The following is a 57671-nucleotide window of genomic DNA, read 5'->3' as shown; positions in this document are numbered from 1 at the left end:
TGGCCCGCCTGATGACGGTCTATGTCGAGATGTTCCGCAACGTGCCGGTGCTGCTGTGGATCGTGTTCATCATGGCGATCCTGATCGAGACGCTGCCGGCGCCACGGGCGTTCCGGGGCGAGACGCCCGAGGCGAGCATGCTGTTGGGCGACAGCGTGGCACTGACCAATCGCGGGTTCTACATCCCCGAGCCGCTGTTCTCGCGCGGGCTTGGCGATATCCACCTGTTCGGCGAGGCGAGCCTGCGGTTCGACGTCAGCGGAAACCTGATCCTGCTTCTTGCGGTGCTGATCGGCGGGGTCTGGGTGTCGAACATCATCAAGCGCCGGGCCGACCGTATCCAGGAAAGCACCGGGGTGCGGCCCACCACGTGGTACCTGCGGCTGGGCGTGATCCTGGTGCCGCTGGCGATCGTTCTGGCCGTGCTCGGCTTTCACTTCGGCTATCCGGCGCTCAAGGGGTTCAACTTCCAGGGGGGCACCCACCTGCGCAACTCGCTGATCGCGCTCTGGCTGGCGTTGTCGCTCTATACCGCGGCCTTCATCGCCGAGATCGTGCGCGCGGGCATCATGGCGATTTCCAAGGGCCAGACCGAGGCGGCCTCGGCACTGGGGCTCCGGTCCAACCGGGTCATGTCGCTGGTGATCCTGCCGCAGGCGCTGCGGATCATCGTGCCGCCGCTGATCTCGCAGTACCTGAACCTGACCAAGAACTCTTCGCTGGCGATTGCCGTGGGCTACATGGACATCACCGGCACGCTGGGCGGGATCACGATGAACCAGACCGGGCGCGAGCTTGAATGCGTGCTGCTGCTGATGCTGGTCTACCTAGCGATCTCGCTGAGCATTTCGGCGGTGATGAACTGGTACAACGAGTCCGTGAAGTTGAGGGAGCGCTGAGATGACTGATGTGTCTTTTGTCCGCACGGAAATGTTGCCGGAACAGGCCCCGCCGCCGACAGCGGCCGGTGCCATCGGCTGGGCACGGCAAAACCTGTTCTCGGGCTGGTTCAACACGCTGCTGACGCTGGCCTCGCTGGCGGTGGTCTACTATGTGCTGGCGGCCATCGTGCCGTGGATCCTGTCGCCGACCTTTTCGGGCACCTCGCTGAGCCAGTGTCGTGAAATGCTGGCCGCAGCCGGCCAGGAAGCCGGCCACGGCGGTGGCGCCTGCTGGGGCGTTATCCGGGAACGCTGGATCCAGTTGATGTTCGGGTTCTATCCCAACCACCTCTACTGGCGTCCGATCGCGGCCTTCGTGCTGCTGGCGGTGGCGCTGGCACCGATCCTGTTCTCGGACAAGGTGCCGGCCAAGCTTATCTGGTTCTCGGCGGCCTATCCGTTCATCTTTCCCTGGTTGCTCTGGGGCGGCACCGTCTGGGGGCCGCTCTCGGCCGCCGGCGGTTTCGTGATCGGGTTCCTGGTCTATCGCTTCGTCAGCCAGTCGATGAGTGAGCTGCTGGGGCTGATCGGCGGGGTTCTGGCCGCGCTGATCTGGTGGCTGCTGCTGTCGGGGATCGCCGTCTCGGCGCTGGACAGCATCCTGCCGCTGGGGCTGGAGCCGGTGGAAAGCCGCAAGTTCGGGGGCTTCATGCTGTCGATCACCATCGGCATCGTCGCCATCGCCTGTTCACTGCCCCTGGGCATCGTGATGGCGCTGGGGCGGCAATCGGACCTGATGATCGTCAAGTACCTCTGTGTCGGCTTTATCGAGTTCATTCGCGGCGTGCCGCTGATCACGCTGCTGTTCGTGGCCTCGACCCTGCTGAACATCTTCATGCCGCCGGGGACCAATTTCGACATCATCCTGCGGGTGCTGATCATGGTGACGCTGTTCGCCACGGCCTATATGGCCGAGGTGATCCGCGGCGGGCTGGCGGCGCTGCCCAAGGGGCAGTACGAGGGCGCCGATTCGCTGGGGCTGACCTATTGGCAGGCGCAGCGGCTGATCATCATGCCGCAGGCGCTGAAGATCTCGATCCCGGGTATCGTGTCGACCTTCATCGGGGTGTTCAAGGACACCACGCTGGTCTCGATCATCGGGCTTCTCGATCCGCTGGGTCTGTCCAACGCCATCCGTGCCGACGCCAACTGGAACGGGATCGTGTGGGAGCTTTACGGCTTCATCGCGCTGCTGTTCTTCGTCTTCTGCTTCGGCATGTCCCGTTACTCCATGTACCTGGAGCGCAAGCTTCAGACTGGCCACAGATAAGGATTGAACAATGTCTGAACTGGCTATCGACCGCGAAATCGACCGTTCCAAGATGACCGTCTCGGATGAGGTCGCCATCGAAATCAACAACATGAACAAGTGGTACGGGACATTCCACGTGCTGCGCGACATCAACCTGACGGTCAACGCCGGCGAGCGCATCGTCATCGCCGGCCCGTCGGGGTCAGGCAAATCGACCCTGATCCGCTGCATCAACGCGCTGGAGGAACACCAGCAGGGCAAGATCGTGGTCGACGGAACCGAACTGTCGAACGACCTCAAGAACATCGACAAGATCCGCTCCGAGGTCGGGATGGTGTTCCAGCACTTCAACCTGTTCCCGCACCTGACCATCCTTGAGAACTGCACGCTGGCGCCGATCTGGGTGCGCAAGACCCCCCGCAAGGAGGCGGTGGAGCGCGCCATGCATTTCCTGGAAAAGGTGAAGATCCCCGAGCAGGCCGACAAGTATCCCGGCCAGTTGTCGGGCGGTCAGCAGCAGCGGGTGGCGATCGCGCGCAGCCTGTGCATGATGCCGCGCATCATGCTGTTCGACGAGCCGACCTCGGCTCTGGACCCGGAGATGATCAAGGAGGTGCTCGACACCATGATCGAACTGGCCGAGGAGGGGATGACCATGCTCTGCGTCACGCACGAGATGGGCTTTGCCCGCCAGGTGGCGAACCGGGTCATCTTCATGGACCAGGGCCAGATCGTGGAGCAGAACGAACCGGAAGAGTTCTTCAACAACCCCAAGAGCGACCGGACCAAGCTGTTCCTCAGCCAGATCCTCGGGCACTGAAGCGCGACCGAAACAGACGGAAAGGGCCGGGCGATTGCCTGGCCTTTTTCAGTTCTCCAGCAGGTCGCGCGGGACGGTGAAATCGACCAGGTCGCCACTGCGCCAGGCCAGCTTGTCCCAGCTGTCGACATCGAACCGCACCACCAGCGTGGCGCCGGTCGGGTAATCGTGGAACCTCGGGTGCGCGGGCGGATCGTCGCCGAGGATCTCGGCGGCTAACTGGCCGATGCCCGGGCTGTGGCCCAACAGCAGAACCGTCTCGCCGGTGGCGCCGGACAACTCGCGCAGGATCTGGTTGGCGGTGACAAGATACAGGGTGTCGGTGACCTCGGCCGGGGTGTCGAAGCGCATCCGCTCATAGGTCTCGCGGGTGCGCCGCGCCGACGAGCAGAGCACCTCGTCGGGCACCAACCCGCGCGCGCGCAGCCAGTCTCCGATGGCCTCGGCCGAGCGCCGGCCACGTTTGTTCAGGGGGCGGTCGTGGTCGTCCATGCGGGGAGTGTCCCAGCTGGACTTGGCGTGGCGGGTCAGGATCAGGGTCTTGGGCATCGCGGGTGAAAGGACCTCATGTGCAAGGCGGATTGCGCGGGGCTCCTCTCGGCGCCCCGGCTGACCGGACAGGCGCGGCGGACCGCGCACCCCTGCAGCATACAGGATTGACCGGCGGGGCTGTCCAGATATTCGTGACACCGGGGCACATCATAGGGGGCGGTCCCGCCGAGCGCCCCGACCGGGCAGGCGGTCAGGCAGGGTTTTCCGGCGCAACTGTCGCAGGGCGAGGCAGCGGTAGCGCAGGGCAGGGCGATGCGCGCGGCCAGATGCAGCGCCCCGCGATAGGAGATCATCAGCCCGACCGTGTCATGCACCAGCATCCCCGTGGGGCTGGAAAAGGCACGGCCCGATTTCAGCGCCCAGTCGATGAAGGGGGCATAGGGCGGGCCGCCAAAGGGGAAATGCGCGGTGGCGTCATGGGCGGCGGCCAGCCCGCCGATGACCCTGCGCGACCAGCGGTCGACCGGGTCGGGCGCGCCATCCCGGGCCTCGGGCGCGGCGGTGAAGGTGGGCCAGAAGCCCGGCCCCGCACCCAAAAGGATCAGGCTGCCGCCAGAGAGGTCCTTGGCGCCGGATGTGTCCACATCGAGCGCGCCCATCACGATCAACCCGGCCGCCTCGGCCGCCTGCCGGATCGCGTCGTAGAGGGGCGGGGGGGCGGTCATCGGTGCCGGACTCAGCCGCTCCGGATCAGCGACCCGGCGCCTTGCTCGGTGAACAGCTCCAGCAGCACCGCGTTGGGCGCCCGACCGTCGATGATTGCCACGGCGCGGACACCGCCCTCGATCGCGGCAAGCGCGGTCTCGGTCTTGGGAATCATGCCGCCGGCGATCACGCCGTCGCGGGTCATTTCGCGGATGTTCTCGGCGGCCAGTTCGGTCACCACCTTGCCCTCGGCGTTCTTGACGCCGGGCACGTCGGTCAGCAGCAGCAGGCGGTCGGCCTTGAGCGCGGCGGCGATGGCGCCGGCGGCGGTGTCGCCGTTGACGTTGAAGGTCTCGCCGTCGCGACCGGCGCCGATCGGCGCGATGACCGGGATGATCTCATGCGCGAAAAGATCGGTCAGCAGCTTGGGATTCATCTCGGCCGGGGTGCCTACGAATCCCAGCGCCGGGTCGGTCTGGTCGCAGACCATCAGGTTGGCGTCCTTGCCCGAGAGGCCCACGGCGGTGCCGCCCTGCCGGTTGACCGCCTGCACGATCCGCTTGTTGACGAGGCCGGACAGCACCATCTCGACCACCTCGACGGTGGCTTTGTCGGTGACCCGCTTGCCGTCGACGAACTCGGACTGAACGCCGAGCTTGCCCAGCATGGCGTTGATCATCGGCCCACCGCCATGGACGATCACCGGGTTCACGCCGACCTGCCGCATCAGCACCACGTCGCGGGCGAAACTGTCCATCGCCTCGTCGCTGCCCATGGCGTGGCCGCCGAGCTTGATGACGATGACGGCCTCGTCGTAACGCTGCAGGTAGGGCAGCGCATTCGACAGTGTTTCAGCGGTGGCGATCCAGTTTCGGTTCATGTCCTGTGTCTTCATCGGAAACTCCGTTCCGGGCGAAATCCCACGAAAGGCGCGCGCGGTGCAAGCTATTCCTGCATCAACCCGGAGATGATGGCGCGCAGGGTGGCAATCCCGTCGCCTTTTTCGGAGGAGGTCAGCACGATCTCGGGGAAGGCGGCGGGGTGTTTGGCCAGCGCGCCGCGCACCTGGGTCAGCACCTTGTCGCGTTCGGCCGCCTTGACCTTGTCGGTCTTGGTCAACACGCATTGGAAGGTTACCGCGCTGCTGTCGAGGCGCGTCATGATCTCTTCGTCCACCGGTTTCACCCCGTGGCGCGCGTCGATCAGGACGAAGGCCCGGCGCAGGGTCTGGCGACCGGAAAGATACTGTTTCAGCAGCCGTTGCCATTTCTCGACCACCGGCAGCGGCGCGTTGGCATAGCCGTATCCGGGCAGGTCGACGAGATAGAGCTCGGGGCCTTGCGTGAAGTAGTTGATTTCCTGCGTGCGGCCGGGCGTGTTGGAGGCCCGCGCTAGCCCCTTGGTGCCGGTCAGCGCGTTGATGAGCGACGATTTCCCGACGTTGGAGCGTCCGGCGAAACAGACCTCGAGGCGGTCGGCGGGGGGCAGGCCGGACATGGCGACCACGCCCTTGACGAACAGCGATTCGCGCGCGAACAGCAGCCGGCCGGCCTCGGCGGCCTCGGGATCGGGGTCTTCGGCAAGGGGGAAGGGCAGTTGCATCAGTTCAGAACCTCGATCACGTCGTCTTCGCCCAGGGGGCCGCCCTGGATCACGCGGGCATAGACGCCGCAATCCTGGTGGCCGAACCCCTCGTTCAGCGCCTTGAGCGTTTCGGCGTCGCGCACCCCGGTCTCGGGGTTCGCGGTGGTGGCCATGCAGCGGCGGATCGGTTCCACCACCTCCATCTCGACCGCGCCGAGGCGCAGGCGTTTGCCGGGCCAGGTCGCCTCGTCCCAGGCATCGAAGCCGTCGAACAGGATGTTGCCGCGCCAGCGCAGCGGCGAGATTTCATGCCCCAGCTGCGCCTCGACGGCGCCGTGGCTGGCAAGGTTGATCAGCGAGATCGAGGGGTAATCGCTGTCGGTCATCGCCACGTCGGGCGCGCGCACCAGCCGGGCGGGCAGGGCGCGGTCAGGGTTCGACAACGGTCGGGCCCAGGCGATGAAACGGGCCGCATCATCGGTGTCGTCCGGGTCGATGGTGATGTCGTCGCGGTCCGGGTGGCTGAGCGTGATCCGGCCGGCGGTGCCATCGGTCCGGGCGCGAATCGCCTGTAGCGCGGCGGATTGGGCGCAGCGGGTGAATTCGCGGCAAGGCACCCAGCCGGGCGCGTCGGCGTCAAAGCGCGATTGGTCATGCGCCACCGCCCACCGCCGGTCCCAGGGCAGGGCGGCGTCCCGGGTCAGGGTCACCTGCGTCACCCGTTCGCGCCCGTGGCTCTTGATCGGGTGGCGCCAGATCTCCCTGACCCGGCCAGTCACTTCTTGTCCTCCGGCGCGCTACGCTTGAAGGTTTGCATGATGTTACCGAATACGTCCGGCTTGTATCCTTGGCTGCGCATGATCAGGTATTGCTGGGTGAAGGTGATGGTGTTGTTGGTGATCCAGTACACCACCAGCCCGCTGGCGAAGCCGCCCAGCATGAACATGAAGACCCAGGGCATCCAGGCAAAGATCATCTTTTGCGTCGGATCGGTGGGCGCCGGGTTCAGTTTCTGCTGGATGAACATCGAGATGCCCAGGAGCAGCGGCAGGATGCCGATCAACACCGTCGCCGCCAGCGTGCCCGGTTCGGGGGCGCCCCAGGGGGCCAGGCCGAAGAAGTTCATGATCGAGGTGGGATCGGGCGCGCTGAGGTCCTGAAACGGACCGAACCAGGCGGTCTGGCGCAGCTCGATGGTGACGAAGATCACCTTGTAGAGCGAGAAGAAGATCGGGATCTGCAGCAGGATCGGCAGGCAGCCGGCGGCCGGGTTGACCTTTTCCTTCTTGTACAGCTCCATCATCCCTTGCTGGACCTTGGCGCGGTCGTCGCCAGCGGCCTCTTTCAGCTTCTCCATCTGTGGCTGCAGTTCCTTCATCTTGGCCATCGAGACGTAGGATTTGAAGGCCAGCGGGAACAGGATCGCCTTGAGGATCAGGGTCAGGGCAATGATCGACCAGCCCATGTTGCCGATCAGGTTGTGGATGTTGTGCAGCAGCCAGAAGATCGGCTTGGTCAGGAAAAAGAACCAGCCCCAGTCGATCGAATCGATAAAGCCCTTGATGCCGGCGTTCTCATACGCGCGGATGGTTTCCCATTCCTTGGCACCGGCAAACAGCTGGGTGGTGACGCTGGCCGTTTGGCCTTCGCCCACGGTCTCGGTCGGAAGCACCGCCTCGGTCTGGTAGATGTCGCGGCGCTCGTCGTATTTCGCCACCTGCTTGAAGGCACTGCCGGGCGCGGGGATCAGGGTGGACATCCAGTAGTGATCGGTAAAGCCGATCCAGCCGTCGGTTTCCACCTGGTCCACCTCGGCGCGGGCGCCTTCGCGGGCCTGGAAGTCGAAGTCCGGCATGTCCTTGTAATCGGTCTCGGTCAGTTCGCCATCCGCCATCGAGACGACGCCCTCGTGCAGGATGAAGAACTTCTTGCGGTCGGCCGGCTCGCCGTGGCGGGCCAGGATGCCATAGGGGGCCAGGCCCACGGTGCCGCCGCCGGTGTTCTCGACCGACTGGGTGATCGTGAACATGTAATCGGCGTCGACCGCGATCTCGCGGCGGAAGGTCAGGCCCTTGCCGTTATCCCAGCTCAGCGTCACCGGGCTGTCCACGCCCAGAACCTCGCCGGCGGCGAGGCGCCATTCGGTATTCGCGCCCGGCACATCGTCGAGCGTGAGTCCCGCCCCCGGGGCCCAGCCGTACAGCGCGTAGTAGGCGCCGGCGTCGCCCACCGGTTTCAGCATCTTGACGATCGGTGAGCCCGGCTCGACGGTTTCGTGGTAGTCCTTCAGCGACAGGTCGTCGATCCGCCCGCCCTGGAGCGAGATGCTGCCGGTCAGGCGCGGGGTGTCGATGGCCACGCGCGGGGCGTCGGCCACGGTTTCTTCGGCGGCTGCGCCCTGGCCGGTCCCGGTGGCGGCACTGCCGGCCTCGGCGCCCGGGGCGGCGGTGGGCACGCTGGCCTCCGGCGTGGCCTGGCTGACCTGCCCGGTCGGCGGCGCGTCGACGGTTTCGGTCTCCGGTGGCGGGAAAAAGATGAACCACCCGAGGATCACCAGGAAACTGAGCGCCGTTGCGAGAATGAGGTTCTTGTTCTGATCGTCCATAGGGGACTGCCACCTTGTGCTGTCTGTCAATGACAGGGTGGGTTCAACAGAGTGCAGCCCCAAAGGTCAAGCGGATTCCGGGAATGGTGCCGCCTGTGGCCGGCCCAGGCGCGACGGGGACGGCGCGGTGGCCGCCTTATCCGATTTCCTTGCCGATCCGTGGTGCATCCTGGAGTTTCGCCCGGTGCGCCGCGATCCAGTCCAGCGTGTGGTCGAAAGGCATCGGGCGGCCGATGCCGAACCCCTGCACGTGGTCGCAGCCCAGCTGCGCCAGCATCGCATGTTCGCCCACGGTCTCGACCCCCTCGGCCAGGGTTTCCAGGTCCAGGCGTTCGGCCATGGTCAGGATCGCGGCAATCAGGTTCTGCTGCTCGGGGTCGCGGTCCGCCTTCATCACGAAGGAGCGGTCGATCTTGATCCGGCTCACCGCGAAGCGCTTGATCGAGGCCAGAGAGGCTTGGCCGGTGCCGAAATCGTCCAGGTCAATGCGGCAGCCGAGCCTTGCCAGCCCCGCGATGTTGCGGGCGATGGTTTCATCGGGATCGGTGCCCATGACGGTTTCGAGGATCTCGATCGACAGCCGGTCCGGCGTCAGGTCGAAGCGGTCGAGTTCCCAGCGGATGCGGTCGACCAGCGAGGGGTTGCGCAGCTCGTCGGGGGAGAAGTTCACCCCGACGCGGGGCACGTCGACGCCGGCGCTGTCCCAGGCCTTGAGCGCGGTCAGTGCGTTGTAAAGGACGACCTCGCCCAGGCGTTCCATCAGGCCGGCCTCCTCCAGCGCCGGCAGGAAGGTCGCGGTGGGCAGCATGCCGTGAACCGGGTGCTGCCAGCGGGCCAGCGCCTCGAACCCGGTGATCTTGCCGGTGTCGGTCGAGATCTGGGGTTGATACCAGGGCTGGATCTGGCCGTTCTCCAGAGCCGCGGCGGCCTCTTCGCGCAGGTCGCTGCGGGCGCGGGTTCGCCGGTGGGTGTCCTGGGAGTAGACGCGGATGGCCGAGGGGCCGTTGGCCTGCGCATCGCTCAGCGCCTCGCCGGCCGCTGCGACCCAGGCCGCCGCGTCCGATCCCGGTGCGCGGCTGCGCAGGCAGATCCCGACCGAGCAGGTCATGTAGATGGTGCCGGCGTCGAGCGGAATCGGATCCTCGACCGCGCTTTGCATGCGTCCGGCCAGCTGGATGCACAGTTCCAGATCCAGCTGGCGTACCGGGGTGAGGCAGACGGCAAAACGGCTGTCGCCGATCCGGGCCACGATGTCCGAGCCGCGCAGCGCGGCGCCGATCCGCTCGCCCGTCTGTAGCGCCACCAGATCGGCGGCGCCCTGGCCGTGGCGCTCCTCCAACTCGCGGTAATCGTCAAGCTCCAGCACGAAGCAGGCAGAGCGCAGGCCCGATCGCGTGGTTTCGGCATAGGCCCGGTCGAGCGCGGATTCGAACCCGTCGCGCAGCAGCAGCCCGGTGACCGCGTCGCGTGGGGTCGACAGCGTTCGGGCGCGTTCGTCGAATGCGCCGACGAAGGCGAAGAGGAGCGGCAGGCCCAACGAGGTAAGCACCAGCGCCGTTTCGCCCCAGAGCCAGAAGGCCCCGAGCGAGACCGCCGGCAGAAACGCCAGGATCGGCGGCCCCAAAAGGATGGGAAGGGTGCGGCGGCGCAGCCGGGTCAGGGTGCTTGGGGTGGGCATGGACATGGCGGCGGAGCCTTTCACGTTTCGCGTTGCGCGATGTGAGCCTAGCCCGATGTTCTGACCCAGATGTTAACGCAGGTCTGGAATTTCCCGCCCGTCCCCCGTGGGGGCGGCGGAGGGGGCGGTGCCTCGCATGAGCCCGGCGAAATCGAACAGTTTCGGGTCCAGCATATGCGAGGGACGGATGTTCATCAGCGCCCGGAACATCACCTGGCGCCGGCCGGGACTGTTTTTCTCCCAGCCATCGAGGATCGCCTTGACCTGCTGACGTTGCAACCCGTCCTGGCTGCCGCAAAGGTCACAGGGGATGATCGGGTAGTTCATCGCGCGGGCGAACTTCTCGCAATCGGCCTCGGCCACATGCGCCAGCGGGCGATAGACGAACAGGTCGCCCTCCTCGTTGACCAGCTTGGGCGGCATGGTGGCCAGCCGCCCGCCGTGAAACAGGTTCATGAAGAAGGTTTCCAGGATGTCATCGCGGTGATGGCCCAGCACCACCGCCGAACAGCCCTCTTCCCTCGCGATCCGATAGAGATTGCCGCGCCGCAGCCGGGAACACAGCGCGCAAAAGGTGCGCCCCTGGGGCACCTTGTCCATCACCACCGAATAGGTGTCCTGGTATTCGATTCGGTGCGGCACCTGCATGCGCTCGAGGAACTCGGGCAGCACCGTGGCGGGAAAGCCGGGCTGGCCCTGATCCAGGTTGCAGGCCAGCAGGTCCACCGGCAGGAGGCCACGCCACTGCAACTCGTGCAGCACGGCGAGCAGCGTGTAACGGGACTTATGATGAGTCTAAAATTCTCTGACTGAACGAACGGATTGTAAACGGATTGTATTTGAATGATTTTTCCATTTTTTTCGTGCGTTCAACTTTCGTGCATACAAATCCATGCACTGAACTGGCGCCCAAGACGGAAATCTCGTGCATGTATTCAGTCACCTCCAAAGACTCCCACTCGGGGGCGGCGGATGTCGCGCGCGCATACAACTATTTCTCGCTTTGACGGCGCCATGCCGGATCGCCCCGCTAATTCGGCAGATCCAGTTTCGGCAGCGCGAGGCGCTGTTGCACAAATCAGCTGATGACCGCAGTTCCCCTTTCCCCGGACACATTTATCCCAAGGCCACGGTGACCGGGATGCCGAGGGCCGTGAAGCGGTTCATGAGCGCCGCACGGATCTGAACTTCGGCAACCTGGCGGTCGAAGTCGCGGGACATCAGCCTCTGTCCGAGCAGCTTCACGCAATTCATTTTCGTCTCCACCCTGCTACGTCGGTGGTAGCCGCTCCAGTTCCGCTACAGCGCCCGGCCAAGATGCTTTGACGTCCGCAGGATCTCGTTGCGCGCTCGGGCTCCTGCCGTGTCCGGCTTCCAGGGCCTCGCGTTGCGGCGGGGCGGAATGATTGCTGCCGCACCGCGGTCGGCGACGGCGTCGTGGCAGGCGCGCGTGTCGTAGGCACCGTCTGCTGTAACGGTGGCGATTTCCTGATCCGGGGGCAGCTGGGCAAGCAGGTCCGGCAGCATCGGCGCGTCGCCGACATTGCTGGAAGTCACCTCGACCGCCCGGATCTCCAGCGTTTCCTCATCGATCCCGAGGTGGATCTTGCGCCAGACCCTTCGTTTCGAGCCGCCATGCTTGCGCGTGTGCCACTCACCTTCGCCTTCCACCTTGATGCCGGTGCTGTCCACGAGCAGATGCAGCGGCCCCTTGGAACCGCGATACGGGATCGTCACGTTCAAGGTCTTCTGGCGACGTGACAGAGTGCTGAAGTCCGGCACGGACCAGCCGAGCCCAGACAGTTCGAGCAGGCTCGCCACGAAACCGGTCGCTTGGCGAAGCGGCAGCCCGAGGAGGGCCTTGAGGGTGAGGCAGGCCTGGATCGCAGCGTCGCTATAGGTCTGCTGACGGCCGCGACGCCCCGACGGAATGGCTTCCCACTGCATCGAGGGATCGAACCAAACGGTCAGTGATCCGCGCTGCCTCAGCGCCTGATTGTAGCTTTGCCAGTTGGTGGTCTTGTAGGTCGTCTTCGGAGGTCTGCTCATACCTTCCGGCTACTACATTGGATTCACGAGGTGAATCCCTAACCCCGCCTTTGCGCAACAACGCCATTTAACGCAACAACTCAGGTAGATCGTAGAGCAGTTTGAGCGCATCAGACCAGCCTACATCGGAGAATAGGCGGAGGATCGCGATCAGCCGCTCGCGGCGGTCATCATCCTCGAAGATCGAGCGGTGATCAGCGAGATAACGGGTGATCATGCGCACCATGGCCGCGCTTGCCATGCTTTCGTGGTGATAGCCTTCGCGCGCGCCTGCGCCGAGCAGAAGCGCATGCAGAGCGTCGAACACGGCCGCCGGATCGCCCGACATGAGATACTCATAGAGCTCGACCAGATGATGGTGAGTCGAGGGTTCATGCGAATTTGCGAGTAGCTCCAACATCGGCCGGTAGTCGACGAGAAACCGGCGCATGGCCTCGGGATTCTTCAGCCCGACCTTGCTCTCTTTATTGCCATCAAACGCCCCCGACCCAAAATAAAGCTGGTTCATCAGGTGACCGATCGGTCTCTCGGCCGCTTTGTAAGCGTTGATCGCGGCATCTCGGTCGGCACCTTCAACATTATCGACAGTCAGCAAGCGATGACTGCCCGCTGAAATCTCCAAACAGGCCTCGAGTATCAACATAGCGGCTTGCTGGGCACGATCTGCAACCGAAGGCTCATGGTCTTCCCCCGAATAGTAGCGCGCGAAGAACGCTTCATCCAGTGCGGAGAGGAATGAATTTAGAAATTCGCCGTGCGCTTCCGGCTCACCGGCCCAAGCTGCAAGCCAACCGAACGCTTTGGGTCTATCTTGCCTTACCCAAAGCTGGGCAACCAGACTACCGAGAGATTTGGCAACCTGATCGCGGCCGGAGTTCCCGTCGCGTTGAACCGCCTGGCGGCGCGTCCGCACGATCTCAATCAGCGCTTCACAACGCTCGACCTCCTGACAAGTGAAGCGATTCAGCACATTTTTCAGATAAGAAGCCAGCACTTCGGCATGTGGCTCCTCTCGCACGACCCGTTCGGCCAACATCCACATGCGTTCTGGCGCAATGCGTGAGAGCACTTGCAGATTTTGCGCGGCCTGCAACCGAACCTCTGCGGCGGGGTCAGCGAGGATCGCGTCGAACTTGTCTAATATTTCGGAATGAGTCTCTCCGAAACGATTGGCCAGCGAGACATACGCTTTGGCGGCATAGATGCGGACTTCCCAGTTGCTCCAGTGAAGCCGGGAGTCATCGTTGGAGGCATTTGCTTCCGGAAAGCGGCTGACCCAGAGCCTTTCCAGTAGCGTCAGGAATTCCACCAAGTCAGGCAATCCCTCAGCGCCCGGCACAAACGCGCCGCTCTTAGCAATGCGCTCGATTGCGTTGCTGATATGCCCCCAGATAGGTTGCTCGACCTCTCCGTGTAGGTCGGCGGCGTGGGCATCATAGAACGCCACCAAGCTCAAAGCCTTCGTCCACAGCGCTGCGAGCGTCGCGGAGTCGCTCTCTGTGGGCGTCGCCTGGACCAATTCAAAGAGCGCGTCTGATTGGTTGAGCATCTCTGCGTCGAGACCTTCCTCTACGTCGACACCTTGTCGTGCCATGATCGAGCGGGAGACTCCGTTTGACGAACCGGGGTGTGTTGTGAACGACCGCAGCGGTGGGTTCCCAGCAAGCTCTCTCTCGACAGCCAGTTCAGAGCGCAATGCGCGTATCTCTTCAGTCACCAGATGCGTCTCATCGACCAGTGACAAAAAGCGTGCCAAGCAGCTTCGCCACCAGCGGAGCTTCGCCTCTTCGGCGAAGAGACCAGGTCGCATCGCCTCCCTCTCGAACGTTGCGCGATCCTCTTGTGACCGCGTGGAATAGGTGGCGGCGAGAAAGCGGACGGCGTCGCAAACGATATCCTCATGCGCGATCATCGTCACGTTGGTTGCAAAAGGCCAAAGAAGATCGGCAACCTCGGTAAAGCGCTCAGCACCCACGCCGAGCAGGCGCGCCCATAGTGCTGGATGCACATTGCCCGTAGCCGCAGTATCGATGCTCTCAGCATAGGTTGCGGGTCCTGCGGCATGCAGGAAAGTCACGTAATGCGCCAAGACATCGTCGTCCTGCGATGGGCGATCAGCATCTGGCTCGCTCCATCTGTTGAAAGCATCTTCGCGGCCAAGCAGATCGAAGGTTGCGCGGCCTTCCAAAGCCACGCGCTTGCGCTCATAACCGAGCGGAACGTCGCGGTCGACCTCCCCAAGCGTCGCCTCGTTGACAACGCGCGTGCCGAGGTTTGCGGACAATTCAAGCAGCCGGTCGGCGCGCCGACCAAGATTGTAGCGGCAACTATGGTAATCCTGCCTGCGGCTTGAGGAGAGCGGCATGATCCGGCTTGGCTGTCCGCCAAAAAAGGAGGTCGCATCGTCAGTGATTTCGCGCGAAAAGAGCACGTGATAGATCTCCACCGCGAATTCGGCGTCTGCTTCCGCGATAGGCATGATCTGTTCTGCCAGCCAAGTCGCCTCGCGATCGGCATGCGCCGAGAAATGTGGGTCGCGGAGCACGCGATCGAGAAGGATGCGGGATGCGGGGGGATCAGAGGCAAAGCTCTTTCCGACGAAACGGATGCCGCAGATGGCCGTTTGTTGCATGACCGGGTCCGCAGCCCAGGCAAACGTCAGCAGAGCGCGAGACGCGCGCCCGAACACTTCAAGCAAGCCCAAGTCCGACAGGTTGGCTTTCTCGAAGAGCATCTGGAGAAGGAAACGCGTTGGATCGGTAAGATCCCGGTTTCCAGTGACGGCGCACGCCTCGGCGACGCTTGCCCAGACGAGCGCCCCAAGCGCATCGACCGTGTCAGTTACATCGATGGCAAGGCCGACAAAACGCGCAAGGCGCGACATCATAGTTGCGAGGGCTTCATTGCCAGCGCGAGCGGCAATTAGTTCAGTCAGCCCCGCTACATCGTTCGCCGTCTCAACGCATTCAATAACAGTGCGCAAGGCGACATTGGCAAGCACTGGATCGATAGTCGGATCGGCATAGATGTCGGCCACCCGACACCAGACTGCGGCTTTTCCCGCACCGTCAGTTCGCCACACCCGCTCCAGCGCGAAACGCAGGCCCGGCGCCAGCACAAGTGCTATCGAGCTGTCGCCCCCAAGCTGCCGGATCAGCTGCGTAGCATCGTCCCATTCGAGGTAGAAGCGTCCGGCAACATGGTCGAACAAGACGTGATGAGAGAAGCTGACGAGATCTCCGGCTTCAACGAGCACGCCTGATTGGATCACCTCATCGAGACAGTCATGCTCCACAACGACCTTGCGCACTGCCAACCGACGTCGTTGGACCATCTTACTGACCGCGCTGCTTGCAGCCCGCTGCATTGCGGTGCTGGTCAGGCGGCGATCCTCATAGGCATCAATCAGGTCGGATTGGGTCGCAACAGTGCGAATGCTTGCCGGACTTGCGCCATCCGCAAGAAGCTGAGCTGCAAGAGAGAGGTTGAATACATTGCGGAGCAGATCGTGCAGCTTCTCGGGCGCGGCCGCGAGCACGGCGCCAAGATCGGTCGCCTCCAAAGCGGCTCGGTCGAGATCGGCGTCGGTGAGCCGCGGAACCAAGAAATGCCTCACGCGGGCAAGCGAAGCCTCGGAGAACTCTGGGTTTGGCGGACTACCTTCGAAGGCTTCACGAAAACGCCTCCCTCCCTTCAAATCAAAGGTGCGGATTGATGCTGCGATCGCCCAAGGCGTGTTGGGCGCTGCGCTCAACGTTTCGATCAGCTGCGCGAATACACCTTCGGCGGGTCCGCCGCGCGCGGCGTCAAGAGCGTCGATAATAAGCAGCTTGCTGCCTTTGCCTGGCGCCGCAGCGAGCACTTCGGCGAGCGGATGAGCAAGACCAAGCTCGTTTTGGAGATCGGCGGTGAGAGCGACTCCGGGAAAGCGATCAACCGAAAGGAAAACAACGGTGTCGCCAGCTTCGCGGCGCGCATCGGCCAAAGCAACAAGGGCGCCAGTCTTACCCGCTCCAGGCTCTCCGATGACCACGATCGACCCGGTCGCGAGCGCGGCAGCGAGGGGGGCATCGGCGTCGCGCGCGACCCGCACACCACTGGCGAGGGGCAAGCATGTGTGGCCGACCAGACGAGTTAGCTCGGCATTGGTCGCAGCGGCCAAGCGCTCGAGATCGGGCTGATAGTCTGCCGCACTGACATCATTGTGACCGCGTGTTCGCAGCGCGCGCATAAGTCCAGCACGGTCGGCGGGCGCGCCGCTGCCGATCAGGCCGCGGATGATCGCTTTGAGGTCGCGAAGCGGCGCTTCGCCGGCGGCTTCCCCTCCGTAGAGCTGGCTGCCGAGCACGCGCGCGGCCTCGCGCCAATTGTCATCGCCCTCGTCCATCGAGAACCGGACAATGTGAAACAACCGCGCCATGGTAACGAGGTCGTCTTCGTCGAGCGAGATGGTGGTGTGCGCCGCCCAAGCGGTGCGCGCATTGGCTTCGAAGATTTCGAGTGCCTCTCGTTCGGCCTGGCTGCGCTGCGCCTTGGTCGTGACCCAGGCGCCTCCCAAGTCGAAAGCGCGGCACCCTCGCTCGAGATTGTCGAGTGTGCGTGGCGCAGCCGTGGTTACTGCCAGCACCGCGCGCGTCTTGGATGTGTCTATCGCTGTCTGGGATACCTTTGCATCCGCTACAATCCGGGCCAACTGAGCGATAGTCTTACCCAGCGCACCAGTAGGGCTAACCGAAAGGTTTGCTTGCGTTTTGGCTTGGATATCAATTCGACTTCCGTCGTCTTGAATAAGTAGCGCGTCGTCCAAGCCTTCGCCGGTTTCGAGTTGGATGCTAATAGGAAGGGCGACATTGGCCATGCCGAACCGTCCACCCACCGGCTGTCGAGCCAGCAGATGCGCGGCGAACCAAGTGCCCACCTCGGCCTGGAAATTCATTCCCGCTTCGGTGGCCTTCCCGCCCGCTGGGGCCCGGCGCGCCTCTTTTATTTTTTTCTTAGTCATATTCCTGGCCGATCAGAAGAAGTCGGGTTTTGAAAACCAAAAATTGGCCGCCTTCTATCGCTTTAGTCGCTCGCCAACTCTTAGCGGACTTTCCGCTCTCGGGCCAAGGCGGTCATTCGCAACTGCCGCAGAGAAGGCCCGCTTCAACCGCCAATGTAGTGAAAAAGCCTTTGTGGATAGAGTGCCTCGGTTGACCTCCCGCCCGAGAGAAAGTCCTTGCCCCAAAGTTTTTCGGCGGAGAGTTGTCTCGGAGGAAACTTCAGGCCACGCTGCGGGAATTGGAGGCCGCACAAGGCGGGCGTGGTGTCGCCGCACATGAACGCTTCAAGAGAAGATCTGAATTTGAAGAACAGGTCTTCCGTTACCTTGAGCAAAACCCAGGCGTTCTTGAGCTCGGCTCGAACCTTGAAGTAGTGCGCAGTGGACGGGATGCGCTGGTGCCGTCCGACTTCACCGTGATGCGAGATGGAGCGCCAGTAGCCGCGATTGAATGCAAGTCTCACCGCAACAAGCGTCATCGTCGTTTCCTGGTAGAGACGCTTGCGATGGCGGCGTTACAGACAAAAGAACTCCATCAGGCCATCCTCGTAGTGCCCCCCACTTGGGGAGACTCCGCCAAAGAGCTCTCACATCTGACCAATGAACTGAACCTATCAGGTGTGCGTATCGCTGTGTTCGGACCTGATAGGCAGTCAGGAGAGCAGTTCCGGATGCAGGAGCCAAAACAGGACCGCGATTAGCCGGATTATATTTGCTTCGACGCCATTCAGGACTGAGCTGGAAGAGTTCCGTCGTTTTCGAACCAAAAGCGGCTCAATCGAGTGCACCGGCCTGCCTCATTGCTGGCGAACTACACTTCGAGGATGACTTAAAATTTGCAGCTCTTCTTGCGCTTCCTTCATCGGCCGGCACAATATAGAGTGCATTGCAGTGGAGAAAGGGACACACTTGGGGCAAAAACAGCGCAAGGCTGCAATGATGGTGCCGCTCGATCAGCGTTTCGAGTTGGAGCGCGGCATACGAGGCGAGCGTTTTCGGACCGCCTCCGGTCTCTGGATGGCCACGGACCGCGCCGATGGGGAACCCTATTTACTTTGGCTGATCGAGAAGACCGGCGCAGAGGTCGATCGCGATGTCGTGCGTATTCTTGGGGACACTGTGCGGCGCGTTCGAGGTGTTCTGGCCCGACAATCCGCCCGCGAGGTCCTGCTGGAAGTGATCGACCTTGTTGAAGATGATAGCGAGATCGGCATCCGCCTGGCTGGCGCGGACGGAACTCTGGCCACCCTCTCCGGACGAAGCCGTGGCCTGCTTGACGCCACCGCCCGGACCTTGTCAGGCCGGGTCGGCATCTGGCGCCAGATCGCTCGGCTTGTTCGCGGTTTGGGTCATCTCCATGCTGCCGATATCGTCCATGGCGGTATTGCCGATAGCACCGTTTTCACGGTCAGCGTAGAACCACTGGAGTTGAAACTCGGTGGCTTTGAGGGTTGCGTCCATGTCGGCTCGCTCGGACGCGGAGGCGCGGGTCTCCTCCGTCCGGGCACCGTCGTCTCGCACAGCCAAGATTGGCGCGATCTCGGAGGCGTTGCCGCGCTGCTCCTGCTCCAGAACGACACGGACGGCACTGTGCTCCTACCTCCGGAACAGCGTTTGCTCGACCGCCTCCGCGCACCGCCCCAGTTCGCCTTTATCGAAGGGGAGGCTCTGGCTGTCGAAATTGAGGAGTTGTGTTCGGAACTGGAGCGAGTGGGCTCGAGCGGTCGGCTTGAGTTGGTGGTGGCACCAGGGCGCGATCTCCTGCGGCGCGATGTTCCGGCCCTGACGCGAGGGCTCATCCCTGCTGCGGATGCGGACGCGCTGCTGGCCTTTGTCCAAGACGACCTGAATGCGGAGGCACCGCAAGCTTGGCGCAATCCCAGCCGACGCGACGGCACGATCCAGATCTTCAGCCAGCGCGCGGTTTACTATGTCCGTCCTCTCACTGAGGACGGACGGATCGGCCGTATCACGGGGTGCAAAGCTCGCGGCCCGAGTGACGGCGCGATTGATTCCGAGCCAATCGGCGCACGGGTGCATGTCGCGCGTAACCTCCACGAGGCGCGCGACCGCGTCGCACGGACCGGCGGTGGGGCCATAGCCTGGTTAACGGTCGGGGCCGACAAGGCGAAGGTGCCGAGCGCCACCGATCCGGTCGAGTGGCACGCGCTGGTCCTGATTGAGGTCGCGGCGCTTCTGGAAGGACGGTTGCACCACTATCCGGCCGAGATCGTAGATGCCCCCGAAACAGGCCTTGTGCGGGTTGCGGCGCGCACGGACGCAGTGCGCGATCGCTGGCGGTCCACGTTCGGGCGCATGGAAGCGGCGGCCGAACTGCAAACCGAAATGTTGCGCGATGATGGCACCGTGGAATGGACGCTGACGGTGTCGGACTCCCTCACCTTGGGTCCTACCGCGCCAAAGCTGTCGCTCGAGGACGTCGTCGATGAGGACGGGCGACGGCTCTACGTGTTTCGGCATGAGGGTAACTTGCCGGTAGAGGCGCGCGTGCTGTTGCGGCCGCGGCCGGACCGGGGCACCGAGACCCAGATCCGCCGCCGACTCCGACATGTCGTCACAGCCCGAGATAACCTTGATCTCCTCCGCGCGATCGGAAACCCGCAGAGCGTCGGACTTGACCCCGCACTTCACGCTTTGGCTTTGCCGGGCGCTGCGCCTGACGAACTTGATCCGTCAAAGTCCGATGCATGGGAAGCGATCTGCCGCGGCCACTCGATCGACCTTGTTGTCGGCCCACCGGGCGTGGGAAAGACATTCCTCGTATCCCGCCTCGTCGGTAGCATCCTCTCTTCCAACCCTACCGCACGCGTCCTCATTGCTGCGCAAAACCACGAGGCACTTGCAGAGATGGAGCGCAAGATGCGCGAGCACTTCTCTCAGGCGGAGCGTGCTCCGATCGTTGTGCGCATCGAGAAACCCGCGCCAGACCAGAGAGAAACCCAGCTTCGATACCAAGCGCGCACGCTTCTTGATACCTTCGTGCTTGCCGATGCGAGTCCACTCTCGCACCAGCGACGGGAAGCGGTCATGCGGGCTCTGCGCAAGGCCGGTCCCGAATGCGAGGCGGACCCTGAAGGAGAAGCGATCTTGCGGGATACAGAGCACCTGATCCTCCGTAGCGCAGACGTTACGCTGGCGACGGCAAATTCCTCTGTCATCGAAGAGATGGTCGCCGAAGGTGAACAATTCGACTGGGTGATCGTAGAGGAGGCCGCGCGGGCGAGCGGCCCGGAACTCATCGGCCCCCTGCTCCTGGGTGCCCGCCGGGTCCTTATCGGCGACCACCGCCAGCTCGCGCCGTTCGATGCCGAGCGCAAGGAACGTCTCTATCGCGACGATGCCGGTGAAGCGCTACTCGCCGACGCTCCCGAGTTGATCGACACTGTGTCTGACCTCCCGGATGCTGTCGGAATGTCGCTCGTGGCCCTCGCAAGTGACCCGATACTCCGCGCCGACGCACTCGGGGCAGCGCTTAGACTGGAACAGCCATTCCGCGAAATCGCCGAGACAACCGAGAAGATGCGCTCTGCCCATGTCGGACCGGTGTCGATGCTCACCGAACAAAGCCGGATGCACCCCGCGATCTGCGGCCTGGTTTCCGACACGTTCTACGGTGGACAGCTAACAACAGCGGATCGCATCGCGGACCGCTCCTGCCCAATCACTTCGGCCAGCGGAGCGCTATCTGCCCCCGTCATCCTGTTCGACCTTCCGTCATTGAGCCGGGCTCGGCTGAAGGCATTCGAAACATTCGACGGCACCTCGCCCTGCAATCGGGCCGAGGCCACAGCGGTATTCGAGGCCCTTGACCGGTTGGGTCCTGCAAATGACGCTACTCCGACACTCGCGATCCTGTCGCCCTACACGGGACAGTGCCGCATTCTCAATGCGCGCGTGGCTTCGCGTATCGATCCTGAGACCGGGCTCCTGAACGGCTTCGCCAGCCCCAAAGGTGACGGTGTTTTCGTTCAAACGATTGACAGTTTCCAAGGAGGCGAGGCTGACTTGGTGGTAGTGAGCACCGTGCGCAACAATCAGAAGGTGGGCCGGCATGCACTTGGCATACTCGGGGACCGCAGACGCATGAACGTGTTGCTCAGCCGCGCGAAGCACAAGCTCGTGCTCGTAACATCGACTGGCTTCCTTAGGAACGCAGTCAAATGGTCCGGAGTCGGACATGATCTCGAATTCCTTGGCTCATTGCTAAGACAGATTGACTTGATGGCCGCGCCGGACGACCCGGACGCCGTGCCCACTGCATCGATCATCGCCTGCGGCGAGGACGGGAAGGTGATCCATTGACTCTGTTGATCCCAGCTGTCTGGTATCGTGCTCGTGCCATCATCGAACGCCGATGGGGTTGGAGCCCCGTCGAAGAAGAGGTGCTTCTCACCCTGCGTGAAAGACCGGGGACGAGCGCGTCGGTGGCGGTTGAACTCGGTATTCCCCGTCAGGTGGCAGAAGCGGCAGTGAGCCGCCTGATGCGGTTTGGGTTGATCGAGGTTCGCATCGCGCCCGAGCCTGCACTCGCGATGACCGAGGCTGCCCGCGCCCATCTTTTGGCCGGGCGATCACTGCCTGAACGAGCGCAACGTCGCGAGATGACTGTAAGCCTTGTCTTCGACAAGCTGGGAGGCTCAGTGTTTCGCCGTCGCGAGGTGGTAATCAAGCCTGTGAACAAAATTCCAAAAGGGGCGATGATCGTCGACTTTCCGAACAGTGACGAGGCAGAAACAGACTCTTCCATGGAAGAGCGCGTGCGCCATCTCTTGAGTTCGTCTCTGCGTTCCGGCGAGGTTTTCGCTATGGTGCGTGCCAACCTCTCCTTGATCGAGAATCGCTTTATCCACCTGGATCTCGTTCGAGCAAGGGACGGTGCACTTCCCGAAGGCGCAAGCGACGCATTGCGTGCGACGGTGCGCGAGCACCTCACCTCTGGTCGTCTTCCTTCCGCCCGCCCCAGTCAGCCGGCTCGTCCGGCTTGTCTCGATACACCGATCGAGACAACCTTGGCCCAGGATCAGGTCGTGTTCGGTGGTGGTGATCACCTGGCTCGCCTTGAGGAGGTCGTGAATGCAGCGCGCAGCGATGTCTTCGTGCTCTCGACCTTTGTCGCAGCACAAGACGACGCGAAAGCACGGCACGGACAGGAACGTGTCTGGGCCGCCCTCGAACGCGCCGTCCGGCGTGGAGTTCGGGTCCACCTCTTCTTTGGCTCTTCTCTCGACGATGAGGGCAAGCACATGCGGGCTATGGGAGAGCTCCAGAACCGTTTGCGTGCGGCGGGCGCGGGCGTAGCAGCCCATCTCGAACCAGTGCATAGCCATGCAAAGATCATCATAGCAGACGACGGGGTCGATGGCGGTCGTGCATTGCTGGGGTCCTGCAACTGGCTCCGATCGCCATTCCGCGCCCACGAGCTTTCGATCGAGCTACGCGATGGCGCTGTCGCTGCCTGCCTCGATCTCTTCGCGGCCATCACGGCAGCGGTGCCGACGGCTCGCGACTCGCGCGATGCCTTGCAAGCCATGCGAACAGCATTGAGGTTGAAGCCTGGACGGCTACTCGATGCTACCCCGACAGAGGATGGGATTCCCGCAACCCTCCGCATCATCGCCGCGCCCGACCACCTACCGCTGCTTCGCCGCGCCGCGCATGACGCGGAAGAACGCCTGTTGGTAATGACCCATCGGATGGGCTCGCCCATGATCCAGAACGTCTTCGATCCGGCCCAAGTGGCGTCTGAGCGCATTGAAACCGTGCAAGCGCTTTATTCAGTCCCTTCTGGCGAGGTGAAGAAGCGTGATGTGCGCGCGGCTGGGGAGATGGGCGGCGGGAGTATCGAACTTCGAAAGATTCAAAGCCAAAGCGCAATGCTTCACGGCAAGGCACTGCTATGGGATCATGATGACATCGTAGTAACGAGCTTCAACTGGGGATCACAGACTGCCTCAGAAGACAAGCCTCTCGACGAGATCGGGCTACATTTCAAAGGCGACGGGATTGCAGATATCTTGCAGAAGATTCTTGAAACGAGGGTTTTGACCCGCCCTGCCGAAGCGGATGGTGCTGCGAATTCTTGAGCACCTTTTGGTTCATGCTGGCGGAGTTCGGGCAAGATAACCTGATGTAGGAAACGGGCGCGTCAATCGTCGTAGAAATACCTCGTGGAATCGCTGTTCGCTCAGACCATATTTGTTTCTATGGCGCGGCTGATCGCCAATGATGGGCAATGGACAGTCGGGAGCACCTATAGTGGTCCGGTTCGAAGCGAGCTGGACTTTAGAAGCGTTGGTCTTGATCTATCCCGAGCAAATCTTCGATCGGAACCAAAATCAAGGATCTCGCGGCGGCGCGCGGGCTGGAGCACTTCGTGGTCGGGAGCAAGCCAGGCACGCGTGCCGCGGCAGGATGCTATCACATCCAGAACGTGAAAGCGCTCCATGCCCGCTACAAGAGGTTCATCAAGCCCTTCTGCGGACCGGCCACGAAGAACCTAAGCGGCTACATCCGCTGGCTGGAGGTGCGGCTGGCGGACATGCGCCCAACGGAGATCATCCGCGCATCGTAAGCGAGCTGTCTCGCAAAGGTCCGCTACGAGGCCAAAGCGGACCAAACGGGCTTCAGGCGAAGATGCTGTCAATCTGGCTCGCCGTGACCAGGTTTGCATACTTTTGCTGCATGTCGAAAAGACTTGCGTCGTGCGGACCTTGGGCACGGTCGCCGACGCAATCGGAGATGACGGTTGGGCGGAAATTGGAACTGATCGCATCAACCACGGTGGCGCGAACGCAGCCACTGGTTGTTGCGCCTACCACAGCAACGGCATCCACCTGCTTGGCTCTCAGGATCGATCCAAGGTTCGTGTCGAAAAACGCCGAGGGTTGCGTCTTTCGAACTATAAACTCTCCGTCACGAGGTTTCAGGAAATGGACGACATGGCTGGCAGGGTTGTCTTCCGTGAGTTCACGAAGCCTCGGTGCCTTCTCGCACCAAATACCGGCATCCGACCCGTCATCAGCATAGACAATGCGTGTGAAAACTATGGGAAGGCCCCGACTCCGAAAGGCATCCAGCAAGGGAACAGTTGCTTCGGCTGCTTCAAGAGTATTTCCGCCACCGAAAATGTCCGGGTCTATGAAGCCATTTACGAAGTCCACCAAGACAAGAGCGGTCCGGCGGCCAATCTCAATAGCGCCACCCATCCGCTGTTTGCGATAAATCTCTGTTTCGTCCATCGGCGCCTCCACCGTGGCTTGCCGCCGTCGATTTTACCAGCAGAGCAACCGAGTGTCAGCTTTTTCCGCAAACCGTGTTGGTGCGCTTCGTTATCTCGCAGAAATGCCTATATCACTCCGCTTTTTACGCGGAGGATACCCTCGATCACAAAGCGCTGCTGCGCTATTGGCGGTCGGCCCTGCGCACCGATCCACGCGGGGCTACGACGCAGGTGGCCGACACCCACGGGGTGGAATGGGCGCTGGTTTCCGGCCGCGGCCCCATAGCGCCGGAGGAAGGCGAAAACTTGATCATCACCATCGGCCTGGAGGCGCTGGCCCCCTCGTTCCGCGAGGCACTGGTGAGGCGTGAGGGGCACGAGAACGCCATGGCCATCGGCTGGCCCATGGCGGTGACGCGGGTGCGGGGTGTGCCCGCGGTCCAGCCGGTCGGGTTGGCCCAAATTGGCACAGCGATTGACACGTGGTGTTCAAACACCGACCTTTCCGGGCAAGAGACCTAAAAGGTATTTCTATGAAGACGCCAAGCTTTCGAGACGGGCAGATCAAGAGCTGCATGCAAGATGACCATTCAACGCCGGCGGTGCGAGAGGCAGGCGATGGTCATGCAGCAATGGCCATCGACGACAACGGATACGCCGAACTTCAAGCGATTGAATCTGTGTCGATTCTCGGAAAACACAATGGCCTCATGGACGATGACTTGTTGGACATGCTTACCGAAACGGCCGTTGATTGATTTCTTAATGGCAGGGGGAAGCCTGACAAAACCGACTGCGGTTTCCGCCTTTAGCTGGAGGCACATCTGTTACGCATCCCGCGTTCGTCAAAGTTGGCCGAAGGTATCCCCTACACTGTGGCGCGCAGACCCAGCCTGATGCGGTTCCTTGACGACCCTCTCGCCGTGGCTGATAGCGTGCCCGACCGAGTCATTCTGCCACAGCCGGACGGTGCGCCTCCGGGGTCCGCACCCGTCGCCAGTCCAGCCCGGTAAAAAACGCCTCGAACTGGGCCCGGTTCAACATCATGGCACCGTCCCGGATGGCGGGCCAAGCGAACCTCGCCCCTACAAAGTGGGGCCGGAACACCGTTTACGATCTTGCCATGAAGAACGCAGATCGCCGAAGGGTAATAGGATCATTCGGGGTGAAACACTTACTCTTCGATGCCGGACAGCTTGAGCCCACTTACAAATATTTCCCAATGATCGGGGTTCCGGAAGGGCATGTCCAGCACATTGGACAGGGCGTAGTCAGGATGCTGGGCCTTGATCGTTTTATTCATTTGCTGTGCCTGATCCTGGCGTCCCAGATGACCGTTCGCGCTCGCAATAATCATCATGGAGCGAACGATTTCATCCCCTTGCAACAGCGACCGTTCGGCCATGTCGATGGCAAGATCAAACTCCTCGTTCACAAGGTGTCCCAAAGCGATGACCTGAAGAACCCTGTGGTGAAATCGGATTCGCTTGGAAAAATCCGCAACCTGATACGCTGTGTGTAATCCTTCTCGCGGATTGCCTCTCAAAATCTGGAGAAGGCCAAGAGTGGTCAAGGCCATGATATAGTTCGGCGTAATTTCGAGACTTCGTTCGGTGGAACGTATCGCGGCCTCGACATCGCCGGTCACTGCCCAGTGGTAATTGCCCATGATTGAGTGTGCAAAGTCACATTGCTCCCGGATCTGGATCGATTTTTGGGTGGCTTCCAGACAAGCTTTCCCTCTCTCAGGGGAAAGTGGGCCAAACCCATAAAATGCCTCCCAAAGGTGCGCGCATCCAAGCATGGCCCATGCCATGAAGTTATTCTGCTGTCCCTTCGTCACTCTATGGATCAGGATCTCCGCTTCGGCCCACTCTTCCCGATTTCCGCCCATGAGGAACTGCGCAGCCTTGGTCAGCCAGGCTTCGGGGTTGCTGTCTCCGATTGATTTCTCGGCTTCGCGCTGGAGCACTGCAAACCGGATCACCTCTGTAATACGCGCAGATAGCTCGTCTTGGGTGTCAAACGGGTCCTCAATGCGACCGGCCAATTGTGTGTTCAGAAAGGTTTCACCGTTTCTGTTGTCGAGAAGTTTGACAGTCGACCGATAGCTTCCTTTCGAAGCTCTAAAGACTACGCTGGCGACATGGTCAGGTTGGGTCGCCCCTTCAATGAGTTCAAGACCGGTATAGTTTGCCAGAAGGGCCGCTACTTCATGCATGCAACCATCGGCCAGCACCTGAATGTCGTCGCCACTGCCGATGGCCTGGAACACACCGAGGCTGATCGTGGGCTTACGTTTCGCTGTAGAGGGTACCGGCATGAACGCCGGGGCATCGCGCCAATTGTACACGCGAATGGGACGCGAGATGTTCTTCAGGTTGAGTTCGCCAACGTCAGCAAACAGGCTCCCAAGTGTCGGCGCGATCTGTTCAAAGGCAGTGGCCGAAATCGAGATGCTGCCTGGTTCGGCAATTCCCTCAAGGCGGCTCGCCAGATTTACCCCATCGCCAAATACATCCCCGTCATCGATCAGGAGGTCACCGACGTGAATGCCCATTCGATAGAGAATTCGGCGGTCCTGAGCGTTCCGCTCTTCCCGCTTCTGTATCATTGATTGAACGTCGATAGCGGCGCGGACCGCTTCAACGGCACTGGGGAACTCGACAAGAAAACCGTCGCCCATTGTCTTGACCATCCTGCCATGGGCTTCAGTGATGCGTGGATCGATCAGTTCTTGTCTGATCGCCTTCTGGCGAAGGATGGTTTCCTCTTCTGCGACTTCAATCAGACGCGAGTACCCCACCATGTCCGCAGCAAGAATGGCAGACAGCCGACGTTCCATGTCCAATCCTCCACCACCAGACTGGCAAAGTTTGGAGCTGCGGACAAGACTGAGCCTCGTCAGTACCGTCCTCGTCGAGAACGACGGGAAATGGGCCTCCGATAGGAAGGTCTACATCAAGTGGGAATGCCAGGAGGGCTTCGCGTATGCCGGGTTTCTGTCTCATCTTCACTCCTTGGTGGTTACGATGATCCAGAAACCCTCTCTTATTTAATCGCTCTAAACTGTACCATCGGCGCTGTCGTTAGGCAGTCAAGTCATTGGCTGCAGACGTGTCAAATCAGCGACTTCAACAGCAGTTCTGGGCTTGCCATCGGGGGTCCACCATGCGGAATACTCCCGTCGGCACGCCTCATCGACAAACTCTTCCGCTCGGAATCCTTTGGAAATTTGCCGTGCCCCGTTGGAAAGATACACGACCCTTTCAAGCATCTCCGGGTCGGGAATATCCAGCGCGGTTTCAAAATGCTCGCGAGAAATGCAAACACCGGCGCCATGGTCGATGCAGGCATATCCTTCCACGCCGGTCTGAAACATCTTCATCCATCGGCTTCCATCAAAACCCTCTTGTTCCAAGAAGAGCGCTTCAACTCCAAGATGGCTTAGCTCCAAGGCTTCGAACTCCTGCCCTCTGAAGCTCGCAGACCTGCACCTGAATCGTGTTGTCCTCACCAGTTCATGAGATGATAGCAGCAGGGCGCTCTCATAGGTCGTGCAGCCGTTGTACTCCAGTTCGAGAAGTGGCCGCAGCAAGGGCCGAGAGAGCAGCGCCGTGATGAATTTTACCGCCGATGGGTCAGTAACTGCTGTTCGGATTGCTTCATCGCGTGCGTTTCTGGCAGCGATGTCTGCCAGTAGAAGGAAGCTCCGTGGCGGTTGTTGTACAGCGTGCATGGTTCCTACCGTGATTTTATCTACTTTTTAGATAAGTAATTTTTACGACTAAGGGACGTCAAGCAACAACTGCTTGGCAATCCATGACGAAGACAATCACCAGCAACGGTCACGAAGCGCTCTTCACCTTGCTGGCCAAGGCCAGAAAAGACGCCAACCTCACACAGCACGAGGTGGCCAAACGCCTTAGGTGCCATCAATCCTTAATCGCCCGGATCGAGAGCGGTCAAAGGCGGATTGATGTTGTTGAGTTCATAGTCATCTGCCGAGCACTTGAGGTTGAGCCGACGGAGATCATGTCTGCCGTCAAAGCCGTGACCCCCCTTGAGCAAGGGCTATAGTCGTTAACCGGCACAGAATCTTGACCCCGCATCGGCGTCGAAAAATGACATTTCTGTGTGCGTACGGGTACCTGGCCCGATGCGGAGTAATCGCCGCACAGCTCAGGGCTGTGCCATGCGGTTTGGCGTAGGTTGCCGCGCGCAGCGCTTCGCCGGGGGGGGCTGCACCAACCAGTGCATCGCCTACCTCAAGGCAAGGATGGCAGCGATCTCCAACGCTCCCCCCCCCAAAGTCGCATTGACGATCTACTACCGTGGAGCTTCAAACCGTCAAACTAAGCAGTCGGCGCCAGCCAGCGAACGCTTGCGTCGCATTAGCCAAGGGGCTCGGAATTTCCGAGCCCCCGACAAAGCTGATGCTTCCCCAATCACCTGCTGCTGGGATTGACCGAAATCGACATCTCATTGATCGACATGTGACGTCCCGTTCAGCGGTCGGGTGTGTGACGTCTGGGTACTCGCTCAGGGTCGGCGGGCGTCCCAAGCGCAGATCGCTGCACGATCTGTTTCGGCGGCAGGGCTACGGATCGAGCCACGGGACTCGATCCGCTTTGTGCCCCGCCGCCGCGCCTGTGAGCCTCTCACCCGCCTTGACTGCTCCGCCCTCTGTTCGGCCTGCGGCCGCTGCTGCCGGGTCTGCGACCCTTCGACATCGGCAGCATCCTCCGGGCCCGTCGCAGTCAACCTCTCACTGCCTTAGTTTCCGTGCCGCGCGGCAGAGTCATTGTCCATTGTTTCTTCGCTATCTCTGAGGTTTGACTGCCCTGCCAAGGCAACGTTCTCTTTCAGTTCAAGCCCCGTGAAGTCCCAGAGCTTAGGGTCGAGCAAATGCGATGGGCGCGCGTTCATCAGAGCCCGGAACATCACCTGCCGACGTCCGGGACTATTTTTCTCCCAGCCATCGAGGATCGCCTTGACCTGCTGGCGCTGCAACCCGTCCTGGCTGCCGCAAAGGTCACAGGGGATGATCGGGTAGTTCATCGCGCGGGCGAACTTCTCGCAATCGGCCTCTGCCACATGTGCCAGCGGGCGATATAGAAAAAGATCGCCCTGCTCATTCACCAGTTTTGGTGGCATGGTGGCCAGCCGCCCGCCGTGAAACAGGTTCATGAAAAAGGTTTCGAGGATGTCATCGCGGTGATGTCCCAGCACCACTGCTGTGCAGCCTTCTTCCCTCGCGATCCGATAGAGATTTCCCCGACGCAATCGCGAACACAGAGCGCAATAGGTTCGCCCTGCTGGGATCTTGTCCATGACGATGGAATAGGTGTCCTGATACTCGATCCGGTGCGGCACGCCCATTTTTGTCAGAAATTCCGGCAGTACGGTCGCCGGGAATCCTGGTTGTCCTTGGTCAAGGTTGCAGGCCAGAAGGTCAACCGGCAAAAGGCCTCGCCACTTCAACTCGATGAGAGCTGCCAAAAGAGTGAAGCTGTCCTTTCCGCCAGACAAGCAAACGAGCCAGCGCGCATCGCGCCCCTCCACCATACCGTACTGTTCCACAGCTTCGCGAACGTTGCGTACGATCCGCTTGCGCAGCTTTCTGAATTCCGTCGTCTGCGGAGCGCCCTGGAGGATGGGATGGATGTCATCAAGATCATTGGTCATAGCCGACGGTATATGGCAGATTCTTCTCGGCCGGAAACCCCTTCTCGCCAGCCGGTGTCGTCCGAATGAAAATCGGCTTTGACAACGTGGCCGCCCTCTGACCTGCCCCTTGCCAGGACCGATGCCTCGAAACCACCTGCGGTCCCTCGTTAGGACTGAGGAACCAGCGAGGCAGGCCATAGGCCGAAAGATTACAAGGTCGGCAGGTCAGTCGCAGCATTCTACTACTTGCCTTTCACTATGCTCGTTGATGCATATGGTATATCGCTTTCAGTGATTTTTCGGTTTGTTTGAGATGGAGGGCAAGGCACTGTGATCGCTCCCCCGCTGATTGTTTACCTCGATACACAAGATTACATCCGGATTTTTAATGAACCAGATGGTGGGCCTGCCAAAGCGATCCTCGACCAGCTGCTCGTATTTCGGGATCGGGGCGATATCGTGATCGGCTACTCATGGGCGATCATGCTCGAGTTCATCACACGTCCGACCGACGATTTCCGTGAAGAACGTGTCCGCAGGGGCCAGTTGGTGAAGAATATCTGCGGACGGAACGCCTTCCCCTTTTTTACGGACTTGAAGCGTGGAGCGCGCTTCCCGAACAATGGCATTTGGGTTACGGGCCGCGATGGAAAATTGATGACGGCCAACTGGTTTCGGCGTCAGATGGAGAAGCAGTATCTCGAAACCCTTGCGGAACAGCAGGGCCTTAACCGCGCCCAGCGTCGACGATTGAAAACGCCGTCGGCAATGCGCCAACTGTTACGCGAGAATACTTCGACATGGGGTACAAAACGGGAAGATTTCAAGGGGGTTCCGGTATCGGATGAACTCATCAGAAGTGGCGTTCTGACGCGCTTTCTGAAAGGTCGATGTTCAGACGACGAGTTCGAGGAGCGGGTCAACCGCTGGTTTTCGGACCCAGCAGAGTTTAGTCGAATCGCTTACGACTATGCTGACAAGCCGAACCTTTTGGATGAGTTCTTCGGCTCAAGCATTAACAAGATGGAAGACGCACTGCGGCAGATACAAGAAGCCAGTCGCAACTTTGACGATTTGGGGAAGACTATCCGAGGACGGCGCCAAAGCCTGATCGACGTGGGTGTCGACACACGAACGGCCCGACGGCTCACTACACCACCCCAATGGCCAAGGCTGAACCCATCAGATGTTGCCTGCAAGATTGAAGGTCACATTGGTGAAGGTCGCGCGGGTCACATTGGGCATTACCTACTCAAGGCGTCCCAGAAGCACTACAATTTCAAGCGCTCAGATTTTATTGACATCATGCAGATGTGCTATGTGCCAGACTGCGACCTTTTCCGATGCGATAAAGCGATGGCGGACCTCTATCGCGATTACGAACCCTTCGCAGGGAAGCTTGTGGCGAAATTCACAGATCTACCCGCGCGGATTGAGGCGCAATTGTGCGAACGTGGCGAATGACGACTTCCCGCCCTTTCCACGCTTGAGCGTATAGCGTCGTTCCGGCGCCAACCGCGATCACTGATGGGGCCATTCCCTGTAGCTGACGATCTGTCCCGTCTCGTTGGGACTTCAATGAGATATCTTATTTGGCGCCGCCACTCAGCCCATGTGAGACAGAAGTGGCGTCGAACCGGTTGTCTCGCTGGCCTATATCCATTTGATATCGTGCAAGGGCCAACCAATCCGGGAAGCCGCAGAACCGTCTCTCGGCTGAGGGACGTCGGTTTACCGCGGCGCTGATCGCTTGCCAGTCGCCGAGGAAGATAACTTGCTCCTGCGCGCGCGACAGCGCGGTATAGATCAATGACCGATCCACATTTTTGGCAGAAAAAATTGGTGCTATGACCTTACTCCACTGGCTTCCTTGCGCCTTGTGTACTGTGATCGCATAGGCAAGCTGGAGCTTCTCGCTGTCCCCGCGGCCGAGGTAATGCTCATCTCCATCAAGTTCCGCTAAGATTGTATTTGGCATGATTTTTTTGATCCGCCCAAGCGAGCCGTTGGTGAGGCCCCGTTCAGCATCATTTTTAGTCCAGATGACCGGCTCGCCTTCTGCAAACGACATTTTCCCTGACCAAAGAGTGGGCTTCATAGCTAAACGCTTTGAATGGAAGAACTGATTGATCGCGTCGACTTGCGGGTTAGTCGGAGCAATGATCTGGATGTCGTTACGAGCAATACCCGCCCGCCGTAGGCTCTTTCCGATCTCGAGGGCTTTCTCGGCAACTTCGTTCGAGCGACACTCCGTAAATGTCACACCCGGTTTGACCTCCGTCAGAACGGGGAGCGACGGAATCTTTCCGTGCCGAATCCCTTCTGCCAGCGCGGGAATGCCGGTTTTCTCGGCTTGGCGGTGCACGCGATCGAGGATCACTTTCCGGATATCAAGATCGCTGGCCAGATGGTGGAACACGATCCCTGGTGAGACCGGTGGCAATTGGGCAGGATCGCCGCACAGCAGTAGCGAAGCTTTCCCCAAGCGGCGCAATATTCGCCAAATCTCGACGAGGCCCAGCATTGATGCCTCGTCTGCGATCAACGCGGTATCTGGCCCCAAAGGAACGTTCGATTTTTCCTGTTCAGAGAGGAAGCGGGCGACGGTGATCGCCCGGCGCTCGGTCGCCTCCGCAGCTCGTTTTGCTGCCCGGCCCGATAGGGTCACGATCAGCGGTTTTCGATCTGTAGCTTCGAGCGTTTCACAGACGCCGCGCAGTACGGTCGTTTTGCCGCTGCCAGCATAGCCCGCAAGCACCAACAGGCGGTGCCTGTGTGCCATTCGCACGGCGTCACACTGTGCCTCCGTCAGCGGAAAGGGCTGCGTGGCTTCGTAGGCATCCACCAACGCATCGAGGCGGTCTAATGGAGTAATACCCGTTGCGGGCGGCTCTGATGCCAGTCGTGCGAGCTTTAGAGCGCATTCGGCCTCCATGTGAGCTGTCCCGGGAGGCTGTAGGTCTCCTGCAAGATGGATAGCGGCACCAGAGGCTACTGCGGCATCGATTGCTGCCCGGGCAAGTGGGCGTTTCAGAAGTTTCTGAGCCGCGACCTGAGCCTCTCTGGGCCGCATTCGTGTCGATCCATAGCGGAGGCAGGTCTCGCCGAACATAGCGGCCTCCACGGCGGCAATATCGCGGCGAATATCATTTTGGGCGATCCCGAGTGCATGGGCGACCTGATCTACTGCGCGCCAGTCACTCACAGAGAGCAATAGATAAGGGTTTGCCTTGACGGCCTCGACCCCCTGCGGTCCCCATGCTCGGGCCATGCGGGTTGCCGTTTGAAGGTTGATATCTGCTTTAAACGCATCGAACCTTGGGCGAAGCTGGTCCAGCCAATTCAAGAAGTCGGTCTCTGCTTGACGTGTCTCCATCACGGTAGCCGCAATGATCGCGTTCTCCTCGCCGACGATCTCAACCACCCTGTCATCGATCGCGAGCAATGCTTCCTTGAGGTCGGCACCAAAGGCCTCTGCGAGTGCTCTGGCGCGTTTTTTTCCGATCCCTACAAATGCACGGTCACGTTCAATATAACGTGCAAGAAACCATTCTGAGGAAGGCATCCGCGCCAGTGCGGGCGGCTGGTACGTCATGAAGATCTCGGGGTGATACGACCGCCCAAAGCAATAAGCTCGGCCACCTCGTCTTTCTGATACAATTGCGCACGCAGACTGGCGTTTTCAGCCTTCAGTTCCGCGTTCTTTCGCTCCGCCTGCGCAAGCCGCATTTGTGTCTCCCGCAGGCGCGACGCCGGGACCAGCTCGGCGGGATCGTCGCTTGCCGGCGAATCTTCTTCAGGGGCCAGTCGGCCAGGACGTCCCATGATCACTCCATGCTCCTCGGCATAGGAGGCGAGCAGAGCCCGCACGTCCTTCCGGACCATCTCCGCGTAGGAGACGCCCGCAAGGTCAGCGATCTCGCGAAGCACCAGAGCTCCATCGAGCACGGGCAGCGGCGCCCCAGCGGAACGACGCTCTGCGATCAGCGCGGAGATGCGTTCAGCCGGTGGGGGCTTGCCGTCGCCCCAAGTTACATCAAGGCGCGCGGCCATAGCTTTTAGACTCGAGTTCGTCTGCCAGACTGATCGCGAGAAGCCGAGCCGCTCAGCCACAAGGCTTCTGTTCAGCGTGCCTGCCCGGACGAATTCGCCTGTGCGGCCGGACGACTCGATTTCGGCAGCCCAAGTTTCTGCCTTGCGCGCAATCTCACGACTCTTTTCGATGTTTGATGTCATTTCAGCCCTTCCCCGGGAGCTTCAGGGGCCGATTGATGTCCGACAGTTCGATATTCCGGCGCAGGCATCGACGCGTCATGAACGCAAGCTCCACGTTCCGCTGCTCGAGCTCCGCTTCGAGTTCCTCGATGCGCCGTTGGTACTTCGCAACCAGCTCTGCGAGATCGCTCTCCGAGCGCGGAAGGCCAGCTTGGGCCCTCCGCTCGGCGCGGGCGTCGCGCCGCTTTCGGACAGTCTCCAGCTTCTCGTCATAGGCCGCTTTGATGCGCTCCTGCCCCTGCAGGGCGCGCTTCTGGAATGGCAGGCCGGCCTCTTGCACCCTCTCGGTGATGGCGTCCCATGTGGGTTTTTTGCGGAAAGACTTGATGATACGGGCCACCACATCAATGTCGTCCTTCTGGATTGTGCGGCGCTCAGCCATTTCCGATGGTCTTTTTCGATGCCGGGATCTCGTGTTCATCGGCAGCGAAGAGCGTGACGCGATCGGCGAAGCTCGCCTCGATGGCGCCCCTCTTGTCCTTTCTGGCGATCATCGTTCCGTCCTCGATGTCAGGATCGTTCAGTGCAATCAGCATGTCCTCGGCACCGGCGATTTGCGCCTCCAGATGGGGCAGGATCTTGTCGCTCTTGACTCGCTTTCCACCTTCCTCAACGTGGGTCCGGAGCAGGTCGTGCTGGTTCTTGAGCTTTTGAAGCTTTGCCTCGATGAGAATCTTGGCTTTCGTCGCGCCCTTGCAGACAACGAGCCGGACACAACTCAAGCAGTTCATTGCATGCGGACAGGGTTCGGACTTCAGGTCCCCGACGCAGAACCCGAACTGCGTGATGGAGATCATCAGCAGTCGGTTCAGGTCGCGCGCGGATGCCTCCTTCGTCGAGAGAACCTCGACGGAAGGCGGTGCGATAGTGCCTCCGAACGCCTGGCCGACTTGGCGCGTCAAAAGATCGTCTGCCTGAGCCTCGTCGTAGTCGGCGACTTGATAGCCGTGCGCACGCAGTCGTTCGGCATCTGTCCGGTGATCGTAGGCAGCGTTCTGCGCGATGTTGCGCCTCCCGCTCCACATTGCGATGATCGGTTCCGGGATGCCGGCGCGCTGCGCCATAGTGTTCAGGAAATGCCGAAGGTCGTGGGTCTGAATCGACGGATAGCTGCCATCCGGAAGGCGGATCTCGAGGCGTTGGAAGATCGATACGCAATAGGAATTCTCACGGAGAAGATTCGAAAGCGCCTTAGCCTTTGGCGTGTCAAAAAACAGTTTATTTCGGTATGTGAACCGCGGATCGATCTGCCCCTCGTAGATTAGGAGCAGGGCGCGGTCGGCCTCGAGCTTGTAGGTCTCGGTGTCCACTGCGTACGGCCAGACTGCGCCGAACGCGTTCTTCCACTTCTTTTTGAAGAGTTGCCACCATTCCTCCTCCAAGGTTCGGAAGCAGTAGTGCTGCACGCGTTTACTTACGTGTCCGTCCCCGACCAGTCGGCGTGATGCCTGTGTGCGAGGGAAATTGTCACGCCACAGTTTGATTTCGCTTGTGTACATGTCTTCGGGCAGGCCCAGAAGGCGTCTCAATTGCTCAAGCGTGATGGTCCCGGTATCACGGCACGTGCGCAAGTCCGCGATCTCATCAGAGATCGGCATTACGCCCGGGTTTTCCTTGATCCAACGCGCGGTTCTCCGGGCCTCCTCGCCATAGGCGCGCAGGATCCGGACGCAATCTCGTGCGACCTCATGCATCGCTCCAGGAATGGGCTTTATGACCGGTCTGCCTCGCTTCACCGGGTGCCAGACGAGCGCGAGTTTAAAGTCGAGATTCTTGGTTTCGTCTTCGGGAACGCTGTTCTCGAGATGCTCCAACGGACTGGTCAGGACGACGATATCGGCCGCGGTGCGCCAAAGTTCGGTGCGCCGGGACGGGGCGCAGATCAGTAGCGAGGCCAGCATCGTGTAATAGCGCAGGAAATTGAAATCTTCGCGGTTCGCTTCCGAACTCTCGGGCGGTTTCAGCATCTGGAATGCACAGCCAAGTGCGACGATCTCGTTCCAAGTTGACGCCTGAACATTGCTCGGGCCACTTCTCGCTTTGCGGGGGCCCTTGACCTCGACGCCGGATAGCTGTGGGGCGACTCCCCGGTCAACGAGTCGAGCGACAATCCCGTTTGCAGCAGAAACCGCACCAGCGTTAGCGGCTTTGGAGAGTTTGATTAGATGGTCCTCGATCACGGCTGGGGACACGTCTGTAATGTTCGCCGCAGCCCCATCTTCGAGAATATGGTCAATTAAGTGACGCGCGCCTATAATTAACTGCTTGAGGGTTGAAGATGACCACGTCGCACCCACGTCGGACTTCTCTTCGATGAGCCACAAGATCAGCGTGCAGAGGAGGTCTGCCCACACCTTCGAGTAGCGCTCCCTTGTGTTTATCGGCCTAATAAGCGCGAGCAGATTTGCCTCTGCCGGACTCGACCGTTCCGCCAAGTCCGAGAGATCCCATTGTCGCGCGTTCCAGTCGAGCTTTGCCTTCTCCAGGATCGCGGAGGCCTTCGCCTTCTCGATTTCCGCCGCCAATTTGATCCGGGCCTTGTCGATCGCAGTCGATGTCGGAAGCTGGATTGAGCGCGTCACCGGATCTCTCCCTGAATGGTTGTGGTGCGCTCCGCAAAGACCTCCTGCCGCCGTCTCTCGGCGCCGATGAGCAGGGCTTCATAGCGGTCGAACTGTGCCCGGATGTCAGGGTCGAAGCGGTTATTCCAGCTGCCGTCCTCATGCTGCATATAGGTTCTTCTTTCTTGGAGGATGTCCCACAGGGGCTGAAGGACGGCATCCTCGTAGAGTTGGAATCTGGGGCAGCTCAGGCAGGGCCAGGGCTCGCCGGTCGTTGCGTCGCCCACGAACATGCAGTTCCTGCAGGACCCGCCTCCGATAAGGGCGACCTCCGTCGTCTTTGTTGCCTCGACCGAGATGATCGGTGTGAGGCCCTCTTCGATCTCCTTGCGCGCGACGACAGGATTCGTGAATACCGAGCCCACGTCGTCCATCAGATGGAAGAACTTCGGGTTTCGCATCTGCATCGCCATGCGGGCGAGATCGACGTAGGCGTTGCAGCTATGGGGTCTCTTGTGGCTGAGGCGCAGGGCGATCTGCTGCGCCGAGTAGCCTTTTAGTGCAAGGCGCATGCCGATGGTATGGCGCTCTCGACGCGTGTTGAAGTTCATGAGCTCGGGCTTGCCGCTGCGGGAAGTCTCGAGGCGAAGGGATCTCATGGCGAGTGTGAAACGCTTTGACACATGTGGACCCAGAAGATGGCCCTCGTATCCAGGCTCATGGCTGGATTTGACTTCCTGACTTACTCTCCAGGCGCCCGGAAGGCCGTCCGGCGTAAATAGTGGCAGCCTCTCCTGCTCGTCCTGCGGGATGCAATCAAGACGCAAAGCGAGATAAGCTTCCATAGCTTGGAGCAGGGACCCGCCGAGCGGCCACCAGAGCGCCTGATCGACTCCGAGGTCATTCTTGGCGTAGGGCCATCGGATCTCGTTTTTCGTGTGTCCGGTGGACTGACATCGCACGTCCCCAATCTTCATGTTTGCGAGTTGCTCAGAGCGCATGCCGTAGAATCGGAAGAGTTGAACGAAAACGAATTTCTCCACGTGCCACGCGCCGCTCGTGTAGGCCTCCTCGATGGCGCAATCCTGATCAAGCACTTCCCGCTCGAGCCAAGGCCCCTTTTTCGAGTCGAGTGTCAGCACGTGCTGAACGTCCGCTTCCGGCTTTTTAAGCGTCTTAAGAACCTTGTTCGTCACATTCGGGAAAGCCTTCGGATCGCGGGCGCGGACTGCGCTGATGAAAAGCTTGAGCATGTAGGGATAGTCTACTCCCAACGCCTCGTCGCGCCATTCCTCGATCATGGTGCTTGTCAGTGTGCCCACCTTCTGTCCCGTTCCGCGAAAGGCGAAATGAAGGCAATCCTTGAGTGCGGTGAAGTAATTGCGAACAGATGAGTCAGAAAGCGTCTGAGAGTTCAACACGGTCGCGAACTGACGCTTGATCTCCTCGAGAAAACCCTCCTTGACCGCGTCGGCGAGCAGTCCATAGTTGATTTGCTTTCCACGCAGTTCCCAGACATCCGCATCGACATCGTTGACGTATCCGGATTGTGATCGAATGGTCGTGGGCTTGGCGACGATTTCGTAGAAGCTCTTCCCCTGTGCGACCATAACACTCACATTTCGTTGATAAATCGTGCATCGGCGACCATGTCCGCGTAGATTGCAGCGTGGTCTTCGTGGGCCGTGTAGTAGGACGGCATGTCGCTGGTCAGCGACCAGCGAAAGAACTCGCGCATGCCTTTCTCGATCTGTTCCTCAGAGTCGCCCAACGTGCGGCGGCGGCGAACATATCTCATAGCGCAAAGGTGGCGGAGCGCATGCGAGGTGGCTTCGCCGTTGGTGAAGCCACAACCCGCGCAAAGAGTCCGACTTGCGGCATCGAATCCGGCGAGGCTAAGGGGGGATCCCAAAACGTCCGGGCGCCGGGTGGTGGTTGTCACGAAGACGAAGGTATGGTCCATGTTGGCCTCAACACCAATCTCCTCGGCGAGGTCGTTGATTTCGTCCCAGGCCTCCCGCCATGCCTCGTCGAGCTGACGAAAGACCGCGTCCGGGACCGTGACCACTCCCGAGCCGGTCTTCGCCTCAGGCTTGTATTTTCGCGGATCCTGAGGATCGTCGCGGCGATCGGCGACGAGAATTTCTGGCGGGTAGTTGGTGCCGCGACCCGGCGTGATGTCTTCCCATTTGAGCGCCAGCACCTCAGAGCGCCTGAGGCTGCCGTAGTACTGCAGTTCGAACATCGTGGAGTTCCGCAGCGCGGTCAGACGATCCTTCCAGATGGAGGCCGGGTCGTAGGTCTCCATGTGCTCTTCGAGCTTGGCGAGCGCGTAACCCGTGAAGAGAGTGCGCTTGACCCGCCCTGGTTCCGTTGGCTTCGTGATCAACTCCCTGATCGCCAGGCGTGCCTGCCGACGCATCTCATTGTCTCTATCGGACACGACATGGCGGGTCAGGACTCTATTGCCGGTCTTCATAAGCCACTCGAGGTAAGCGATGACATAGGTGGCCCGGTTGATGCGCGTTGCGTTCGAGGCTGGTTCGAACTTGGAAAGAGCTGCCTCCAGATTTGTGAAGTCGACGCCTTGCGCCTTCATATCGGCAAGGCGGTTCAGATCGTCGTGCGTGTGCCGGATCAGGAGGTTGACCGCGCTGAGCTCCGGCTCCGTAAGGCCCGTCTGATAGCTGAGCCGCTGCTCGGGCCGCTCGATGCCGCCCACAATCGACGCCAATCGAAAATTAGCCAGCGCCTGAAACCGAGCTCGACGGGTGTTCAGGGGTTCTTCGTGATGGGCGGCCAAGTACGCCGTCCCAAACAGGTCAGCCCTATAGTCACGCATCATCGGGATCAGGACCGTTTTGCCTTCCGATTGCTCGGTCCGGAGGGTGAGGGGATCCAGCTCGGGCGTCATGGACCCATTTTTTTGTGCATAACTATTCATAATTGGAAAATAAATGGTGAGCACGAAAAAATCGAGGGTAAGGCCTAAAGTGTGTTTAAGGTTTGATGACGGATAAATGTCGTAAAAAAACAGATGGTTAATTTCCATTCCCGTGCGTCATTGATTTAGACTAATGGCAAATATTTTCCGCTGGACAAGCAAGCCAGCGCGCATTGCTGCCTCCCACCTTGCCGTATTGTTCCACTGCTTCGCGAACGTTGCTGCGAACGATCCACTTGCTCAGCTTTCGGAATTCCGTCGTCTGCGGGGCACCCTGGAAGATGGGATGTATGTCATCGAGGTTGTCGGTCATAGGCAGCGGTATGGTGCCGCCTCGGGAAGTAGAATAATGTGAACCTATGCTGGGATTTCTTGCGCATACGCTCGAGCAACTTGATCTGGCTCTTGAGCACGTTCTGAAAGGCGATGCCAACAGCGCGCGCTTTGCGGTGATGCTGACGGACAATGCCTTGGAACTCGTGCTGCATCAGCTTGCCAGGGATGAACGACGTGCGCGATCTGCTTCGTGGAAGCGCGATAAGGTCTATGAAGATGCGGCCGTGCTGGAGGCCGCCCTTGGACGGCATTTCGATGCCAAGCTACGCTTTGCCAAACCCAGACTGCCCATCTCCGATGAAGAGGCCGGAACCATCGCGATCTGCCATGATCTGCGCAATGATGTCTATCATATTGGATTGCAGCATGAGGCTGTGCTGCCCGCCATTGCGGGGCTGTATTTCGATCGCACCGTCAGGGTTCTTGAGCGCTACAAGCCCGATTTCTTGTGTTACAGCCCGGACATGGTGCCCCCCGAGCGCTCACGAAAGTACTTCGGACAAGAGCATTTTGGTTTTCGGGCGTGCGAAGGCTTTCAGGAGGGATGCGGTGCTCTGGCGGTGCTGGCAGGCTTTGACGCCAAGTCTTTCGTAGATGCTCTGGCGGATCATTTCGCCGACGTTGTTGAAGAGCAAGACAGCGTCATCGATATTGTGGCAACCGGCGGACCGCGCCAGATGAGCCGGGATCAGGCCGTGATCGAAACCGAAAGCTCGCACATCATGTTTGATCCGAAAACTGCCCTTGAGGCGAAGAAACGCCTCAAGGGCAAGGTCGCCTTGGCAGGGGAATCCGTCGCTGAACTCCAGAGTTGGCTGGTTGAGAACGGGGCCTTGCGTTACACAAGGGACCCAGTGCCGGGTTGGCGGAAGCGGGAGGTATCCCTGAGATGGGAGAAGAACCCGCACAAAGCCTTGAAGAAATACCATGACTTCATCCTCCAGACCGCCGATATTCGGGAGCTATTGTTGGAGGCCTGCGGCCATGTTGAGCAATGGATTGACGGGCAAATCGAGCAGATGCGTTTGGCAAGGAAGTGAGCAATTTAGACCATGGGAAATCCGCAGCACTATTCGATAGAACTGCCCGGCCGCTGCCTTGATCTCATCAAAGGTCTCTGGCCAGAAGCCTCCAACCTGTATGGCGGCGCGCACCCGGAACTCGGCCCGCTGACCTCGACTTTTCTTCTGTCCATGTCCATGCCCATGCTGAACATTCCGCTGGAGCGCATCGAGCGTCAGATTGAGAAGAACGACGGTGAAGGCTACGCTGATGACAGGCATCTAAACCCTGAAGCGGTTGAGGCGTTTGTGGAGGTGATCCGAAAAGGCAAGCTTGGCGATGCCCCGTTCTACAAGGACAGGACGTGGCGCTTCCTTCCTCTTCGAAAGGGGCCATTTCCGAATATTTCTGATGGCCTGCCAGATCAGGTGGCCGAGGCGCTCGAAAGCGAAGAGGCAGTAACAGCGGCGCGTGCTATGCCCGCCTCGCAATGGGTCAGCCTCCTTCGCAACGCGATGGCTCATGGAGGTATTGCCTATCTTGACGAGAATGGCCGCAGCAGTCACGGGACACCCGTGAAGATGTTTGCCTTTGTCAGCGGCAAATTCGGCAAGCCGAAATGCGAGCATGGGGACGCGTCTTGCAGGTTCGGCATGGGTAAGCTTGAAGGCCTAAATTTCCTGCGTATCAGCGAAGACGACTACAGGAGCTTCCTGAGAGGTTGGGTGGCTTGGCTTGAGGATTCCAAGATTGCAAAGCAGGCGGCGGCCTGACCCAGAGCTTGTTGGTTGATAGGACTTGATTGTTCTACATTTCAGCACTGCCCCGGGCGATTGGTCACCCTCCGAACCCTTGCGATTAAAGGTGGGCGACGAGCCGGCTGTCTCGCTGACCCTTGTCGGACCGGGCGCGGGCGAGTGTCAGTCAATCTCCGAAGCCAACCTCGCGCCACTCGACCGCAGGCGGACGGCCCACTGCGACGTCGAGGGCTCTCCGATCCCCAAGGAAGATCAGCCGCTCCTGGGCGCGCGTCAAAGCTGTGTAAACCATTGAGCGGTCGTGGATCCGACTTGCGAACACCGGGACGATCACCCGCCGCCATTGTGAGCCTTGCGCCTGACCTGCCCAACGTCTGACGTGCATTGTCTTTCATGACTGGAGATAATTTTGGGAGGGCACGAGGAGGTCAAGAATAAGCACGGGGCGCAAATCGCCGCTATGCTTCGACATTTCCTTTGATTAGTAGTCGGTTAGAGGTTGGGTTTGTGCATGGTTGCGGCAAACTGATCATAACTGTCCTTGCCGCCCGAGAGGCAGACCAGCCATTTGGGCCGTACCTCCCCGCGTTCGACCATGCCGTATTGCTCGATCGCCTCGCGGGTGGCGCGCACGATGCGTTTGCGGAGTTTCTTGAACTCCGTCGAGGCGGGCGCGCCGTTAAACAGCGGGTGGATATCGTCGGGTTCGTCCAGCATGGCCCGGCTTTAGTGGAGTTGCCGGGGCTGGGCAAGCGTCGCGCGATGCGGGCGAAGGTGACGGCGCCGCGCTGGCCATCGGGTGAAGTCCGGTGGTGGCAGGGCGATACCTGGGCGCGGAGGTTTCAGTCAGTCCCGCCCTTTTCCCCCTTGGGCTCCGGCACCGGGTCATAACCGTCGCTGCCCAGCGGATGGCACCGGCCGATGCGGCGCAGCGCCAGCCAGCCGCCCTTGAGCGCGCCATGTTTCTGCAACGCCTCCAGCGCATAGGCGCTGCAGGTGGGTTGAAAGCGACAGTTGTGCCCGACCCAGGGCGAAAAGATCAACCGATAGGCATGGACGGGCAGGGCGACGATGCGGGCGAGCGGGGTCATGGGCGGGGCTTCTTGCGGTCGGCGTGAAGTTTGGACAGGGCCAACTTAAGATCGCCGAGCAAGGACTCAAAGGGGGCTGCGACAGTTGCGTCGCGGCGCCCGATCAGCACGTAGTCCCAGCCGTCGTGCCCCAATTCCGGCAGAACCGCGCGTGCCGCCGCGCGCAGCCGGCGCTTGGCGCGGTTGCGGGCCACGGCATTGCCGACCTTCTTGGAACAGGTAAAGCCGACGCGAACGCCGGGGGCGGGGTGCCCGACCGGGCGGTGGCGCGCCTGCACGATCATCGTCGCGGTGGCCTGGCGCCGGGCACGGGACGCGGCAAGAAACTCCGCCCGTTTGCGCAGGGTCTGCAACGGGCGGTGAGCTGCCGTCTCCGGACATGACGAAACCGCCGGGGGCGTCGTCCCCGGTTTGGTGTCGGGGGCCTCCGGCGGTGTCGATGTCATCTGAACCTGTCTTGAGGCGTTACGCGCTCAGCGACTTGCGGCCGCGGGCACGGCGGGCGTTCAGGACCTTGCGGCCGGCCTTGGTGGCCATGCGGGCACGGAAGCCGTGGCGCCGTTTGCGGACAAGGTTCGAGGGTTGAAAGGTGCGTTTCATCGCTCCGTCTCCAGTCTAGCGGTCGGGTGTGGCGCGGATTCGCCCCCGTCATGTTCGAGGACCGTCCTTTACGGGCAGTCGCGTGGTAAGTCAAACCCCGGCGTGCGGTTTTCCCGCGCTTTGCAACAAAAACCGCCCCGATGCGGTGGGGAATGTTTCAAACCCCGCCGTGACGGCCGAAAGGATCACGATTTCGCGCCGCGCCATCACCGGCGCGTGAACCCCCTGTCGCTTGTCGGCGTCGCGGCGCATCTTGGAGGAGAGATACATTCGGGCAAGCGGCCCGGACAAGAGGCTGAGCAAAGGATCGAGCCGAGGATGACGGAGACGCAGACCATGAAGACCCCGCGCGCGCGCCGCCTGTTGCGGCATGTTCCCCTGATCGCGGTGCTGATCGTGGCGGCGCTGGGGGCGCTGACGCTGGGCGATACGCTCAGCTTTGACACGCTGCGCGACAACCGCGAGGCGCTGATGGCGTTCCGCGATGCCCATTTTGCCGCGTTGGTGCTGATCTTCATCGGCATCTACGTGGCGATTGTTGCCTTTTCGCTGCCGGGGGCGGCGGTGGCCTCGGTCACCGGCGGGTTCCTCTTTGGCCTGGCGCTGGGCACGGCGGTCAACGTGGTCGCGGCCACGGCCGGGGCGGCGGCGATCTTCCTGGTGGCGCGCTGGGGGCCGGGGCAGGCGCTGAGCGCGCGGATGGAGACCTCGGAAGGCCGATTGCAACGGCTGCGCGAGGGGCTGCGCGAACATGAGATCAGCGTGCTGTTCCTGCTGCGGCTGGTTCCGGCGGTTCCCTTCTTCGTCGCGAATCTGCTGCCGGCGCTGGTGGGGGTGCGATTCTGGAACTTCCTCTGGACCACGGCGCTGGGCATCGTGCCCGGGGCCATCGTCTTTACCTGGATCGGTGTCGGTCTGGGCGAAGTTTTTGCCCGGGGCGAAAGCCCGGATCTCTCTCTGATATGGGAACCCTACATCATCGGGCCGATCCTGGGGCTTTGCGCGCTGGCCGCACTGCCGATCGCGGTCAGGATGCTGCGCGGCGGCAAGGAGGTATGAGCATGGTTGAGCGGATCAAGACCGATCTTTTGGTGATCGGCGGGGGCTCTGGCGGGCTGTCGGTGGCGGCGGGCGCGGCGCAGATGGGCGCCAAGGTGGTGCTGCTGGAAGGGCACCGGATGGGCGGCGATTGCCTGAACTACGGCTGTGTCCCCTCCAAGGCGCTGATCGCGGCGGCCAAATCCGCCCATGATCAGGCGACGGCGGGAAAATACGGTGTAATGGGCGTCGTGCCGCAGGTGGATTACGCCGCGGTGATGGATCATGTGGCCGATGTGATCGGGCAGATCGAACCGATGGACAGCCAAGAGCGATTCGAAGGGCTCGGCGTGCGGGTGATCCGCGAGTACGGACATTTCGTGTCCCCGCGCGAGGTGCAGGCCGGTGATCACCTGATTCGCGCGCGGCGGGTGGTGATCGCCACCGGTTCGTCGCCCCTTGTTCCGCCGATCCCGGGCCTGTCCGAGGTGCCCTATCTGACCAACGAGACACTGTTCGACCTGCGCGACCGGCCCGATCATCTGCTGGTCATCGGCGGCGGGCCGATCGGGATGGAGATGGCGCAGGCGCACGCAAGGCTGGGCTGCAAGGTGACGGTGATCGAGGGCGACCGCGCGCTGAACCGGGACGATCCGGAGCTGGCCGGGGTGGTGCGCGAAACCCTGCACGAAGAGGGGGGGGAGATCGCCGAAGGCGCCAAGGTGGCGCGGGTCTCCGGCGCCGCCGGGGCCATCGAGGTCGCCGCCGAGGATGGCCGGACCTTCTCCGGCACCCACCTGTTGGTGGCGGTGGGGCGCAGGGCCAACCTTGCGCGGCTGAACCTCGAGGCGGCAGGAATCGAGACCACGCGGGCGGGGATTAGCGTCGATGCCGGGCTGCGCAGCACGAATCGCCGGGTCTATGCCATCGGCGACGTGGCGGGCGGGCTGCAGTTCACCCATGTGGCGGGCTACCACGCCGGGGTCATCATCCGCTCTTCCCTGTTCGGTCTGCCGTCCAAGGCCAGCGACGCGCATATTCCGCGGGTGACCTATACCGCGCCGGAACTGGCCCAGGTCGGGCTGAGCGAAGCCGAGGCCCGTGCCGCCCACGGCGACCGGGTCGAGGTGGTGCGGTTCGACTATGCCCATAACGATCGCGCGATCGCCGAACGCAAGACCGTCGGTTTCGCCAAGGTCATGGTGGTCAAGGGGCGCCCGGTGGGGGCGAGCATCGTCGGCCACCAGGCCGGCGAGTTGATCGGTCTCTGGGCGCTGGCGCTGGCCAACGGGCTGAAGATGGGGCAGGTCGCCGCGATGGTCGCGCCCTATCCCACCATCGGCGAGCTTAACAAACGCGTGGCGGGGGCCTATTTCTCACCCAGACTGTTTGATAGTCAGATGGTCAAACGGGTGGTCGGCGCGGTCCAACGGTGGCTGCCCTGATCTGGAAAGGGCGGCATGCTGAACACGCTTTCGGGCCGGTTTCTGATCCTGACCACGGTCTTCGTGATGTTGGCCGAGGTTCTGATCTTCGTGCCGTCGATCGCCCGGTTCCGGGTCGACTATCTGAATGACCGACTGGAGCGGGCGCAGATCGCCTCGCTGGCGCTCTTGGCCGACGACATGCTCGAGACAGACCTCGAGGCGGAGCTCCTGCGCAACGCGCAGGTGTTCAACATCGTTCTGCGCCGCGACGAGATGCGCCAGTTGATGCTGTCCTCGCCGATCCCCGAGCCCATCGCCGAAACCTATGACCTGCGGGACGCCGGCGCCGTCATGCTGATCCGCGATGCGCTGATCCGCCTGTTCACCCCGGAAAACCAGATCGTGCGGGTGATCGGCGTTCCCACCCTCGACGCCGGGCGGCTGATCGAGGTGACGATGGAAACCGCCCCGCTGCGGATGGCGATGATCGACTACGGGTTGCGCGTCCTGCTGCTGTCGGCGGTGATCTCGGTGTTCACCGCGGTGCTGCTCTTCGTCGCCGTGCAGCGGGTGCTGGTCCGGCCGATCAAGGGCGTGGTGCGCTACATGAAACGCTATGCCGCAGCCCCCGAGGATGCGCGCGGGATCATCCAACCTCACGCCGGGGTGGTCGAACTGCGCGAGGCCGAGGAGGCGCTGCAGATGCTGCAGATCGAGCTGACGCAGCTGTTGAAACAGCGCGAGCGCATGGCCCAGCTTGGCGGCGCGGTCGCCAAGGTCAGCCACGATCTGCGCAACATCCTGACCAGCGCGCAACTGTTCACCGACCGGATCGAGGCGATCGAGGATCCGCGCGTGCGGCGGCTGGCGCCCAAGCTGGTCGGCTCGATCACCCGCGCGGTGACCCTGTGCGAAAGCACGCTGGCCTTTGGGCGCGCCGAGGAGCCACCGCCAGCGCTGCGCCTGGTCGGGTTGGCTGCCATCGCCGAGGACGTGATCGAAAGCGAACGTCTTGCCGCCGGCAACGGCGAGGTGGTGCTGGAGAACGCGGTGCCCTCGTCGCTGCAACTGCGCGCCGATCCCGAACAGCTGTATCGGGTGCTGCTGAACCTTGTGCGCAACGCGCGCCAGGCGATCGAGGCGACCCGCCGCCCGGGCACGGTGACCCTGAGCGCGCGCGAGGACGACGAGGCGTGGTGGATCGAGATCGCCGATACCGGGCCCGGCCTGCCGGCCAAGGCGCGCGAGAACCTGTTCACCCCGTTCCGCGGCGGCGTGCGGGCCGGGGGGGCCGGGTTGGGGCTGGCCATATCGGCCGAACTGCTGCGCGGACACGGTGGCAGGCTGGACCTGGTCCGCACCGGAGAGGCGGGCACGGTCTTTGCCATCTGCCTGCCGCGCGCGGCGTCGATCGCGGATGTGGCGGAGGCCTGAGGCCGAACTCGGGCCGCCCCGGGAAAAAGGGTGAAAAATCCGTCGAAATGGGTTGCAAAGCCCGAAACCCGAAGGTAGATGCAGCCCCAGTGGACCGATAGCTCAGCTGGATAGAGTACCTGACTACGAATCAGGGGGTCGGGGGTTCGAATCCTCCTCGGTCCGCCACTTTCCCCGAACAAGCATATGATTTTGCTTGGAATACATCGGGGGATCGACCCTTCCAGAACATCTTTGGTCGTGGCGGTGCGGGCTTCGGAAGTCTGCGGGGCGTGCGTGTCATCGCCTGTGCGGCGCGTGGGGCCGCGTGGGGGCACCGCGGCTTGGCGCCCCTCAGTCGATTTGCCCCTCGGACCCACCGCAAGCCTCGATCACCGGCGCGATCGGGGCCCCTCGGGCCTCAGATCCCGCGCAGCCCCTTGAGCGCCAGGTCACAGACCAGGTCGGCGTAATCGTCGCGCTCTTGCGCGCCGGCGTCCGAGTTCCACATGAAGTACCAGTTCAGCATGCCGTAGACCGACATGGTGGCACCGCGCAGCTTGGCCGGGGCGTCCTCGAACACCTCCGGCGCGGCCTGCCGCAGGCAATCGCCCATGAACTTGACCATGTCGCGCTGATAGGTGCGCATCTGGTCCTGCTGGTCTTCGGGCAGGGCCGAGAGCGCGCTGATCTGTACCTGGTGTTCGTGATCCGCCCCCTGGTAGGCGCGCAGGATCTCGCGGATCACCCGCCGCAGCCGGTCTTCGGGGGGCAGCCCCTCGGTGTCGACGTCAAGAATGCGATCCCTGAGGGTGGACAGGTAGCTGTCCAGTATGTCGTAGAGGATCGCATCCTTGCTGTCGTAGTAGTGGTAGATATTCGCCTTGGAGATCCCGCACTCGGTCGCCAGCTTGGTCATCGACGCGCGGTCGAACCCTTCCTCGGCGAAAACCTTGGCCGCCGATTTGAGGATCTGCGCGCGTTTCTGATCATGGTCTTTGGCGATGGTGCGGGCCACGGGTCACTCCTTCGGGCGGTTGTCGACGACGCGCACGGCCTTGCCCTGGCTGCGCTCCACTTCGCCGGGATTCTTGATGTCAATCTCGGTCGAGACTCCGACCACGTCCTTGATCCGCTTGTAGAGCATCCGCACCGCGGCGGTCTTGGAGGCCTCGTCGGTCGAATCGGGGGCACATTCCACGTGCACGCGCATCGCGTCCATCCGGCCAGAGCGATACAGCTCGATCTGGAAGTGGTTGGTCAGCCCGCCGGTGGCGATCACCTGCTCCTCGATCTGGGTCGGAAACACGTTGACGCCGCGCAGGATCATCATGTCGTCACTGCGCCCGGTGATCTTTTCCATCCGCCGCATCGAGCGCGCGGTGCCGGGCAGAAGCCGCGTCAGGTCACGGGTGCGATAGCGTATCATCGGCAGCCCCTCCTTGGTGAGGGTGGTGAACACCAGTTCGCCCATCTCTCCGTCGGCCACCGGTTCGCCGGTCTCGGGGTTGATGATCTCGGGCAGGAAATGATCCTCCCAGATCACCGGGCCGTCCTTGGTCTCGACGCATTCGTTGGCCACGCCCGGCCCCATGATCTCGGACAGGCCGTAGATATCCACCGCGTGCATGTCAAAGGCCTGCTCGACTTCGTGACGCATGGCGTCGGTCCAGGGCTCGGCCCCGAACACGCCGACCGAGAGCGAACAGTCGCGCGGATCAAGACCCGCCTTGTGGAACTGCTCGAGGATGTTGAGCATGTAGGACGGCGTGACCATGATCCCGTCGGGCTTGAAATCGTCGATCAGGGTGACCTGTTTCTCGGTCTGCCCGCCGCTCATCGGCACCACGGTGGCGCCCAGCCGCTCGATCCCGTAGTGGGCGCCGAGCCCCCCGGTGAACAGCCCGTAGCCATAGGCGTTGTGCACGATGTCGCCCGCCCGCAACCCGGCGGCACGCAGCGAGCGTGCGACCAGGTCGGCCCAGTTCTCGATGTCCTGCTTGGTATAGCCCACCACGGTCGGTTTGCCGGTGGTCCCCGAGGAGGCATGCAGGCGCGCGATCTGTTCACGCGGGACGGCGAACAGGCCAAAGGGATAGTTGTCGCGCAGGTCGTTCTTGTAGGTGAAGGGGAACTTGGCCAGATCGGCCAACGTCTTCAGGTCGTCGGGATGCACGCCGGCGGCATCGAACCGCTGCTTGTACATCGGCACGTTGTCATAGGCATGGCGCAGCGACCATTTCAGGCGGTCCAGTTGCAGTGCCTCGATCTCGTCGCGCGAGGCGACCTCGATCGGGTCAAGGTCGGCTTTGTTCGGGGTCAGATCCTTCATGGCGTCCTCCTCACCAGGTCTTCGTCAGTCGTCATTCGTCGAAAAGATGGCCCTTGATCGCGCGGGACATGCCCCGGAATTCCGCGATCTTCTGGCCATCCTGATTGGTCACACTCACGTCGTAGATGCCGCTGCGCCCGGTCAGGGAGACTTCGCGCGCATGGGCCGTCAGCCTCTCGCCCTGCTTGCCGGGGGCCAGAAAGTTGATCAGGTTGTGCTGCGCTACGGTCGATTGGTTGCGGCTGTTGCAGGCAAAGGCAAAGGCGCTGTCGGCCAGCATGAAGATCACGCCCCCGTGGCAGATCCCGTGGCCGTTGCAGTGATGCGGCTCGACCGTCAGTTCCAGCGTCGCGATGCCCTCGTCCACGTGGGTGATCTCCATGCCCGCCCATTTCGAGGCGTTGTCATTGGCCCACATCGCCTCGGCGGATTTCCTTGCGCGGTCGGTCGGGGTCATGCTCATTCGCCCTTGAACACGGGCGCGCGTTTCTCGAGGAAACTGGCGACCCCTTCGGCGTAATCCGCGCTCTCGCCGCAGGTCTTCATTGCTTCGGCCTCAAGCTCCAAATGCTCGGCGAGCGTGTCGGTGGCGGCGGCCTGGATCGACTGTTTCGTCAGGCCAAGGCCCAGGGTCGGCCCGCCCGCAAGCTTTGCGGCCAGCGCGCGCGCCTCATCCATCAGCGCGTCGTCCGGCAGCGCCTTCCAGATCAGGCCCCAATCCTCGGCCTTTTGCGCGCTGAGCGGCTCGGCGGTAAAGGCCAGACCCTTGGCGCGCGCCTCGCCCAGCAGGCGCGGCAGATGCCAGCTTCCCCCCGTGTCGGGGATCAGGCCAACCTTGGAAAACGACTGAATGAACTTGGCGCTCTCAGCGGCCAGAACCATGTCGCAGGCCAGCGCGATATTGGCACCGGCACCGGCGGCCACGCCATTGACGGCGCAGATGACGGGGAAGTTCAGCGACCGGATCAGGTTGACCAGCGGCGCGTAAAAGGTGCGCACCGTGTGGCCCAGGTCGGGTGGGCCGTCCATCTTGCGCGGGTCCCGGTCGCCCAAATCCTGCCCGGCGCAAAAACCGCGACCGGCCCCGGTCAGAAGGATCGCCCGCGCGCCCGCGTCGCGGGCCGCCTCGATGGCGCCGCGCAGGGCGTGGTGCATCTCCTCGGTGAAACTGTTCAGCCGGTCCGGCCGGTTCAGCGTGATCTCGACCCAAGTGCCATGATCGGTGGTCAGAATCGTGTCCGACATGTCGCCCTTGCCCCTCCTTGACGTGTCTTTCGCTGGGGATCGGGCCCCGCCGTGCAACAGCGCCTCCCCCCGGTCTCCTGACAAACATCTTGCATAAACCGACCGGACGGTCAATAATTGAATCAAATATCTTGGCCGCCCCGCAGGGCCGCGGCCATTCCGGGAGAGAGGACCAATTCATGAGCATTCGACAGATTTCCAGCTTCGCCGCCGGTGAATGGATCGCACCGGGCGCAGGCGCGCGTGACATCGCCAGCGCCATCGACGGCGCGGTGATCGCCAGCGCGGGCAACAATGCCCTCGACGTGCAGGCGATGCTGGATCACGCCCGCGACGTGGGCGGCCCGGCGCTGCGGGCGATGACGTTTCACGACCGCGCCCGCATGCTCAAGGCGCTTGGGCAACACCTGAACGCCAACAAGCAGGCGCTTTACGACATCTCCTTCGATACCGGCGCCACCCAATCGGACCACATGATCGACATCGACGGCGGCATCGGCACAATGTTCGTCTTTGCCTCCAAGGGTCGGCGCGAGATGCCCGACGATCATGTTTACCTCGATGGCGAGCTGGAGCAGTTGGGCCGCACCGGCACCTTCATGGGGCAGCATATCTGCACCCCGCTGCACGGGGTGGCGGTGCATATCAACGCCTTCAACTTCCCGGTCTGGGGCATGCTCGAGAAACTGGCGCCGACCCTGCTGGCCGGGGTTCCGGCCATCGTGAAACCGGCGACCAACAGCTGTTACGTCACCGAACTGGCGGTCAAGCTGATGCTCGACAGCGGCCTCCTGCCCAAGGGCGCGCTGCAATTCGTCGCCGGGGGCTTGGGCGACATGCTCGACCGGTTGGGGATGCAGGACGTGGTCAGCTTTACCGGCTCGGCCGATACCGCGCGGATGCTGCGCGCGAACAAGACCATCCTTGAAAACTCGGTGCGCTTCGTGGCCGAACAGGACAGCCTCAACGCCTCGATCCTCGGCCCCGATGCGGTGCCGGGCACGCCGGAGTTCGACCTGTTCATCAAGGAGGTCAGCCGCGAGATGACCGCCAAGGCGGGGCAAAAATGCACCGCGATCCGCCGCATCATCGCGCCCGATTCGCAGGTGCCCGCAGTGATCGAGGCGCTGAGCGCGCGGCTGGCCAAGACCGTGATCGGCGACCCGCGCAAGGAAGGCACCCGCATGGGGGCGCTGGTCTCGACCCAGCAGAAACAGGACGTGTTGGCCAAGGCCGCGATCATCGGCGCCGAGGCCGAGCGGGTGTTCGGCGATCCCGAGAATTTCGAGGTCGTGGGGGCCGATGCCGACAAGGGCGCCTTCCTTCCGCCGATGCTGTTCCATTGCGCCGACCCCGACAAAGCCGAACGCGTGCACGATACCGAGGCCTTCGGTCCGGTCTCGACGATCATGGGTTACCGCGACCTCGATCACGCGGTGCAGATCGCCAAGCGCGGTCAGGGCTCTCTGGTGGCCTCGGTCATCACCCATGACCCGGCGGTCGCGCGCGCGGTGGTGATCGGTGCAGGCGCCTATCACGGGCGGATCTATATCAACGACCGCACCTCGATGAAGGAGAGCACTGGCCACGGCTCGCCCCTGCCGCACATGGTGCATGGCGGACCGGGCCGCGCCGGGGGCGGCGAAGAGATGGGTGGCGTGCGCGGGGTCAAGCATTACATGCAGCGCACCGCGATCCAGGGCTCGCCCGACATGCTCAGCGCCATCGGTAACAGGTGGGTGCCCGGCGCTACCGAGATCGCAGCGCCCGCGCATCCCTTTACCCGCAAGTTCGGCGAACTGGCGATCGGAGAGACCCTGCACAGTGCCGCGCGCGAGGTGACGCTGGCGGACATCGAGCATTTCGCCGAGTTCACCGGCGATACCTTCTATGCCCACATGGACGATGCGGCGGCCAAGAGAAACCCGTTCTTCCCCGGCCGGGTGGCGCATGGCTATCTTCTGCTGTCCTTCGCCGCCGGCCTTTTCGTCGAGCCGAACGAGGGGCCGGTTCTGGCCAACACCGGGCTGGACAACCTGCGCTTCATGAAGCCCGTCTCGGCCGGCGACAGCATCAAGGTGCGCCTGACGGTCAAGCACAAGACGCCGCGCAACGAGGAATACGGCGAGGTGCGCTGGCATGTGACCCTGACCAACCAGGACGATGAAAAGGTCGCGGAATACGAGCTTTTGACCATGAACGCGTTCTGAACAGGGCAGGGGGCTTTGCGATATCCCGTGATTTCAGGATGGTACGCCGGCCGTGGCGGCGATAACCTGAGGCCATGGAGGAATGCCCGAAAACCTGGTTCGAGGCCTGCGCCCGGATCCTGACCGACCCGCAGAACCAGCGGGTCTGGTCGATCATCATGTCGCTGTTCGGCGATCTGGCCCAACAGCCGGGCGACCGGCTGACCGGCAGCGCCTTGTCGCGGATCATCATGCCGGTGGGCATCAAGCCCGAGGCGATCCGCGTCGCCCTGCACCGGTTGCGCAAGGACGGGTGGATCGACAGCGCGCGCTCGGGCCGGGCCAGCGCACATTTCCTCACCGACTACGGCCGTGCCCGCAGCGCCGAGGTGACGCCGCGATTTTATACCCGCAGGCCCGACACCCCGACCGACTGGCACCTGCTGATCGCCGAGGATGGCCCCGGCCAGTCGGCGCTGGACGAGATGCTGCTCACGGCCGAGTATTTCAGCCTTGCGCGCAACGTGGCGCTGGGCGCCGGCCCCGCGCCCGAGGTCAGCGTCGAGTTGATGAGCTTTGACGTCGAGGCGCGCGCCGTGCCCGACTGGGTCCGGGCACGCGCCTGTCCCGCGGATCTTGCCGAAAGCTGCCGCAGCCTGGGCGATGCGCTGGAACAGGCAGCGGCCCTGTTGCCACCGGAGGGGGAGATCACGCCGCTGCAGACCGCCACGCTGCGGATGCTGATCGTGCACCGCTGGCGCCGGGTTGTCCTGCGTATGCCCGATCTGCCCGCCGCATTCTTTCCGCCCGACTGGCCGGGCCCGGATTGCCGCTCGGCGGTGTTCCGGCTGCTTGATCGGCTGCCGCGCCCGGCGCTGTCGGAGCTGGATGCGGACTGACGTGGCGTCCTGGTACGTTTCGGGCGGATTTTCGTACAATCTGGTCCCTCCTGTCGGAGATGTGGCGGCACGGAATTCGGGCGCTGGTGCCGCGCGCAAAGGCACAGGTCGGTTTCAGGGCGGAATCGAAGGCCTGGCGGAAAACTTCGGTCTGGCAGTTCGGCAAATGCCTGTCATGGTGTCGAAAATTGAAGGAGGCTGACTCTTGGCAAGCATTCTGATCGGTCTGATCCTGATGATCGCGGCGCTGATGGCGGCGCTTATGCTGTGGACCCGGTACCTGGGCCGCGACGTGGAGAAACTGGTGCCGCAGGCGGGGCAGGTGCGCCCCGTGCCCGGCGGCGCGATCCACCATGTCGATTTGGGGCCGCGTGATGCTCCCGCCGTGGTGCTGATCCACGGGCTGTCGGGGCAGTTGCAGCATTTCACCTATGGCGTCACGGCGTTGCTGGAGCAGGAGTTCCGCGTCATCGCGCTGGACCGGCCCGGCTGTGGCTATTCCACCCGCGACAGCGATGATCGCGCGGCGCTGCCCGAACAGGCGCGGATGATCTGGGCCCTGCTGGATGACCTGCAGGTGGCAAAGCCCGTTCTGGTGGGCCATTCCCTAGGCGGTGCGGTGGCCTTGGCAATGGCGCTGGACCGGCCGGAGCAGGCCGGGGCGCTGGCGCTGATCAGCCCCTTGACCCACCCGCAAACCGAAGAGGCCGGTGCCTTTAACGGGCTGGCGGTGACCTCGCCCCTGATGCGCCGGGTGATCGGCCATACCATCGCGGTGCCGGCGGCGCAGCGTACCGCCGCCAAGGTCCTGGAAGAGGTGTTCCGCCCCGAAGCCTGCCCCGAGGATTTCCTGGCGCGTGGCGGCGGGGCGCTGGGACTGCGCCCCAAGGGGTTCATCTCCGCATCGGCCGACTTCGTGGCCGCCAACGCGGGCATCGGTGCACAGCAGGCGCGCTATGCGGAAGGTCTGAAAACCCCCGGCGGCGTGCTGTTCGGCGCCGCCGACGCGGTTCTGGATCCGGCGCACCATGGCGCCACGATGGAAGGCTTCGGATTGAGCGCCGAGACCCTGCCGGACCGGGGCCACATGCTGCCGATCACCGCGCCGGCCGACTGCGCCGATTTCATCCGCCGCATGGCTGCGAGGGCCAGCTGACCGGCCCCGGCGCATGCCCCCATCGCCGGCCCCGCACCCCCGGCAAAGGAATGCAAGAAAACCGGTCAATTCCCGCTTGACCCCCCCGGCCGACTCCCCTAAATGCCTCTCACTCGTGGCGGAGTAGCTCAGTTGGTTAGAGCAGCGGAATCATAATCCGCGTGTCGGGGGTTCAAGTCCCTCCTCCGCTACCAATATTCCCTCAGTGAAATCAGCGACTTCCTCCTATATGGGGTTAACTGTCGGGCGGCAAAATGCGTTCCGGGGTGGCACCGGGGTGGCAATATGGCGCCACTGCATCGATGCTTTCGAGATCTCAGTGCAATCATCATCCGGGACGGAAAGTTCGGCAAGACAATAGAGCGGCCACGATTTTTTTCGATTTCCTCTCCCAAATCGTCTCAAAGCGTTTCCGTTTGTCCGGGGACAGATCGACCTCTTTTCTGCATCGCACAAGGAGATCAGAATGCCCCTGCACACCGCCACAAGGACAGCCTCGTCCGGGTTTCCACGCTGGTCGAAATACTCCAGCGCTCTCGCGCGAGCATATGTCGAGACATCAAACGCGGCGTCTTCCCCTAGCCCCTGAAGCTTGGCAATTCGTCTCGCTGGCGCTTGGCTGAAGTCGAAGCCTACATTGAGTGTCGTGCTGAAGATCGCGACTACGACTGACCGCTCTGTTGGCGATCCGAACAACTGAATGTCCCGGGCCGCGCAGACGGCCCGGGACGGCGCGTGATTATCATGTCAGCAACACTTACGCCGAGGCCTTGCACACGGCCTACAGACGGGGTTGGTCGCGCTTCGCGGCCGCGCGCGGACTGCGGGACCACGTGAACCTGCTCGTGACCGGCGATGCGCCAGGCTCCTGCAAGACGAATGCCGAGGGCGACAGTCTCACCGAGATCTTTACGGCCAGCACCGGGGTGACTCTCGAAGCGCTGGCCGCGGCTGAGCCTGCACGCCGGGCGGAGATCATGCCTCCTTGCCACAGGCTGCACGAACTCAATGCCGTGGATATCGGCGAATTCAAGGTGTCCTTCGGCATGATCCGGATGACCCGCATTTCTCATACCGCCGCACTGGCCGCGCAGTTGCGCTCAGGCAAGGTCGATGGCCGCTTGCGCATAACCCTCTGCCTGCATTCTCAGTTTCCCCGGCTCCACCGGAGTTGGATCGAGGCTCAGCTCAAGCGGGCGCTGACCCGCAAGGGAGAGGATCCGGAAGCCGGCCTGCGGTCACTGTGTCACGCGGAAGGTATTTTCGAGAAGGCATCCAGGGCTGGGGTTCGGGAGATTGAAATCGTCCTGGTGACGTCGCCGGTAATTGAAACCGGTAACGACCTGGATTTCGATTGGGCGATCCTGGATCCGATTTCCACGTGATCGATAATCCAGGCCGTCGGTCGTGTCCGGCGGCACAGGCCGGTTTCCGACGATCAAATCAACGTCTTGATTCTGGGCCGCAGTCCGATTGCAATCGAGACAGGCAAATTGAGTTTGCCCGGTGTGGAAACCGAGTTGCCGGGCACGGGTGTTCCAGCGCCGTGCCTTGACGCATTTAAGGAGAGAAGGTTCCGGGACCTTACAGGAAACATGGATCTTTCTGTCCTAAACGCCGCCCTGATCCTGTCGAATCAAGAGACCTTTCCACTTCGGGATGAAGAGATCACGGTGCGGCGAAGACTCGTAGCCGCTGACCGGGATGCCGCCGAGGAGCCACTCGGACGCTACACGTGTCGACTGAACGCCCGTATGACACAACGCATGACACAGGTACGGCGTTTCCGGAGGTCTGACACCACCTCCGTGCTTTTCAAGCTCGTTGGCGACGACTTCCAAAACGCGAGCTGGTACTTCAACCTCGCACCGGGAACGCGAAACAGCGCGCTACGACCGGTTGGTGACTCGATTTTCGATCAAGAGCCCGTTCTGGGGTGCCATCTGTTCGACGGGATCACCGAACGGGCGTGGATGGATCTTTCGCATGGCCAAGACTTGGCTCCCCAAGACGTCGGCCGTCTCATGCGGATAGATATACCGGACCATGGGGATGATCCTGTACCGCGAATGACCTATACTGATTTCACAGGGTTCACGAGAGGATCTTTTGAGGATCTGTTTTACCTTTTGGGAAAGCTTCGAAAAGTCAGTAACTTAACTGCGCTCTTTGAAAAGATGGTTCGTTTGAAGGCCTGCGGCTAAGGCCTTGAAACCGTTTCTTGTTATCAAGAAAACGGAAGCCTCCCCGCCGGATAGGCGGCTGAGAGATCCAGTTGCACGCGCAGGCGGGCGATCTCTGCCCTCCCCGCCGGATAGGCGGCTACCA

The 57671-nt window shown here is 61.8% G+C and carries 49 protein-coding genes, 2 tRNA genes and 3 pseudogenes (1 of these 54 running past the window's edge); 22 read left to right on the top strand and 32 right to left on the bottom strand.

Translation table 11 applies throughout. From position 1 onward, the window contains the following. The 3 genes in view from ABWV23_RS14985 to ABWV23_RS14975 are tightly spaced (at most 10 nt apart) and all read left to right on the top strand, a layout consistent with a single transcriptional unit that may run on beyond the window. Positions 1-899 carry the 3' portion of an amino acid ABC transporter permease gene (locus ABWV23_RS14985; RefSeq protein WP_353349154.1) on the top strand. It extends 370 nt beyond the left edge of the window, so 899 of the gene's 1269 nt are visible here — the last part of the coding sequence; its start codon lies beyond the left edge, outside the window; it ends in the stop codon at positions 897-899. A gap of 1 nt (position 900) precedes the next feature. Continuing rightward, entirely contained in the window at positions 901-2211 is a 1311-nt protein-coding gene (locus ABWV23_RS14980) for an amino acid ABC transporter permease (protein ID WP_353349152.1), read from the top strand. Between the two features lie 10 nt (positions 2212-2221). Further along, a complete protein-coding gene (locus tag ABWV23_RS14975) occupies positions 2222-3013 on the top strand; it encodes an amino acid ABC transporter ATP-binding protein (protein ID WP_353349150.1) in 792 nt (263 codons plus the stop codon). Positions 3014-3061: 48 nt separating this feature from the next. Here the strand turns inward: ABWV23_RS14975 and ABWV23_RS14970 are convergent, their stop codons facing one another. The 11 genes and pseudogenes from ABWV23_RS14970 to ABWV23_RS14920 form a co-directional block, all read right to left on the bottom strand. Next, on the bottom strand, positions 3062-3562 hold the full coding sequence (locus tag ABWV23_RS14970; RefSeq protein WP_353349148.1) for a SixA phosphatase family protein: 501 nt from the start codon (positions 3560-3562) through the stop codon (positions 3062-3064). Next, positions 3547-4230, bottom strand: a complete 684-nt coding sequence (locus ABWV23_RS14965) for a ferredoxin (protein ID WP_353349146.1) — start codon at positions 4228-4230, stop codon at positions 3547-3549. The genes ABWV23_RS14970 and ABWV23_RS14965 overlap by 16 nt, the downstream gene beginning before the upstream one ends. 11 nt (positions 4231-4241) lie before the next feature. Next, entirely contained in the window at positions 4242-5105 is an 864-nt protein-coding gene (argB, locus tag ABWV23_RS14960; protein ID WP_353349144.1) for an acetylglutamate kinase, read from the bottom strand. A 50-nt stretch (positions 5106-5155) separates the two neighbouring features. Further along, complete coding sequence (yihA, locus tag ABWV23_RS14955; RefSeq protein WP_353349142.1) at positions 5156-5812, bottom strand: ribosome biogenesis GTP-binding protein YihA/YsxC; 657 nt, start codon at positions 5810-5812, stop codon at positions 5156-5158. Continuing rightward, the gene (locus ABWV23_RS14950) at positions 5812-6573 is read right to left on the bottom strand and encodes an MOSC domain-containing protein (RefSeq protein WP_353349140.1); all 762 of its coding nucleotides are present in this window, start codon (positions 6571-6573) and stop codon (positions 5812-5814) included. The genes yihA and ABWV23_RS14950 overlap by 1 nt, the downstream gene beginning before the upstream one ends. Further along, complete coding sequence (yidC, locus tag ABWV23_RS14945) at positions 6570-8399, bottom strand: membrane protein insertase YidC (RefSeq protein WP_353349137.1); 1830 nt, start codon at positions 8397-8399, stop codon at positions 6570-6572. The genes ABWV23_RS14950 and yidC overlap by 4 nt, the downstream gene beginning before the upstream one ends. Positions 8400-8535: 136 nt before the next feature. Continuing rightward, a complete protein-coding gene (locus ABWV23_RS14940) occupies positions 8536-10083 on the bottom strand; it encodes a putative bifunctional diguanylate cyclase/phosphodiesterase (RefSeq protein WP_353349135.1) in 1548 nt (515 codons plus the stop codon). Positions 10084-10149: 66 nt separating this feature from the next. Then, positions 10150-10863, bottom strand: a pseudogene (gene ttcA, locus ABWV23_RS14935) (tRNA 2-thiocytidine(32) synthetase TtcA); the annotation flags it as partial. 330 nt (positions 10864-11193) lie between these two features. Next, a pseudogene (locus tag ABWV23_RS14930) lies at positions 11194-12126 on the bottom strand (IS5 family transposase). A 67-nt stretch (positions 12127-12193) separates the two neighbouring features. After that, a complete protein-coding gene (locus tag ABWV23_RS14925) occupies positions 12194-17128 on the bottom strand; it encodes an NACHT domain-containing protein (protein ID WP_353349133.1) in 4935 nt (1644 codons plus the stop codon). Between the two features lie 143 nt (positions 17129-17271). Beyond that, positions 17272-17646 carry a hypothetical protein gene (locus ABWV23_RS14920; protein WP_353349131.1) on the bottom strand — a complete coding sequence of 125 codons (375 nt, stop codon included), beginning with the start codon at positions 17644-17646 and terminating at the stop codon, positions 17272-17274. A 457-nt stretch (positions 17647-18103) separates the two neighbouring features. Here ABWV23_RS14920 and ABWV23_RS14915 point away from each other — a divergent pair, with 457 nt between their 5' ends. The 3 genes from ABWV23_RS14915 to ABWV23_RS14905 all read left to right on the top strand — a co-directional run bounded on the left by ABWV23_RS14915 (position 18104) and on the right by ABWV23_RS14905 (position 23759). Continuing rightward, the gene (locus ABWV23_RS14915) at positions 18104-21490 is read left to right on the top strand and encodes a DEAD/DEAH box helicase (RefSeq protein WP_353349129.1); all 3387 of its coding nucleotides are present in this window, start codon (positions 18104-18106) and stop codon (positions 21488-21490) included. Then, positions 21487-23271, top strand: coding sequence for a phospholipase D-like domain-containing protein (locus tag ABWV23_RS14910; RefSeq protein ID WP_353349127.1), 1785 nt, complete (start codon positions 21487-21489; stop codon positions 23269-23271). The genes ABWV23_RS14915 and ABWV23_RS14910 overlap by 4 nt, the downstream gene beginning before the upstream one ends. A gap of 347 nt (positions 23272-23618) precedes the next feature. Next, positions 23619-23759 carry a hypothetical protein gene (locus tag ABWV23_RS14905; RefSeq protein WP_353349125.1) on the top strand — a complete coding sequence of 47 codons (141 nt, stop codon included), beginning with the start codon at positions 23619-23621 and terminating at the stop codon, positions 23757-23759. Positions 23760-23811: 52 nt separating this feature from the next. Here the strand turns inward: ABWV23_RS14905 and ABWV23_RS14900 are convergent, their stop codons facing one another. Then, a complete protein-coding gene (locus ABWV23_RS14900) occupies positions 23812-24426 on the bottom strand; it encodes an isochorismatase family protein (protein WP_353349123.1) in 615 nt (204 codons plus the stop codon). Between the two features lie 80 nt (positions 24427-24506). Here ABWV23_RS14900 and ABWV23_RS14895 point away from each other — a divergent pair, with 80 nt between their 5' ends. Next, positions 24507-24929: a hypothetical protein gene (locus tag ABWV23_RS14895; protein WP_353349121.1), complete on the top strand. Its 423-nt coding sequence runs from the start codon at positions 24507-24509 to the stop codon at positions 24927-24929. A gap of 11 nt (positions 24930-24940) precedes the next feature. After that, entirely contained in the window at positions 24941-25165 is a 225-nt protein-coding gene (locus tag ABWV23_RS14890) for a hypothetical protein (protein WP_353349119.1), read from the top strand. A 416-nt stretch (positions 25166-25581) separates the two neighbouring features. Here ABWV23_RS14890 and ABWV23_RS14885 read toward each other — a convergent pair whose 3' ends face one another. Together ABWV23_RS14885 and ABWV23_RS14880 are read right to left on the bottom strand one after the other, a co-directional pair. Further along, complete coding sequence (locus tag ABWV23_RS14885; RefSeq protein ID WP_353349117.1) at positions 25582-27252, bottom strand: adenylate/guanylate cyclase domain-containing protein; 1671 nt, start codon at positions 27250-27252, stop codon at positions 25582-25584. Positions 27253-27504: 252 nt separating this feature from the next. Next, positions 27505-28146, bottom strand: coding sequence for a hypothetical protein (locus tag ABWV23_RS14880; RefSeq protein WP_353349115.1), 642 nt, complete (start codon positions 28144-28146; stop codon positions 27505-27507). A gap of 83 nt (positions 28147-28229) precedes the next feature. Here ABWV23_RS14880 and ABWV23_RS14875 point away from each other — a divergent pair, with 83 nt between their 5' ends. Continuing rightward, positions 28230-28487 (top strand): helix-turn-helix domain-containing protein, encoded by a 258-nt coding sequence (locus ABWV23_RS14875; RefSeq protein ID WP_353349113.1) that lies wholly within the window; start codon positions 28230-28232, stop codon positions 28485-28487. A 696-nt stretch (positions 28488-29183) separates the two neighbouring features. Here ABWV23_RS14875 and ttcA (ABWV23_RS14870) read toward each other — a convergent pair. Beyond that, entirely contained in the window at positions 29184-30095 is a 912-nt protein-coding gene (ttcA, locus tag ABWV23_RS14870) for a tRNA 2-thiocytidine(32) synthetase TtcA (RefSeq protein ID WP_353349111.1), read from the bottom strand. Between the two features lie 312 nt (positions 30096-30407). On the opposite strand from ttcA (ABWV23_RS14870), the gene ABWV23_RS14865 reads away from it, so the two are divergent. After that, positions 30408-31541 (top strand): hypothetical protein, encoded by a 1134-nt coding sequence (locus ABWV23_RS14865; RefSeq protein WP_353349109.1) that lies wholly within the window; start codon positions 30408-30410, stop codon positions 31539-31541. A gap of 124 nt (positions 31542-31665) precedes the next feature. On the opposite strand, the gene ABWV23_RS14860 is transcribed toward ABWV23_RS14865, so the two are convergent. The 7 genes from ABWV23_RS14860 to ABWV23_RS14830 are packed head-to-tail and all read right to left on the bottom strand — an operon-like array spanning position 31666 to position 40170. Further along, positions 31666-33672, bottom strand: a complete 2007-nt coding sequence (locus tag ABWV23_RS14860; protein ID WP_353349107.1) for an AAA family ATPase — start codon at positions 33670-33672, stop codon at positions 31666-31668. Further along, the gene (locus tag ABWV23_RS14855; protein WP_353349105.1) at positions 33669-34313 is read right to left on the bottom strand and encodes an SGNH/GDSL hydrolase family protein; all 645 of its coding nucleotides are present in this window, start codon (positions 34311-34313) and stop codon (positions 33669-33671) included. Before ABWV23_RS14855 ends, ABWV23_RS14860 begins: the two co-directional genes overlap by 4 nt. Position 34314: 1 nt before the next feature. Beyond that, the gene (locus tag ABWV23_RS14850) at positions 34315-34734 is read right to left on the bottom strand and encodes a hypothetical protein (RefSeq protein ID WP_353349103.1); all 420 of its coding nucleotides are present in this window, start codon (positions 34732-34734) and stop codon (positions 34315-34317) included. Next, a complete protein-coding gene (locus ABWV23_RS14845; RefSeq protein ID WP_353349101.1) occupies positions 34727-36934 on the bottom strand; it encodes a hypothetical protein in 2208 nt (735 codons plus the stop codon). The genes ABWV23_RS14850 and ABWV23_RS14845 overlap by 8 nt, the downstream gene beginning before the upstream one ends. Continuing rightward, entirely contained in the window at positions 36931-38532 is a 1602-nt protein-coding gene (locus tag ABWV23_RS14840) for a site-specific integrase (protein ID WP_353349099.1), read from the bottom strand. The genes ABWV23_RS14845 and ABWV23_RS14840 overlap by 4 nt, the downstream gene beginning before the upstream one ends. Then, positions 38529-39965 (bottom strand): tyrosine-type recombinase/integrase, encoded by a 1437-nt coding sequence (locus tag ABWV23_RS14835; protein ID WP_353349097.1) that lies wholly within the window; start codon positions 39963-39965, stop codon positions 38529-38531. Before ABWV23_RS14835 ends, ABWV23_RS14840 begins: the two co-directional genes overlap by 4 nt. A 22-nt stretch (positions 39966-39987) precedes the next feature. After that, entirely contained in the window at positions 39988-40170 is a 183-nt protein-coding gene (locus tag ABWV23_RS14830) for a hypothetical protein (RefSeq protein ID WP_502901659.1), read from the bottom strand. Between the two features lie 46 nt (positions 40171-40216). Here ABWV23_RS14830 and ABWV23_RS14825 point away from each other — a divergent pair, with 46 nt between their 5' ends. Both ABWV23_RS14825 and ABWV23_RS14820 read left to right on the top strand, forming a co-directional pair. After that, complete coding sequence (locus ABWV23_RS14825) at positions 40217-41233, top strand: hypothetical protein (protein WP_353349095.1); 1017 nt, start codon at positions 40217-40219, stop codon at positions 41231-41233. Between the two features lie 12 nt (positions 41234-41245). Continuing rightward, the gene (locus tag ABWV23_RS14820; protein ID WP_353349093.1) at positions 41246-41968 is read left to right on the top strand and encodes a hypothetical protein; all 723 of its coding nucleotides are present in this window, start codon (positions 41246-41248) and stop codon (positions 41966-41968) included. A 151-nt stretch (positions 41969-42119) separates the two neighbouring features. On the opposite strand, the gene ABWV23_RS14815 is transcribed toward ABWV23_RS14820, so the two are convergent. The 6 genes and pseudogenes from ABWV23_RS14815 to ABWV23_RS14790 all read right to left on the bottom strand — a co-directional run bounded on the left by ABWV23_RS14815 (position 42120) and on the right by ABWV23_RS14790 (position 43896). Continuing rightward, positions 42120-42338: an ATP-binding domain-containing protein gene (locus ABWV23_RS14815; RefSeq protein WP_353349091.1), complete on the bottom strand. Its 219-nt coding sequence runs from the start codon at positions 42336-42338 to the stop codon at positions 42120-42122. Between the two features lie 134 nt (positions 42339-42472). Then, a pseudogene (locus ABWV23_RS14810) lies at positions 42473-42670 on the bottom strand (tRNA 2-thiocytidine(32) synthetase TtcA); the annotation flags it as partial. Positions 42671-42795: 125 nt separating this feature from the next. Then, entirely contained in the window at positions 42796-43044 is a 249-nt protein-coding gene (gene yidD, locus ABWV23_RS14805; protein ID WP_353349089.1) for a membrane protein insertion efficiency factor YidD, read from the bottom strand. Then, positions 43041-43490, bottom strand: a complete 450-nt coding sequence (rnpA, locus tag ABWV23_RS14800; RefSeq protein ID WP_353349087.1) for a ribonuclease P protein component — start codon at positions 43488-43490, stop codon at positions 43041-43043. The genes yidD and rnpA overlap by 4 nt, the downstream gene beginning before the upstream one ends. A 19-nt stretch (positions 43491-43509) precedes the next feature. After that, positions 43510-43644, bottom strand: coding sequence for a 50S ribosomal protein L34 (rpmH, locus tag ABWV23_RS14795; RefSeq protein ID WP_028092427.1), 135 nt, complete (start codon positions 43642-43644; stop codon positions 43510-43512). Between the two features lie 90 nt (positions 43645-43734). Beyond that, complete coding sequence (locus ABWV23_RS14790) at positions 43735-43896, bottom strand: hypothetical protein (protein ID WP_353349085.1); 162 nt, start codon at positions 43894-43896, stop codon at positions 43735-43737. A gap of 66 nt (positions 43897-43962) precedes the next feature. On the opposite strand from ABWV23_RS14790, the gene ABWV23_RS14785 reads away from it, so the two are divergent. The 4 genes from ABWV23_RS14785 (at position 43963) to ABWV23_RS14770 (ending at position 47711) form a co-directional block, all read left to right on the top strand. Further along, positions 43963-44703 (top strand): TVP38/TMEM64 family protein, encoded by a 741-nt coding sequence (locus ABWV23_RS14785; protein WP_353349083.1) that lies wholly within the window; start codon positions 43963-43965, stop codon positions 44701-44703. A gap of 2 nt (positions 44704-44705) precedes the next feature. Further along, positions 44706-46127, top strand: coding sequence for a dihydrolipoyl dehydrogenase family protein (locus tag ABWV23_RS14780; RefSeq protein ID WP_353349081.1), 1422 nt, complete (start codon positions 44706-44708; stop codon positions 46125-46127). A 15-nt stretch (positions 46128-46142) separates the two neighbouring features. Next, positions 46143-47543 (top strand): sensor histidine kinase, encoded by a 1401-nt coding sequence (locus tag ABWV23_RS14775; RefSeq protein ID WP_353349079.1) that lies wholly within the window; start codon positions 46143-46145, stop codon positions 47541-47543. 91 nt (positions 47544-47634) lie between these two features. Beyond that, positions 47635-47711 (top strand) — tRNA-Arg (locus ABWV23_RS14770). Between the two features lie 232 nt (positions 47712-47943). Here the strand turns inward: ABWV23_RS14770 and ABWV23_RS14765 are convergent. Genes ABWV23_RS14765 through paaG form a run of 4 tightly spaced genes read right to left on the bottom strand, consistent with a single transcriptional unit; the run spans position 47944 to position 51099 of the window. After that, entirely contained in the window at positions 47944-48540 is a 597-nt protein-coding gene (locus ABWV23_RS14765) for a TetR/AcrR family transcriptional regulator (RefSeq protein ID WP_353349077.1), read from the bottom strand. Positions 48541-48543: 3 nt separating this feature from the next. Beyond that, a complete protein-coding gene (gene paaK, locus ABWV23_RS14760) occupies positions 48544-49854 on the bottom strand; it encodes a phenylacetate--CoA ligase PaaK (RefSeq protein ID WP_353349075.1) in 1311 nt (436 codons plus the stop codon). Positions 49855-49885: 31 nt separating this feature from the next. Then, positions 49886-50311: a hydroxyphenylacetyl-CoA thioesterase PaaI gene (gene paaI / locus ABWV23_RS14755; RefSeq protein ID WP_353349073.1), complete on the bottom strand. Its 426-nt coding sequence runs from the start codon at positions 50309-50311 to the stop codon at positions 49886-49888. Positions 50312-50313: 2 nt separating this feature from the next. Further along, complete coding sequence (gene paaG / locus ABWV23_RS14750; protein WP_353349071.1) at positions 50314-51099, bottom strand: 2-(1,2-epoxy-1,2-dihydrophenyl)acetyl-CoA isomerase PaaG; 786 nt, start codon at positions 51097-51099, stop codon at positions 50314-50316. 179 nt (positions 51100-51278) lie between these two features. Here paaG and paaZ point away from each other — a divergent pair, with 179 nt between their 5' ends. The 6 genes from paaZ to ABWV23_RS14720 all read left to right on the top strand — a co-directional run bounded on the left by paaZ (position 51279) and on the right by ABWV23_RS14720 (position 57547). After that, entirely contained in the window at positions 51279-53309 is a 2031-nt protein-coding gene (gene paaZ / locus ABWV23_RS14745) for a phenylacetic acid degradation bifunctional protein PaaZ (protein ID WP_353349069.1), read from the top strand. A 74-nt stretch (positions 53310-53383) separates the two neighbouring features. Then, positions 53384-54187 (top strand): PaaX family transcriptional regulator C-terminal domain-containing protein, encoded by an 804-nt coding sequence (locus ABWV23_RS14740; protein ID WP_353349067.1) that lies wholly within the window; start codon positions 53384-53386, stop codon positions 54185-54187. A gap of 205 nt (positions 54188-54392) precedes the next feature. Beyond that, positions 54393-55343, top strand: coding sequence for an alpha/beta fold hydrolase (locus tag ABWV23_RS14735; protein WP_353349065.1), 951 nt, complete (start codon positions 54393-54395; stop codon positions 55341-55343). A gap of 117 nt (positions 55344-55460) precedes the next feature. Beyond that, a tRNA-Met gene (locus tag ABWV23_RS14730) sits at positions 55461-55537 on the top strand. 639 nt (positions 55538-56176) lie between these two features. Further along, entirely contained in the window at positions 56177-56728 is a 552-nt protein-coding gene (locus ABWV23_RS14725) for a hypothetical protein (protein WP_353349063.1), read from the top strand. A gap of 210 nt (positions 56729-56938) precedes the next feature. Continuing rightward, entirely contained in the window at positions 56939-57547 is a 609-nt protein-coding gene (locus ABWV23_RS14720) for a hypothetical protein (RefSeq protein ID WP_353349061.1), read from the top strand. The last annotated feature ends 124 nt before the right edge of the window (positions 57548-57671 follow it).

Origin of the sequence: Aquicoccus sp. SU-CL01552, assembly GCF_040365005.1 — a bacterium.
Lineage (GTDB): Bacteria > Pseudomonadota > Alphaproteobacteria > Rhodobacterales > Rhodobacteraceae > Antarcticimicrobium.
The sequence above is the reverse complement of the archived record's forward strand: the minus strand, read 5'-3'. Positions and strand labels throughout refer to the sequence as shown.

Bases quoted from the DNA above. Each gene is read 5' to 3' on its own strand.
- ABWV23_RS14980 (WP_353349152.1), top strand. From the start codon at position 901: ATGACTGATGTGTCTTTTGTCCGCACGGAAATGTTGCCGGAACAGGCC.
- ABWV23_RS14975 (WP_353349150.1), top strand. From the start codon at position 2,222: ATGTCTGAACTGGCTATCGACCGCGAAATCGACCGTTCCAAGATGACC.
- ABWV23_RS14970 (WP_353349148.1), bottom strand. From the start codon at position 3,562: ATGCCCAAGACCCTGATCCTGACCCGCCACGCCAAGTCCAGCTGGGAC.
- ABWV23_RS14965 (WP_353349146.1), bottom strand. From the start codon at position 4,230: ATGACCGCCCCCCCGCCCCTCTACGACGCGATCCGGCAGGCGGCCGAG.
- argB (WP_353349144.1), bottom strand. From the start codon at position 5,105: ATGAAGACACAGGACATGAACCGAAACTGGATCGCCACCGCTGAAACA.
- yihA (WP_353349142.1), bottom strand. From the start codon at position 5,812: ATGCAACTGCCCTTCCCCCTTGCCGAAGACCCCGATCCCGAGGCCGCC.
- yidC (WP_353349137.1), bottom strand. From the start codon at position 8,399: ATGGACGATCAGAACAAGAACCTCATTCTCGCAACGGCGCTCAGTTTC.
- ABWV23_RS14940 (WP_353349135.1), bottom strand. From the start codon at position 10,083: ATGTCCATGCCCACCCCAAGCACCCTGACCCGGCTGCGCCGCCGCACC.
- ABWV23_RS14925 (WP_353349133.1), bottom strand. From the start codon at position 17,128: ATGACTAAGAAAAAAATAAAAGAGGCGCGCCGGGCCCCAGCGGGCGGG.
- ABWV23_RS14920 (WP_353349131.1), bottom strand. From the start codon at position 17,646: ATGACGCTTGTTGCGGTGAGACTTGCATTCAATCGCGGCTACTGGCGC.
- ABWV23_RS14915 (WP_353349129.1), top strand. From the start codon at position 18,104: ATGATGGTGCCGCTCGATCAGCGTTTCGAGTTGGAGCGCGGCATACGA.
- ABWV23_RS14900 (WP_353349123.1), bottom strand. From the start codon at position 24,426: ATGGACGAAACAGAGATTTATCGCAAACAGCGGATGGGTGGCGCTATT.
- ABWV23_RS14890 (WP_353349119.1), top strand. From the start codon at position 24,941: ATGAAGACGCCAAGCTTTCGAGACGGGCAGATCAAGAGCTGCATGCAA.
- ABWV23_RS14885 (WP_353349117.1), bottom strand. From the start codon at position 27,252: ATGGAACGTCGGCTGTCTGCCATTCTTGCTGCGGACATGGTGGGGTAC.
- ABWV23_RS14880 (WP_353349115.1), bottom strand. From the start codon at position 28,146: ATGCACGCTGTACAACAACCGCCACGGAGCTTCCTTCTACTGGCAGAC.
- ABWV23_RS14875 (WP_353349113.1), top strand. From the start codon at position 28,230: ATGACGAAGACAATCACCAGCAACGGTCACGAAGCGCTCTTCACCTTG.
- ttcA (WP_353349111.1), bottom strand. From the start codon at position 30,095: ATGACCAATGATCTTGATGACATCCATCCCATCCTCCAGGGCGCTCCG.
- ABWV23_RS14860 (WP_353349107.1), bottom strand. From the start codon at position 33,672: ATGACGTACCAGCCGCCCGCACTGGCGCGGATGCCTTCCTCAGAATGG.
- ABWV23_RS14855 (WP_353349105.1), bottom strand. From the start codon at position 34,313: ATGACATCAAACATCGAAAAGAGTCGTGAGATTGCGCGCAAGGCAGAA.
- ABWV23_RS14850 (WP_353349103.1), bottom strand. From the start codon at position 34,734: ATGGCTGAGCGCCGCACAATCCAGAAGGACGACATTGATGTGGTGGCC.
- ABWV23_RS14835 (WP_353349097.1), bottom strand. From the start codon at position 39,965: ATGGAAATTAACCATCTGTTTTTTTACGACATTTATCCGTCATCAAAC.
- ABWV23_RS14830 (WP_502901659.1), bottom strand. From the start codon at position 40,170: ATGACCGACAACCTCGATGACATACATCCCATCTTCCAGGGTGCCCCG.
- ABWV23_RS14825 (WP_353349095.1), top strand. From the start codon at position 40,217: ATGCTGGGATTTCTTGCGCATACGCTCGAGCAACTTGATCTGGCTCTT.
- ABWV23_RS14820 (WP_353349093.1), top strand. From the start codon at position 41,246: ATGGGAAATCCGCAGCACTATTCGATAGAACTGCCCGGCCGCTGCCTT.
- ABWV23_RS14815 (WP_353349091.1), bottom strand. From the start codon at position 42,338: ATGCACGTCAGACGTTGGGCAGGTCAGGCGCAAGGCTCACAATGGCGG.
- yidD (WP_353349089.1), bottom strand. From the start codon at position 43,044: ATGACCCCGCTCGCCCGCATCGTCGCCCTGCCCGTCCATGCCTATCGG.
- rnpA (WP_353349087.1), bottom strand. From the start codon at position 43,490: ATGACATCGACACCGCCGGAGGCCCCCGACACCAAACCGGGGACGACG.
- rpmH (WP_028092427.1), bottom strand. From the start codon at position 43,644: ATGAAACGCACCTTTCAACCCTCGAACCTTGTCCGCAAACGGCGCCAC.
- ABWV23_RS14790 (WP_353349085.1), bottom strand. From the start codon at position 43,896: ATGCGCCGCGACGCCGACAAGCGACAGGGGGTTCACGCGCCGGTGATG.
- ABWV23_RS14785 (WP_353349083.1), top strand. From the start codon at position 43,963: ATGACGGAGACGCAGACCATGAAGACCCCGCGCGCGCGCCGCCTGTTG.
- ABWV23_RS14780 (WP_353349081.1), top strand. From the start codon at position 44,706: ATGGTTGAGCGGATCAAGACCGATCTTTTGGTGATCGGCGGGGGCTCT.
- ABWV23_RS14775 (WP_353349079.1), top strand. From the start codon at position 46,143: ATGCTGAACACGCTTTCGGGCCGGTTTCTGATCCTGACCACGGTCTTC.
- paaK (WP_353349075.1), bottom strand. From the start codon at position 49,854: ATGAAGGATCTGACCCCGAACAAAGCCGACCTTGACCCGATCGAGGTC.
- paaI (WP_353349073.1), bottom strand. From the start codon at position 50,311: ATGACCCCGACCGACCGCGCAAGGAAATCCGCCGAGGCGATGTGGGCC.
- paaG (WP_353349071.1), bottom strand. From the start codon at position 51,099: ATGTCGGACACGATTCTGACCACCGATCATGGCACTTGGGTCGAGATC.
- paaZ (WP_353349069.1), top strand. From the start codon at position 51,279: ATGAGCATTCGACAGATTTCCAGCTTCGCCGCCGGTGAATGGATCGCA.
- ABWV23_RS14740 (WP_353349067.1), top strand. From the start codon at position 53,384: ATGGAGGAATGCCCGAAAACCTGGTTCGAGGCCTGCGCCCGGATCCTG.
- ABWV23_RS14720 (WP_353349061.1), top strand. From the start codon at position 56,939: ATGGATCTTTCTGTCCTAAACGCCGCCCTGATCCTGTCGAATCAAGAG.